42 protein-coding genes and 2 tRNA genes are annotated in these 42964 nt (G+C 44.1%); 29 read left to right on the top strand and 15 right to left on the bottom strand.

Annotated features, from left to right (window positions below):
* The first annotated feature begins 39 nt into the window (after nt 1-39).
* The 6 genes from SLU01_RS08830 (at nt 40) to SLU01_RS08805 (ending at nt 5088) form a co-directional block, all read left to right on the top strand.
* A tRNA-Tyr gene (locus tag SLU01_RS08830) sits at nt 40-124 on the top strand.
* A gap of 45 nt (nt 125-169) precedes the next feature.
* Nucleotides 170-244: transfer RNA gene (locus SLU01_RS08825), tRNA-Gln, on the top strand.
* Between the two features lie 379 nt (nt 245-623).
* Nucleotides 624-2726 carry a bifunctional diguanylate cyclase/phosphodiesterase gene (locus SLU01_RS08820; protein WP_147057400.1) on the top strand — a complete coding sequence of 701 codons (2103 nt, stop codon included), beginning with the start codon at nt 624-626 and terminating at the stop codon, nt 2724-2726.
* Between the two features lie 74 nt (nt 2727-2800).
* Nucleotides 2801-3706 carry an arginase gene (gene rocF, locus SLU01_RS08815; protein WP_147057398.1) on the top strand — a complete coding sequence of 302 codons (906 nt, stop codon included), beginning with the start codon at nt 2801-2803 and terminating at the stop codon, nt 3704-3706.
* A gap of 172 nt (nt 3707-3878) precedes the next feature.
* On the top strand, nt 3879-4442 hold the full coding sequence (sigW, locus tag SLU01_RS08810) for an RNA polymerase sigma factor SigW (RefSeq protein WP_147057397.1): 564 nt from the start codon (nt 3879-3881) through the stop codon (nt 4440-4442).
* Between the two features lie 13 nt (nt 4443-4455).
* Nucleotides 4456-5088 (top strand): anti-sigma factor family protein, encoded by a 633-nt coding sequence (locus SLU01_RS08805; protein WP_147057394.1) that lies wholly within the window; start codon nt 4456-4458, stop codon nt 5086-5088.
* A gap of 66 nt (nt 5089-5154) precedes the next feature.
* On the opposite strand, the gene SLU01_RS08800 is transcribed toward SLU01_RS08805, so the two are convergent.
* Nucleotides 5155-5523 carry a hypothetical protein gene (locus tag SLU01_RS08800; RefSeq protein ID WP_147057392.1) on the bottom strand — a complete coding sequence of 123 codons (369 nt, stop codon included), beginning with the start codon at nt 5521-5523 and terminating at the stop codon, nt 5155-5157.
* Between the two features lie 166 nt (nt 5524-5689).
* On the opposite strand from SLU01_RS08800, the gene SLU01_RS08795 reads away from it, so the two are divergent.
* Nucleotides 5690-6628, top strand: coding sequence for a nuclease-related domain-containing protein (locus SLU01_RS08795; RefSeq protein WP_170232643.1), 939 nt, complete (start codon nt 5690-5692; stop codon nt 6626-6628).
* A gap of 76 nt (nt 6629-6704) precedes the next feature.
* On the opposite strand, the gene SLU01_RS08790 is transcribed toward SLU01_RS08795, so the two are convergent.
* Entirely contained in the window at nt 6705-7040 is a 336-nt protein-coding gene (locus SLU01_RS08790) for a hypothetical protein (RefSeq protein WP_147057388.1), read from the bottom strand.
* 182 nt (nt 7041-7222) lie between these two features.
* On the opposite strand from SLU01_RS08790, the gene cdaA reads away from it, so the two are divergent.
* The 3 genes from cdaA to glmM are packed head-to-tail and all read left to right on the top strand — an operon-like array spanning nt 7223 to nt 10729.
* Nucleotides 7223-8059, top strand: coding sequence for a diadenylate cyclase CdaA (cdaA, locus tag SLU01_RS08785; protein WP_147057386.1), 837 nt, complete (start codon nt 7223-7225; stop codon nt 8057-8059).
* Nucleotides 8052-9332, top strand: coding sequence for a CdaR family protein (locus SLU01_RS08780; RefSeq protein ID WP_147057384.1), 1281 nt, complete (start codon nt 8052-8054; stop codon nt 9330-9332). Before cdaA ends, SLU01_RS08780 begins: the two co-directional genes overlap by 8 nt.
* A gap of 44 nt (nt 9333-9376) precedes the next feature.
* On the top strand, nt 9377-10729 hold the full coding sequence (gene glmM / locus SLU01_RS08775) for a phosphoglucosamine mutase (RefSeq protein WP_147057382.1): 1353 nt from the start codon (nt 9377-9379) through the stop codon (nt 10727-10729).
* An 83-nt stretch (nt 10730-10812) separates the two neighbouring features.
* Here the strand turns inward: glmM and pstA are convergent, their stop codons facing one another.
* The 5 genes from pstA to SLU01_RS08750 form a co-directional block, all read right to left on the bottom strand.
* Complete coding sequence (gene pstA / locus SLU01_RS08770) at nt 10813-11661, bottom strand: phosphate ABC transporter permease PstA (protein ID WP_246110939.1); 849 nt, start codon at nt 11659-11661, stop codon at nt 10813-10815.
* 28 nt (nt 11662-11689) lie between these two features.
* Complete coding sequence (gene pstC / locus SLU01_RS08765; RefSeq protein ID WP_147057378.1) at nt 11690-12637, bottom strand: phosphate ABC transporter permease subunit PstC; 948 nt, start codon at nt 12635-12637, stop codon at nt 11690-11692.
* 76 nt (nt 12638-12713) lie between these two features.
* Entirely contained in the window at nt 12714-13694 is a 981-nt protein-coding gene (locus SLU01_RS08760; RefSeq protein WP_147057376.1) for a PstS family phosphate ABC transporter substrate-binding protein, read from the bottom strand.
* 197 nt (nt 13695-13891) lie between these two features.
* Nucleotides 13892-14710, bottom strand: coding sequence for a phosphate ABC transporter ATP-binding protein PstB (gene pstB / locus SLU01_RS08755; RefSeq protein ID WP_147057374.1), 819 nt, complete (start codon nt 14708-14710; stop codon nt 13892-13894).
* A gap of 153 nt (nt 14711-14863) precedes the next feature.
* Complete coding sequence (locus SLU01_RS08750) at nt 14864-15304, bottom strand: YtoQ family protein (protein WP_147057372.1); 441 nt, start codon at nt 15302-15304, stop codon at nt 14864-14866.
* Nucleotides 15305-15408: 104 nt separating this feature from the next.
* Between SLU01_RS08750 and SLU01_RS08745 the strand changes: the two genes are divergently transcribed.
* The 3 genes from SLU01_RS08745 (at nt 15409) to SLU01_RS08735 (ending at nt 17848) form a co-directional block, all read left to right on the top strand.
* Nucleotides 15409-16977: an amidohydrolase gene (locus SLU01_RS08745; protein WP_147057370.1), complete on the top strand. Its 1569-nt coding sequence runs from the start codon at nt 15409-15411 to the stop codon at nt 16975-16977.
* Nucleotides 16978-17000: 23 nt separating this feature from the next.
* Nucleotides 17001-17189 (top strand): DUF6440 family protein, encoded by a 189-nt coding sequence (locus SLU01_RS08740; protein WP_147057368.1) that lies wholly within the window; start codon nt 17001-17003, stop codon nt 17187-17189.
* Nucleotides 17190-17287: 98 nt separating this feature from the next.
* Complete coding sequence (locus tag SLU01_RS08735; protein ID WP_147057366.1) at nt 17288-17848, top strand: GNAT family N-acetyltransferase; 561 nt, start codon at nt 17288-17290, stop codon at nt 17846-17848.
* A 135-nt stretch (nt 17849-17983) separates the two neighbouring features.
* Here SLU01_RS08735 and SLU01_RS08730 read toward each other — a convergent pair whose 3' ends face one another.
* Nucleotides 17984-20632 carry an MMPL family transporter gene (locus SLU01_RS08730; protein WP_147057363.1) on the bottom strand — a complete coding sequence of 883 codons (2649 nt, stop codon included), beginning with the start codon at nt 20630-20632 and terminating at the stop codon, nt 17984-17986.
* Between the two features lie 2 nt (nt 20633-20634).
* Complete coding sequence (locus tag SLU01_RS08725) at nt 20635-21081, bottom strand: MarR family winged helix-turn-helix transcriptional regulator (protein WP_147057361.1); 447 nt, start codon at nt 21079-21081, stop codon at nt 20635-20637.
* A 260-nt stretch (nt 21082-21341) separates the two neighbouring features.
* Between SLU01_RS08725 and SLU01_RS08720 the strand changes: the two genes are divergently transcribed.
* Complete coding sequence (locus SLU01_RS08720) at nt 21342-22571, top strand: hypothetical protein (RefSeq protein WP_147057359.1); 1230 nt, start codon at nt 21342-21344, stop codon at nt 22569-22571.
* A 107-nt stretch (nt 22572-22678) separates the two neighbouring features.
* Here SLU01_RS08720 and SLU01_RS08715 read toward each other — a convergent pair whose 3' ends face one another.
* Together SLU01_RS08715 and SLU01_RS08710 are read right to left on the bottom strand one after the other, a co-directional pair.
* Nucleotides 22679-24250, bottom strand: a complete 1572-nt coding sequence (locus SLU01_RS08715; RefSeq protein WP_147057406.1) for a DUF4179 domain-containing protein — start codon at nt 24248-24250, stop codon at nt 22679-22681.
* Complete coding sequence (locus SLU01_RS08710; RefSeq protein ID WP_147057357.1) at nt 24228-24794, bottom strand: RNA polymerase sigma factor; 567 nt, start codon at nt 24792-24794, stop codon at nt 24228-24230. The genes SLU01_RS08715 and SLU01_RS08710 overlap by 23 nt, the downstream gene beginning before the upstream one ends.
* A 367-nt stretch (nt 24795-25161) precedes the next feature.
* On the opposite strand from SLU01_RS08710, the gene SLU01_RS08700 reads away from it, so the two are divergent.
* The 6 genes from SLU01_RS08700 (at nt 25162) to SLU01_RS08675 (ending at nt 29770) form a co-directional block, all read left to right on the top strand.
* The gene (locus SLU01_RS08700) at nt 25162-26193 is read left to right on the top strand and encodes an ArsR/SmtB family transcription factor (protein WP_147057353.1); all 1032 of its coding nucleotides are present in this window, start codon (nt 25162-25164) and stop codon (nt 26191-26193) included.
* A gap of 121 nt (nt 26194-26314) precedes the next feature.
* Nucleotides 26315-27295, top strand: a complete 981-nt coding sequence (locus SLU01_RS08695; RefSeq protein WP_147057351.1) for an ABC transporter ATP-binding protein — start codon at nt 26315-26317, stop codon at nt 27293-27295.
* Nucleotides 27292-28068 carry an ABC transporter permease gene (locus SLU01_RS08690; RefSeq protein WP_147057350.1) on the top strand — a complete coding sequence of 259 codons (777 nt, stop codon included), beginning with the start codon at nt 27292-27294 and terminating at the stop codon, nt 28066-28068. The genes SLU01_RS08695 and SLU01_RS08690 overlap by 4 nt, the downstream gene beginning before the upstream one ends.
* A gap of 1 nt (nt 28069) precedes the next feature.
* Nucleotides 28070-28858 carry an ABC transporter permease gene (locus SLU01_RS08685; protein ID WP_147057347.1) on the top strand — a complete coding sequence of 263 codons (789 nt, stop codon included), beginning with the start codon at nt 28070-28072 and terminating at the stop codon, nt 28856-28858.
* Between the two features lie 109 nt (nt 28859-28967).
* On the top strand, nt 28968-29573 hold the full coding sequence (locus SLU01_RS08680) for a class I SAM-dependent methyltransferase (protein ID WP_147057345.1): 606 nt from the start codon (nt 28968-28970) through the stop codon (nt 29571-29573).
* Nucleotides 29574-29575: 2 nt separating this feature from the next.
* The gene (locus SLU01_RS08675) at nt 29576-29770 is read left to right on the top strand and encodes a YwbE family protein (RefSeq protein WP_147057343.1); all 195 of its coding nucleotides are present in this window, start codon (nt 29576-29578) and stop codon (nt 29768-29770) included.
* Nucleotides 29771-29963: 193 nt separating this feature from the next.
* Here SLU01_RS08675 and SLU01_RS08670 read toward each other — a convergent pair whose 3' ends face one another.
* Entirely contained in the window at nt 29964-31277 is a 1314-nt protein-coding gene (locus SLU01_RS08670) for a uracil-xanthine permease family protein (protein ID WP_147057341.1), read from the bottom strand.
* A gap of 188 nt (nt 31278-31465) precedes the next feature.
* On the opposite strand from SLU01_RS08670, the gene SLU01_RS08665 reads away from it, so the two are divergent.
* The 3 genes from SLU01_RS08665 (at nt 31466) to SLU01_RS08655 (ending at nt 34091) form a co-directional block, all read left to right on the top strand.
* Complete coding sequence (locus SLU01_RS08665; RefSeq protein ID WP_147057339.1) at nt 31466-32440, top strand: Rieske 2Fe-2S domain-containing protein; 975 nt, start codon at nt 31466-31468, stop codon at nt 32438-32440.
* A gap of 143 nt (nt 32441-32583) precedes the next feature.
* Nucleotides 32584-33387 carry an ATP-binding cassette domain-containing protein gene (locus tag SLU01_RS08660; protein ID WP_147057337.1) on the top strand — a complete coding sequence of 268 codons (804 nt, stop codon included), beginning with the start codon at nt 32584-32586 and terminating at the stop codon, nt 33385-33387.
* Nucleotides 33387-34091, top strand: a complete 705-nt coding sequence (locus tag SLU01_RS08655; RefSeq protein WP_147057335.1) for a hypothetical protein — start codon at nt 33387-33389, stop codon at nt 34089-34091. Before SLU01_RS08660 ends, SLU01_RS08655 begins: the two co-directional genes overlap by 1 nt.
* 62 nt (nt 34092-34153) lie before the next feature.
* Here the strand turns inward: SLU01_RS08655 and SLU01_RS08650 are convergent, their stop codons facing one another.
* Both SLU01_RS08650 and SLU01_RS08645 read right to left on the bottom strand, forming a co-directional pair.
* The gene (locus SLU01_RS08650) at nt 34154-35377 is read right to left on the bottom strand and encodes an MFS transporter (RefSeq protein ID WP_147057333.1); all 1224 of its coding nucleotides are present in this window, start codon (nt 35375-35377) and stop codon (nt 34154-34156) included.
* A gap of 5 nt (nt 35378-35382) precedes the next feature.
* Nucleotides 35383-36423: an ArsR/SmtB family transcription factor gene (locus SLU01_RS08645; protein WP_147057331.1), complete on the bottom strand. Its 1041-nt coding sequence runs from the start codon at nt 36421-36423 to the stop codon at nt 35383-35385.
* Between the two features lie 194 nt (nt 36424-36617).
* Here SLU01_RS08645 and SLU01_RS08640 point away from each other — a divergent pair, with 194 nt between their 5' ends.
* Both SLU01_RS08640 and SLU01_RS08635 read left to right on the top strand, forming a co-directional pair.
* Nucleotides 36618-37766, top strand: coding sequence for a PstS family phosphate ABC transporter substrate-binding protein (locus SLU01_RS08640; RefSeq protein WP_246110938.1), 1149 nt, complete (start codon nt 36618-36620; stop codon nt 37764-37766).
* A 27-nt stretch (nt 37767-37793) separates the two neighbouring features.
* The gene (locus SLU01_RS08635; protein WP_147057329.1) at nt 37794-38819 is read left to right on the top strand and encodes an NAD(P)H-dependent flavin oxidoreductase; all 1026 of its coding nucleotides are present in this window, start codon (nt 37794-37796) and stop codon (nt 38817-38819) included.
* Between the two features lie 35 nt (nt 38820-38854).
* Here SLU01_RS08635 and SLU01_RS08630 read toward each other — a convergent pair whose 3' ends face one another.
* Nucleotides 38855-39604, bottom strand: a complete 750-nt coding sequence (locus tag SLU01_RS08630) for a DUF3888 domain-containing protein (protein ID WP_147057327.1) — start codon at nt 39602-39604, stop codon at nt 38855-38857.
* Between the two features lie 155 nt (nt 39605-39759).
* Here SLU01_RS08630 and SLU01_RS08625 point away from each other — a divergent pair, with 155 nt between their 5' ends.
* From SLU01_RS08625 to SLU01_RS08610, 4 genes are all read left to right on the top strand, one after another.
* The gene (locus SLU01_RS08625; RefSeq protein WP_147057402.1) at nt 39760-40638 is read left to right on the top strand and encodes a DMT family transporter; all 879 of its coding nucleotides are present in this window, start codon (nt 39760-39762) and stop codon (nt 40636-40638) included.
* 63 nt (nt 40639-40701) lie between these two features.
* Entirely contained in the window at nt 40702-41445 is a 744-nt protein-coding gene (locus SLU01_RS08620) for a GyrI-like domain-containing protein (RefSeq protein ID WP_147057324.1), read from the top strand.
* Nucleotides 41446-41459: 14 nt separating this feature from the next.
* Nucleotides 41460-41879 carry a GyrI-like domain-containing protein gene (locus tag SLU01_RS08615; protein ID WP_170232642.1) on the top strand — a complete coding sequence of 140 codons (420 nt, stop codon included), beginning with the start codon at nt 41460-41462 and terminating at the stop codon, nt 41877-41879.
* Between the two features lie 102 nt (nt 41880-41981).
* Nucleotides 41982-42782, top strand: coding sequence for a hypothetical protein (locus tag SLU01_RS08610; protein ID WP_147057320.1), 801 nt, complete (start codon nt 41982-41984; stop codon nt 42780-42782).
* The last annotated feature ends 182 nt before the right edge of the window (nt 42783-42964 follow it).

The raw sequence follows: 42964 nt of genomic DNA, 5'->3' as shown, positions 1-42964 counted from the left end.
GTTTGTTCCTCTTTTAATAAAAGCAAATAATAATCATCTGGTGGGGTAGCGAAGTGGCTAAACGCGGCGGACTGTAAATCCGCTCCCTCCGGGTTCGGCGGTTCGAATCCGTCCCCCACCACCATTTACATATTTTCTGGGAAACGCAGCTTATCACGATATCAAACGTTGGGGTATAGCCAAGCGGTAAGGCAACGGACTTTGACTCCGTCATTCGTTGGTTCGAATCCAGCTACCCCAGCCAATTTTTTTAAACGCTTCACGTTTAAAAAAATTTGCGAGTAATACCGCAAGGTATTAGGAGCACAAGGTTTTAAAATTGCGAGTAATACCGCAAGGTATTAGGAGCAAAAGGTTTTAATACAAAAGCAATCCAACTAAAAAAGTAAAAATATTTTAATTCAAAAACACCCCAACATAAAACCAACCAAATACCCAACCCACAAAATCCGACAGAAGAAGGGTTTTTTTTATTGCCTAAAAATCCTCCCCCTTTACGGATTTCGAAAAAAGTTCATAAGCAACGACCTTCATATGCAAATTACGCGAGTATCCTAGAAAGGTATTGTATAGTACATATAAATCGTCAAAGTTCTACAAGATGAGAGGAATAGTGATGCCCCATGCATGATTATATTCAAATGATGCAGAAAATAACTGGCAAAGAGAATAGGTGGGATGTGGAGGAGATGCTCGGGGATATCGCATACGCCCTCGACCAATCGGCCATTGTCGCTATCACCGATCGAACAGGTAAAATTACTTACGTCAACGAGTTATTCATTAAGATGTCAAAATATAGACCGGAAGAGTTGATTGGCGCGACGCATGCAATCATTAATTCCGGCTATCACTCGAAAGAGTTTTTTAAAAATATGTGGGCCACAATCGGGCGAGGGAACATATGGCATGGAGAAATACGTAATCGGGCCAAAGACGGAAGTTACTATTGGGTCGATACAAAGATCATCCCGTTTTTAAACGAGAAAGGTATTCCGAGTCGTTACATTTCCATTCGAAACGATATTACAGAACGAAAGCGCCTGGAAGAGAAGATACAGAAAGACGCGGAAGTATATCGAGTGATCACCGAGAACTCCATGGACTTCATTTCAATTATTGACCTGGAAGGAAATTTCCAGTATGTATCCCCAACACATAAGCATTTATTAGGTTATGACCTCGGCCAACTTGAATGTGCCAATATCCATTCCATTATCGCAAAAGAGGATTATGCCGCGTTTGACAAGGCTGTAGCGATGGTAGGTGATGCTCCTGCTGTTCTTGAAGTCCGGGTCTTGGATGAAAACAACCGCGTCAAAACAATGGAGGCAAGCTTGAACTTGATCCATGAAGAGGGAGAGTATTATAACCATCTTGTTGTAGCGATGCATGATATTTCATGGCAAAAAGAATCGGAAGTGATTATCCAAGACCTTGCGGATAATGATCAATTGACGTCCCTTTTTAATCGGAATGCCTTTAGTGAAAATTTGGATGTCGCCCTTAAAGGTAGAAAAAGGGGTTCCAAAGTTGGTTTGGTCTATTTGAATATCGATCGACTGCGTAATGTGAATGACTCATTCGGACATGAGACCGGAGATTATGTGCTCTCTATCATTGCGGAACGGTTGAAGGATGCATTGAGTACCGAAGATATTATTGGTCGTATTTCAGGTGATGAGTTTGCTTTCACAACTTTGAAAGCCGTCAGCGAAGAAGAAGTGGAGCGGCTGACAGGTGAAATAAAATCTTGCCTAGAGATGCCGATTCAAATTGACGAGGAAACTTATAGCATTTCTATTAGCTGTGGCATCGCATTATTTCCGGATCACGCTGAAACGGCAGCCGAGCTTATTATGATGGCGGATAAGGCACTTCATTACGTTAAGGAGCAAGGTGGCGGAATTGCTAAAATGTACGCGCCGGAAGCTGCAACGAAAACATTGGAGCGTATTCTTCTTGAAAATGAATTGCGGAAAAGCGTTCAATTGGGGCATTTTACATTGGAATATCAGCCGAAGATGAATTTAGCGATCGGTGAATTGGCTGGTGTTGAAGCATTGGTACGATGGAATCACCCCGATCTCGGTCGGATACCACCGGACAAATTCATTCCGTTAGCGGAAGAGACGAAAATCATATTGCCCTTGGGCGAGTGGATATTACGGGAAGCTTGCAAGCAGGCTGCACGATGGACACGCCAAGGATTCAAGCCGTTTCGGATTGCTGTGAATATGTCAGCAGTCCAGTTGGAAGAGCCGGATATCGTAGAGACGATTGAGAGAATCCTAATGGAGGAGAACGTTTCCCCGGAATTAATTGAAATTGAACTGACGGAAAGTGCTTTCGCGGATCGGGAGGAGATGCGATACACGATCCAGCGAATTAGGGATTTAGGCATCATTATTGCTATCGATGATTTTGGAACCGGTTATAGTACGTTCAGTTATATTAAGGAACTTCCTGCGGATATTCTGAAAATCGACATGTCGTTCGTCAAGGACATCGATGTGAATCAAAACAGCAGAGCTATCGTCAAAGCCATTGTAACGCTGGCAGACACTGCTGGACTGAATGTCATTGCAGAAGGAGTTGAGACCGTGGAGCAAGCAGAAATTCTTCACGGACTAGGTTGCAGAGAAGGACAAGGCTATTTATACAGCAGGCCTTTGCCGCCTGAAGAATGTGAGTATATGTTTACAAACGTGTCGAAAGATGAATAAATATCCAGAAAATTGTTGAGTTGAGCCATTCCTTTTAACGAATTACAATATGATTGTTAAGGGGGCTGGTTTAAATGAAAAAATTAGATATATCAATTATTGGTGTTCCGCTCGATTTTGGACAAAGTCGCAGGGGCGTGGACATGGGACCAAGTGCCATTCGTTATGCTGGCGCAATAAAAAGATTAGAAGCAATCGGCCACACGCTGAAAGATGAGGGCGATATTCAAGTAAGTGCTGTCGAAAGCCTCGAACGAGAAGATACAAATTTGAAAAACTTGGAAGAAGTCGTACAAGCGACTAGCGAACTCGCGAATCGAGTTGCTCAAGTAGTTGAACAAGGCGATTTCCCGCTGGTGCTCGGAGGCGACCATAGCATTGCAATTGGCACGCTTGCTGGATTATCCTCAAAGTATGAAAATCTAGGTGTCATCTGGTACGATGCTCATGTGGATATGAATACTGCGGAGACATCACCATCGGGGAATATCCATGGAATGCCTTTGGCGGTATCCATGGGGCTTGGGCATGAAAGATTGGTTAATATTTTCAAAGACGGTCAAAAAGTGAAGCCTGAAAACATTGTCATTATTGGTGCACGTTCAGTCGATCCTGGAGAACGCCAATTGATCAAAGAAAAAGGCGTCAAAGTGTTCACGATGCATGAAATCGATCGTGACGGCATGACGGCTGTCATGAATGAGGCCATCGCTTATTTGAAAGCCAAAAAATTGGGTGGGGTTCATTTATCATTAGATTTGGATGGTTTGGATCCGATCTACACACCAGGAGTCGGAACACCGGTGCCGGGTGGTATCAGCTATCGGGAAAGCCATCTTGCAATGGAGATGCTAGAGGACTCCGGCATGATCACTTCAGCTGAATTTGTCGAGGTCAATCCAATCCTTGATGAGAAGAATAAAACCGCTGATGTGACAGTAGGACTGATGGGTTCATTATTTGGTGAAAAGTTATTATGAGACAGGCCGCTCGGATTAATTTCCGGGTGGTATTTTTATGTATTGAATTTGTAAAAAGGACAGAAATTGTTATCAATCTTTGGTAAAATAAAAAATATGAACTAAAAATGAAACCTGTGAACCCTTCAAACGTATAGAAGGAACAGCCGCATAGAGCGGAGGATGAAAGTCATTGGATGAATTGGTCAATAAACGAATAAATGAAGTGATCAAAGGCAATCAAGATGCATTCGGAGAGATTGTTAGTTTATTTCAGCATCGGCTGTATCATGTTTGTTATCGAATGCTCGGCAATCCCCAAGAGGCGGAGGATATTGCACAAGAAGCGTTTGTACGTGCTTATGTCAATATCCATACGTATGATCAGAAGAGGAAGTTCTCCACATGGTTGTATCGGATTGCTACAAACTTATGCATCGATCGAATACGGAAGAAGAAGCCGGACTTTTATCTGGATGCGACAGTACCAGGTACCGATGGTCTGAATATGTACTCTCAAATTTCTGCAACCGGAGACTTGCCGGAAGAAGAAGTTGAGCGGATGGAAACGCAAGAGCGTGTCCAATACGAAATTGGCAGGTTGCCCGACAAATATCGGACTGTCATCATTCTGCGCTATCTAGAAGAATTGCCGTTACAAGAGATCAGTGATATTTTAGAATTACCATTAGGAACCGTAAAGACCCGTGTTCACCGTGGACGGGAAGCGCTTCGGAAACAGATGGGTAATATGTAGGAGGGAATTAAGTATGAATACGTGTCAGGAACCAGTTATCCACTTAATGCACGCGTATTTAGACGGAGATATTAGCCGCCAAGATGAGCAAATGTTGCAAGCACATTTAGCTGAATGTCCACATTGCAGGGAAATGATGGATGAATTGAAAATGTCGGCGTTGTTCCTCAAAAGTGCTGCACCAGTAAATGCACCGGAGGGATTTGTCTCAGGCGTCATGGCACGTCTCCCGAAAGAAAAATCGCAAGCAGGTTTTCAACGCCTACTACGTAGGCACCCACTAGTGGCTGCAGCCGCACTTTTTTTAATGCTAATGAGCGCCACGCTCTTTTCAAGCTATAGCAACAACCAACAATTTTCATTCACGAAGCAGCCGAACTTGGTCATCGAGGGGGAAACGGTCGTCGTACCAGCCGGCGAAGTTGTGAAAGGCGACCTCGTCGTCAGAAACGGGAATCTTCGGATCGAAGGCGAAGTGGACGGCAACGTAACCGTCATCCGCGGTTCCAAATACATGGCCTCCACTGCCGTCGTAACAGGCACAAGCGAAGAAATCGACAAAGCATTCGATTGGCTCTGGTATAAAATCAAGTCGACCGTCAAGGAAGTCTTCCCATCCTCTAAAGACGAGAAGAAGGAAGAATAAAAAAGTGATCAACTCCCGTTTACGAGAGTTGGTCGTTTTTTTTATGGTGGACAAATGCTATCTCGTTTACAGCTTGGCACCACGCGTCCAAAGCGGTATGTCCAAAGATTGTCTTCGCGCGTCCAAAGCGATATGTCCAGCGTCCAAAGATTGTCTTCGCGCGTCCAAAGCGGTAAGTCCGTCGTCCAAAGATTGTCTTCGCGCGTCCAAAGCGATATGTCCGTCGTCCAAAGATTGTCTTTGCGCGTCCAAAGCGGTAAGTCCGTCGTCCAAAGATTGTCTTCGCGCGTCCAAAGCGGTAAGTCCGTCTTCCAAAGATTGTCTTTGCGCGTCCAAAGGGGTATGTCCGTCGTCCAAAGATTGTCTTCGCGCGTCCAAAGCGGTAAGTCCGTCGTCCAAAGATCGTCTTCGCGCGTCCAAAGTAATCCGATCCACCCTAATCTGCTCCGAAAAAAGTTTTTTTCTACCGATAATCTAAATAGAATGAGGAATTTGATATCAAAAATGAATTATTAACCACAAAACGAATTCATATTCAAATTATTGCGCGTTTGGAAACATTTAGATGTCCTGCTACAATGCCATTGAGGTGATGAAAGTGTTGATTAAAAACAGAAGTGAACCCTTGTCGCTGCTTGGTCTGCAGTCATTACTCGACCGGCTTCCTCATAATCACAAACATTACAATAGGGTTCAAGAGGAGCTAAGGAAGAGAAAAGCCGGATTTGGAGGTGAACTGAATTTTGATAAGCATATTAAAGAATTCCGTCCATCTTATCCATTTGGATTATTGCATGACGTTTGCCTGTTATACAACGGCATTTACTTTCAGATGGATTCTGTGCTGATCCTTCCAGATCGGATAATAATTTTTGAAATTAAGAATCTTGGGGGCAAGTTAATCGTAAAGGCGAACCCAACACAATTTATTCAAGAATCTAATGGAGAAAGGAAGGTAATTCAAAGTCCGATTACGGAGCTGGAAAGAAAAAAGATATTCATGGAAAAATGGTTAAAGGGACGAGGCATTGCCATTAAGATAACGGGGATTATAGGTTTAGCTTATACAAACGAATTATTTATCGAAGATGAAACCGACATTCAAATTTTATTTACACATGAAATTCCGATTGAGTTGTACACCACAACAGTCGATGAAGGGGTATTGACCAGAAATAAAATTAGTGAAATTGCACATGAAATTGCTGATTCACACCACGAATACGATCCATTTCCTTTAAGGAAGACAATGAATATAGCAAAGGAGGATATAATCCCGGGAGTTATTTGTCCAAGTTGCAAATACGTGGGAATGAAGTGGCTTGAGAAAAAGTGGCGCTGTCAAAACTGTTCTTATAATGCATTGGATTGTCACCTATCTCTACTGGATGATTGGTTCTATTTAATGGATAACCATATAACTAATCGCCAATTTCGTGCTTTTGCAGGTGTAGAACATCAGCCAATTGCAAAAAGACTATTGAAAAAAACCAATCTAATCATGAAAGGAAGTCGTAGAACTACATTTTATATAAGGTGACGCCTCATAAGCTTGTTTTAACAGCAATTTTAATTGCGGCACGCTTCGTCCTTATTCAAAGCAACCTATCCCGCGTTCAAAACGGGGCATCGTACATCCCAAGCCGATGCCCCCGCGTCCAAAGCGCATCACCCCGCGTCCAAAGCAGCGCTCCCCGCGTCCAAAGCGCATCTCCCCGCGTCCAAAGCAGCGCTCCCCGCGTCCAAAGCGCATCTCTCCGCGTCCAAAGCAGCGCTCCCCGCGTCCAAAGCAGCGCTCCCCGCGTCCAAAGCGCGTCCCCCCGCGTCCAAAGCGCATCTCTCCGCGTCCAAAGCGCATCTCTCCGCGTCCAAAGCGCATCTCCCCGCGTCCAAAGCGCGTCCCCCCGCGTCCAAAGCAATCCCCCACGACCTAATGCTCCTCCATACGACAAGTCCCCTCTCCCGCAACCAAACCAAGCCATCAAACGTCCATTATCGAGCAGTTCATTAAAAATAAAGATGTACTAAAGACACTTCCTTTGAAAATCCAATCACTGTACGTTTTAGGAAGCATTGGAACAGGGCTGTATGATATACTATTGTATAAGAATTTGGGATGAAGGTGGGGAAGCGCATGCCTGGTTGGGAAATAATTACGAATTCTAGTCCGGTTGAAATACTTAAAAATATAGTGGATGTGCTTCTCGTTTGGTTCGTTTTTTATAAACTGATCACAATCATAAAAGGAACAAAGGCGGTACAACTGCTTAAAGGGATATTTGTCATCATTTTTGCGCGTATCTTGACCGAGTACCTTGAGTTGAACACATTAAAGTGGATGATGGAGCAGGTGTTGATTTTCGGATTCCTTGCGGTGATCATCATCTTCCAGCCAGAAGTGAGGCGTGCGCTGGAGCAATTAGGGCGCGGCCGTCTTTTTGCACGATCTGCAATGCAAGAGGAAGAGGAACGGGACCGCTTAATCGAAGCTTTCCAAAAGTCGGTCAGCTATATGGCGAAGCGGCGGATTGGTGCGCTTATCTCGATTGAGAGGGAGACGGGGTTAAGTGAATATATTGAAACCGGAATTCAGATGAATTCAAATGTCACCTCTGAATTGCTGATTAATATTTTCATTCCAAATACACCTTTGCATGACGGGGCTGTCATCTTACAAAAAAATCGTATTGCCGCAGCAGCCTGTTATTTGCCGCTCTCTGAAAACCCCTTTATCTCGAAAGAATTGGGAACTCGTCACCGGGCGGCTTTAGGTATCAGTGAAGTGACTGATGCGATCACAATCGTCGTTTCCGAAGAGACGGGTAGCGTCAGTCTAACTGCAAACGGGGATATTAACAGAAACCTGTCGATGGAGGACTTCGAAAAACAATTACGTCAAGTATGGTTCGGAGCAGAGGATGAAACATCTCCAAAATCATTTTGGAAACGGGGGAAACGGGAAAATGGATAAGTTAATGGACCGCCCATGGTTTCTCCGTTTCACGGCATTGGCACTCGCCATCATCCTTTTCTTTTCCGTCCAAGCTGAAGAGGACAAAACGAACCGGTCAACCGTGGGCGATACAGTGGATACTATCCGGGACGTTCCGGTCGAAGTTTATTATGATGATGAAAATTTAGTTGTGACGGGTGTGCCTGAAACGGTGAATATGTCGATTCAAGGGCCTGCAAACCTCGTCCAATCAGCTAAACTGATTAAAGACTTTACACTGAAAGTCGACCTGCGAAGTTTGCCGATTGGAAAGCATAAAGTCGAAATTCAGTCGGAGAACCTTTCAGAAAAGCTAGATGTAAAGCTGGATCCCGCAATGGTTGACGTCGTTATTGAAGAAAAGATAACGGAACAGCTTACGGTTGATCCGGAGTTGAATGAAAGGCTCCTTGCTGAAGGCTACTATGTCGTCAAAATGGATGTGGAGCCCGCTAAGGTGGAAATAACAGGTGCTAAAAGTGTTATTGAATCAATTGGATTTGTAAAAGTTTCTGCTGTTGGAGAAAAAGGTATAAATAAATCATTTGAACAAAAAGCAAGGGTTCGAGTACTGGATAGGGACTTGAACAAGTTGAATGTCACAATTGAACCGGCGGACGTGACTGTTAAAGTGGAAGTCGAGGAGTTCAATAAAGAAGTTCCAATTGTATTAAGACAAAGAGGAGTTTCGGGGGAGAATGTAACCATCGATTCCATCTTCACAGATACGAAAACGGTCAAACTGTATGGTCCGAAAAAGACATTGGAATCCATAAAGGAACTTGTATTGGACGTCGATATTTCGAACATCAAGGAGTCCGGGACAACGGAAATATCTCTTCAAAAGCCGAAGGGCGTTTCTAAAATGTCCGTCGATAAAGTGAAGGTGAACGTTGCTGTCACCGTCCAAAATGGGGAAGACACCCCACCAGATGTTTCATTCGACCCGAGTGATGAGGATGAAGAGGATGTTACAAAGGAATTCCGGGACGTGCCTATCGCTGTGAAAGGCCTTGATGAAAAATATAGCAGCACTTTTCTTAAGCCTTCGGAGGGAGTTGTTGATATAACGGTAACGGCAAAGCAGGATGTAATCAATTCGCTCAACATTTCGGACTTCCACATTAGTGTCGATGCCTCTAAGACGGATAGTGAAGGTGAACATGTCTATTCGCTATCCATAGAGGCACCTGATCATATAGCTTGGAAGGTTTCAGAGAAGGAAGTTACATTGGAAATTAAGCTTGCTTGACGATGAAGAAGCTGGTCATACAGCATTGAAAGGGAGTATGGATAATGACAAAGTATTTCGGAACGGATGGCGTCCGTGGGATTGCAAACAAGGAACTAACGCCTGAGCTTGCGTTTAAATTAGGAAGGATCGGCGGCCATGTGTTAACGAGGGATTCGCAGGAAACATCCCAAGTACTTGTTGGCCGGGATACCCGAATTTCAGGTCATATGCTGGAAAACGCATTGATAGCAGGACTTCTGTCGATGGGAGTTGAGGTTATGAGGCTTGGTGTGATCAGCACGCCAGGCGTCGCATACTTGACTCGCGCTATGAATGCCCAGGCAGGTGTCATGATCTCAGCATCTCATAATCCCGTAGAGGATAACGGAATAAAGTTCTTTGGTGCAGATGGATTCAAGCTGACGGATGAGCAGGAAGAGGAGATTGAATCCCATTTGCATGAAGAGGAGGACAACTTACCTCGTCCGGTCGGTGGAGACGTCGGTACGGTAACGGATTACTTTGAAGGTGGACATAAATATATCCAATACTTGAAACAGACAGTTGACGAGGAATTCACGGATCTTCATATTGCCCTAGACTGTGCGCATGGTGCGACATCGTCGTTGGCAACGCATGTCTTTGCAGATTTGGATGCGGACTTATCAACAATGGGTGCATCTCCAAATGGCTTAAATATTAATGATGGCGTTGGTTCGACGCATCCTGAAGGGCTTAGACAGCTAGTGGTAGATAAAGGAGCAGACATAGGTCTTGCTTTTGACGGCGATGGAGACCGCCTTATTGCAGTCGATGAAATAGGACGGGTTATCGATGGAGATCAGATCATGTTTATCATTGGCCGCCACCTTAACTCAAAGGGGCGCTTGAAGTCAAATACAATCGTGTCCACGATCATGAGCAACCTTGGTTTTTATAAAGCGTTGGAACAGCATGGTATGATGAGTGTTAAAACGGCTGTTGGCGATCGGTACGTTGTAGAGGAAATGAAAAAGGGGAATTACAATCTCGGTGGAGAACAATCAGGTCATATCATCTTCCTCGATTACAATACGACGGGCGACGGATTGTTGACTGCATTGCAGCTTGTGAATATCATGAAAAAAACAGGCAAGAAGCTATCAGAACTTGCTAGTGAAATGACGATTTACCCACAGGAACTCGTCAATGTACGAGTGACGGATAAAAACAAAGTCACTGAAAACAGCCGAGTTGCGAATGTGATTAAAGAAGTTGAGCAAGAAATGGCTGGCAACGGCAGGGTGCTTGTACGCCCATCCGGAACAGAACCGCTTGTTCGTGTAATGGTCGAAGCGCCAGATCACGATGCTTGCGAACAATATGTAAACCGTATTGCAGAAGTCGTACGTGAAGAAATGGGTATCGAAGAATAAACAAAAGGCTGAAAACCCTCAGATGGGTTTTCAGCCTTTTTTTGCCGCTTTGTTAAGGTGCCCGCTTCTTGCTTTGGTGCCTGTCACCCGAATTTATTGCGGATGAAGATGGCGGTTGAGTTTAGGATGAATAGTGTTAGTAGAAGTACGATGATTGTGGAGGCTGCCAGGTTGGCGTATTCCGCGACTAAGGAGGCGTCCAGCGTCCAGTAATAGATTTGCATTGGCAATACTGTAAAGCGGTCCATGATGCTTCCCGGGAAGGGGATGAGCAGGGCAGGGATGCCGATGACGACTAATGGGGCGGTTTCCCCAATGGCGCGTGATAAAGAAAGAATAGCGCCCGTCAAAATGCCGGGTAGTGCAGAAGGCAGAATGACACGCTGAATCGTCTGCCATTTCGTCGCTCCAAGTCCGTAAGAGGCTTCTCCTAAATGATTTGGAACCGAACGGATCGCTTCCTGGCTCGCGACAATCACGATGGGCAAAATTAGCAAAGACATCGTCAATCCGCCCGCCAACACGACATTCCCCAAATCCAATATCCTCACAAATACTGTCAATCCTAGAATGCCGTAAACAATTGAAGGGACGCCAGCCAAGTTGGAAATATTCGTTTGAATGAAACTGACCAAGCGCCCTTTTTTCGCATACATTTCCAAATAGATTGCCGTTCCGACTCCGACAAACATCGTCACTGGCGCTACAACGAGCATTAGCCAAAATGTACCGAGTATGGCTCCCATGATCCCTGCACGCTCCGGCTGAGTCGATAATTTACCCGTCAGGAAACTGAAATTGATGGAACCGATGCCATCGGATACAACACGAACGAGTAAAACGGTTAAAACGAAAAGCCCGAAAAAAGCGGAAAGCATGAAAATCACTTTGGAAAATTGATTTGTGAATAATCGAACCTTCGTCCGTCGCATATGTTGCTGTTCGCTAAGTTGATTCATCTCAATATTCCTCCCTAAACTTCTTCGACACAAATCTTGCAAGAAGGTTCATTAGCAAAGTGAAAACGAAAAGCGTCATGGCGACGGCATACAAGCTGTAATAAACAGTAGACCCGGTCGCTGCATCTCCGCCCGTCACTTCGACAATATAAGCGGTCATCGTTTGCATCGATTGTGTAATGTCGAACGTAAAGTTTTTCGTACTTCCGCTCGCAATCGTTACAATCATCGTTTCGCCAATTGCGCGGGAGATGCCGAGCACGAAAGAAGCGACAATCCCGGACAATGCTGCAGGAATAACGACCCGGCGCGTCACTTCTAGCTTCGTTGCACCAAGTCCATAAGCGCCTTCACGCATCGACCGTGGGACGGAACTCATTGCATCTTCGGATAAAGAGGCAATCATCGGGATGATCATGATACCCATTACGATGCCGGGGCTGAGAATATTCGTCGCTTGAAGTCCCGGAATGAATTCTCGTAAAAGCGGTGTTACGAAAGTGAAAGCGAAGAAGCCATAGACGATTGTTGGAACGCCCGCAAGCAGCTCAAGTGCAGGTTTGACAACTTTACGCACTTTCGGGGAGGCGTATTCACTTAAGTAAATGGCTGCCATCAATCCGATTGGCGCAGCGACCATCATTGCTATCAATGAAGAAGTGACCGTCCCCATCAATAAAGGGAGCACCCCAAATTCAGGGTTTTGGCTGAGCGGCTTCAAGACCGTTCCGGTAAAGAAGTCAACAAATGGCACTCGTCTGAAAAACTCGAACGTCTCAGAAAATAATGTCCATATGATGCCGATTGTCGTCAGTATGGAAAGGGAGGCAAGGAGCATGAGGAAAATGGGGATTAGCCGCTCAATTTTGCCTCGCAGCAAATTACCCCGTTGGTTTTGATCAATCATCTCACGAATGCTGGCATTTTCTTTTTTTGCAATTCCGTTCATCATAAAAGAACTCCTTCCGATAAGTTGCAAGAAGATGAGAGCTGATTAGCCCTCATCTTCTTAATCTGTGACTAAATTACTTGAGGCCTTCTAGGAAGCTAATGTTCTCTTTCGCTTCATTTTCAGGAATTGGCGCAAAGCCTGTTTCGCCTGCAAATTTATTAATATTGTTCATAACGTAAATAGCAAAGTCTTTAACTTGGGGCTTCTCTTTGGCATGATTCACATTTAAGTACGTGAACACTGGGCGCGTAAAGTCTGCATAGGCACCATCTTCAGCAATAGTGTCCAATGCCGGTTCAACAGCACCGTTTCCAAAGTCCACTGCAACAGCTTGTAACTTATCTCCATTATTAACATAGTAGCCGAAACCGAAGAACGCGATGCCATTTTTATCTTCTGACACTAAGTTTACGAGTGTCGAATACTCTTGTTGCAAATTGATTGTACTCTTCATATCTTGTTTATCCAAAATTGATTCATAGAAAAATTCATACGTACCATGGTTTTCATTTGGTCCCATCGCATTGATTTTTTCATCAGGCCAGTCAGGGTTAATGTCGGACCACTTTTCGACCGTGCTATCTGCAAGGAAGATGCTGACCAATTGTTCAGGTGTCATTTCAGTTGCCCAATCATTGTCTTTATTTACGACGAACGTCAAACCGTCTAGTGCCACTTTCAATTCTTTTACTTCGATGCCGAGCGAGTCTGCTTCGGAAGCTTCTTCGTCTTTGATTTGTCGGGAAGCGTCATTGAAGTCCGTTCCGTTATCGACTAGGAATTTCTTGAATCCGGCGCTTGTACCTGCACGGCTCACCTCTACGGAAACATTCTCTTGTTCATTCACCATATACTCTTCAGCAAGGCGGGCCATTAGCGGGTAAACTGTGCCGGAACCATCGATGACGACGTTGCCTTCTAAGTCCGCACCAGCTTGAGCTGAAGCCTTGTTTTTCCCAGAGCTGTTTTCCTCATCTCCGTCTGAGCCGCATGCCGCAAGAACGACTGCGAATGCCGCAATGATCATGAATAAAAGAAATTTGTTGAACTTCATTTGATAAGTCCTCCCCTTAGATAATCTAATTTGGATGAAGGAATTCCCCTTCACAACTAATATGATAACGGGTGAATGTTAAGGTGATGTTGTCAAAGTGTAAAGGATTTGTAAAATTAGTTATTGTGAATAAATAAAACCCCGCTCCTGGGAACGGGGCTAGGAAGACATCTAGCTTCGGATGCCCGCTGTTCGGTTCATCCAAATCTTCCATTTATATAATCATCCGTCAATTTGTCGGATGGGTTATTGAAAATTGTTGTCGTTCGATCCTCCTCAATCACTTCTCCATTTAGGAAAAAAGCGGTACGGTCTGAAATTCGGGAGGCTTGCTGCATATTATGCGTAACGATAGCGATCGTCACATCGTTTTTAATGGAGCGAATCAATTCTTCGATTTTATGAGTAGAAACCGGATCAAGAGCTGAAGTCGGTTCATCCATGAGAATTACTTCCGGATCGATGGCGAGGCATCTTGCAATGCAAAGCCGCTGCTGTTGGCCGCCGGAAAGACCGTATGCGCTTTTATGAAGACGATCCTTCACTTCATCCCATAAAGCTGCTTTCTTTAGGCTTTCTTCCACGATATTGTCAAGCATCGCTTTGTTTCGGATACCATGCACTTTGGGTCCGAATGCGACGTTTTCGTAAATTGATTTCGGGAAAGGATTCGGCTTTTGGAAGACCATGCCGACTTTGGAACGCAAAATTTCAACAGGCATCGCCTTGCCCAAAATATTATTTCCTTTGAACGTCACATTACCTGAAATGGATACGTCCGTTGCTGTTTCCACCATCCGGTTCAGCGTCTTAAGGAATGTCGATTTCCCGCAGCCGGATGGACCGATGATGGCGGTCACTTCACGTTCATTGATGGCGAGCTCGATATTTTTCAAGGCATGGGATGTGCCGTACCATAAATTCAACCCATTCGTTTCATAAATCGGCTTTGCCCAACTTTCGTTTCTAACAATCGTTAAAGGTTTCTCTTTTATTCGTTCATGCAGTAAAGTCATTTGAAATCCTCCTATTGGATTGAGGCTTTACTTCAGTATAGGAAATGAATGTTGAGGAGATATGAAGGAGATGTAAAGGATTTGTAAAAGTAGAAAAGGGGTGCCTGCCACCGAAACAATTTTGAATTGTTTCGGTGGCAGGCACCCAAGTTTTTATTCGAATATATATTTTAATGCTTTCACCGCTTGGTCGACGTTTTCAACGGTGGCGTGTGCTTTGCGGGAAAGTTCCTTCAATGGATGATGATGTTGTTCGGAACGGATGAGGATGAGCGGCTTGCCGTATGCAACGGCGGCGCTTGCGTCCATCGCCGTATTCCACTGCTTGTACTGTTCACCGAAAAGGGCGATGACGAGATCCGCTTTCTTCATTAAGATTTCTGTCCGCAAATTATTGAAACTAGAAGCGGCAGCATCTTTGAAGATGGCATCGGGCTGTTTGCCCAAAATTTCTTCCCCGATATTATCGGAGCGGTCGTGATCTTCCATCGGTCCGACGAAATCGATCGGCAGCTTCAATGCCGCCGCTTTCTGTTTTACTTCTTCGCGCCACGAAGTGTGGATTTCCCCTGCAAGATATACTGTTAATCTCATAAAAAATCCCTCCTCTATATGATAGCTCCATTATAGCATTCATTCCCAAATAAGATTGCCCGGCACCGCCTGAAAGTTTAGAATAAAGAAAAGGGGGAGTCTGAATGAAAACAATTTGGCATAATGGAAAGCTATTCACGATGGACCAAGAAGGGGAAACGGTAGAAGCGGTAGTTACGGAAAATGGAAAAATTGTTGCGATCGGAAACTATGAGGACTTGAAGAATGAGGCGGAAGAATCGATTGATCTCAAAGGGTCGGTCCTCTACCCCGGGTTCATTGACAATCATATGCATATAATCGGGCACGGCCAAAAGCTGCTCAGTTTGGATTTGTCGAAGGCTGCTTCTTCGGATGAAATGATGAAAATGCTTCTGAACGCTTATCCTGATTTGAAAGAGGATGAGTGGTTCATTGGCGAAGGCTGGAATGAAAACAATTTTGCTGATCGTAAAATTTTCACTCGTCAGGAGCTCGACCAAGTAACCAAATCGCCGATGGTATTGAAAAGGACTTGTCGCCATGCGGCGGTAGCAAATACGAAAGCACTGGAGTTGGCAGGCATTACGAAGGATATGCCTGATCCGAATGATGGGGTCATTGGGCGGGATGAAAACGGAGAGCCGAACGGATTGTTGAAGGAAGGACCGATGGATCGCTTATTGCAGCTCATTCCGGAGCCGACGGAGGAAATGTTGACGAAAGCGCTTGATAAATCGGTCGATGATCTATTGTCACTAGGACTGACAGGTGCGGTGACGGATGACCTCGGGTATTACGGGGATTATCGGAATCCACTGCAAGCGTTTAAAAATGTAATCGGTGAAAAGAAGAAATTCCGCGCACATCTATTGCGCAGATCGACCGTATTTACACAATTAATGGAAGATGAAGCAACGTATGACGAACCGTGGATTGACCTGGGTGAAATGAAGTTCTTCATTGACGGATCTCTAGGTGGAAGCACCGCCTTATTGGGCGGACCGTATGCGGATGATCCGTCCACTTCAGGCACCGCGGTATTGACTGATCAGGAGATTGATGAACATGTGGCGACCGCCCGGAAATATGGGCAAGCTGTTGCAATGCATATGATCGGGGACGGAGCGGTTGAGAAAGGGTTGGACGCAATCGAGCGTCATCCCGTGCCGGAAGGAAAGCGGGACCGGCTTATCCATGTGAATGTACTGCGGGATGATTTGGTGGAACGCATGAAGAAGCTGCCTGTCGTGTTGGACATACAGCCGGCTTTTGTAGCCTCTGATTTTCCGTGGGTGATGGATAGACTGGGTGAGGACCGTTTGGATTGGGCTTATGCTTGGAAGCGTCTCGTTGACGAAGGGTTCATTTGCGGGGCAGGATCGGACGCGCCGATTGAAGAGGTTGATCCATTGCTCGGCATCTATGCCGCGGTGGCGAGAAGAAAACCGGGTGAGACGCATGAGGGGTATTTGCCGAAGGAGAAGCTGAGCCGTTATGAGGCGGTTAGTTTATTCACAACAGGAAGCGCGGCAACGATCGGGAAAGCCGATTCGCGTGGGAAGCTCGGGATTGGCTTCGATGCGGACTTTACAATACTCGATTGTGATCTGTTTGAAGTGGATGCAGATGAAATTCTGAATGCGGAAGTCGTAATGACCGTTGTGGCAGGGGATGTCATGTATCAAAATTAAACTATTTTGAGGAGTGTGGAAGGATGGCGGAGAAGCGATTTGAAGTGATTGAGAAGCAGGGCAAGCTGGAGCAATTTCAAGTGATTCGTGACAATGTGACCGGCGTTCTGTACATGTCACATGCTGCGGGCTATGGTATGGGTTTGACTGTTCTGGTGGATCAGGAAGGGAAACCTTTAGTGGATATAGATTATAAGAAAACGGAGATTTAAAAAGGAACTAGAGAGATGAACTTTGAAAAACTATTTTTCGGAGTTCATCTCTTCACTTCGATCGAACAGACGACAAAGCATTAATGGAGTGAGAGCAATTGATAAACCTAAGTTACAAACCAATACTAGAAGGGGAGAAAGTTATTCTCAGGCCTTTTAAGGATGAAGACTTTCCTTATATGAAAGAATGCTTACTAGATCCAGAGGTAATCAAACTGACAGGAAGCAGTTCGGATTTAAATTGGGAGTCAACTCTAGAATGGTACAATACAAGAAATGAACAAACGGACCGCTTGGACCTTGCGATTGTTGACCGATCTCAAGCGATTTTAGTGGGAGAGGCAGTGGTTAATTTATACGATGAAGACAATCACAGCATGAATTTTAGGATCATGATCGGACCGCGGGGAAGGAATCGGGGATTAGGGACAGAGGCCACCCAACTCATCGTTGATTTCATATTTACAAATACGACACTTCACGAGCTGACCTTAAGTGTGTTCGATTTTAACCCACGAGCAAAGCATGTTTATGAAAAGGTTGGCTTTGTCTTTGTAAGTATCGATGAAAACGATTTGGAGTATGAAGGGGAATGGTTTGATTCGATTAATATGAGGATGACAAAGGATAATTGGCTGGAGCACAAAGATATTCACTGAACGTCGTGCAGCTGGGAATAGACGAGAAATAAAAGAGGGAGCAGAAAGGTATTCAATTCCTTTCTGCTCCCTCATTTTAATATCCAGCTCCGAGCGCTAACTGCTCGGGACATAAGCCAGCGCTCTTCGCTTTTGTTATCTAAACGGCCACCAAACCCCACGTCCGAACGACACAGTAATCGCAGGAATGAGCAACGGCAAGATAATCAAACCGTATAACAGCAATCCCGTAATAACAATCGTTGCGATCTGCACGAGGCTCAATACGCCGGACGGCATCATGGCGCCGAATGTGCCCGCCAAAATAATTGCCGCAGTAATAATAACTGTTCCCATTTTCGCCATGGATGTAATCAAGGCGTCCCGGACATTTTTGCCGTTAATGCTTTCTTCCCGGAATCTGTCTAGCAGGAAGATCGAATAGTCAACACCTAACGCGATCAGCATAATGAAACCGAAGAAAGGAACTGCCCAACTGATCCCGTCATATCCTAAGCCATCGACAAAGATGAGCTCTGTAATGGATACAGAAGTATAGTAGGTGAGCAATAACGAACCGATCATATACGCCGGCATGATGGCCGAACGGAACAGGATGAACAGTACGATGAACAAACCTACAAGCATAATTGTCACCGTGCGTGTGAAGTCCTTCGTCGAAATGTCATTCAAATCGGTATTCATGACAGAAATTCCGCTGAATGCGACATCCGCTTTTTCGAAAGGCGTGCCGATGACAGATCTGTGAAGTGTATTTTCGATATCCTCCACTGTCCCGATTGCTTCACGGGAATACGGATCCTGTTCGAGAATGACTTCCAGGATGATGCCCGTTTCCTCATCGATCGTATAGCGGTCAATGACGGGTGCAAATTCTTCCTCTGCAAGCGTCCCTTTGGGAATGAACAGCCCTGTATCCCGAACGCTCTTCGTATCTCCCATATCTTTCATCATATCAGCAAGTTCTGAAAGCCCGTCATGAATTTCTCCAAGCCCTCCGTTAGCTGCTTCTACGCCATTTGCAAGCTCTGTCAATCCACCGGAAAGGGCACCCATTTGACCGCCTGCTCCGTCTAACTGATCGGCAGCACCGTACAAGCTACCGCTAACTTTTCCTAGCTCGGTTCCTAGCGTTTTCAAACCACCGGCAGCTTGAGCAACGGGCATCCCTTGCTCAAGACCACCTGCAATTTGGGCTAACTGGTCGTTGATTTGTTTAACTCCGCCAGCAGCCTGACGCAATCCTGCGCCTCCCGAGGAAGCTGAATCAGAAGGCAACTGACCTGTAATTTCAGTTAATCCGCCTTGTACTTGGCGAAGCCCATCTTGAACTTCTGCAAGTCCATCTATTGCTTCATTCAACCCATCCCCCATGAGCGCAATCTGATGGTCGACATACAAGTCTTCAATCAATTCACCAGTCGGGCGAGTAATGGTACGAACGCTTTTGACGCCATCAATTTTCTCGAGGTCTTTACTGATAGATTCTAAATAGGTGACATCTTGTTCATTTACAATCTTCGTATCCTTTTTCAAAATGACTTGGACTGGCAATGAATCCCCTTCACCGAACGCATCGGAAATCCGGTTCAATCCCATGACAGACTCCTTGCTGTTATCAATTTCATCGACTGTATTGAATGACAAGTCGTTGTCATACGTCAGCAGAAGTGGGATCGTAATAACCGCAACGATGAGCATCGAAATAAGCGGGCGTGCAACCGACACTTTACTGAATGCAATCCAAATTTTGCTGTCCTTATGAGAAGCGGCCCCTTTCGAAGGCCAGAACAATTTATCCTTCAATAAAACCATAAATAACGGCACGACCGTGTAAAGAATGAGCAGTAGTACAGCTATTCCGACTGCAACTGCAACCGCGGATTTGAAAATCGGGAAGTCCGCAAATCCGATTGCCGCAAACCCGATGAATACCGCCGCTGCGCTGATAAATAGTGTGCGTCCAGCCGTTTTGTATGTGTTAATAACCGCGTCTTCCACGGCGTGGCCTTCTAACAATTCCTCTTTATAGCGGCTTAACAAGAGAATACAATAGTCGGTCCCTAAGCCGAAAAGAATCGCCACAAGGAATATCTGCGTATAGTTTGAAACCGGAAAGCCGAACCAATCGATGAAAAACGCAACGAACGATTGGCTGAGTAAATAGGAAATACCAACTGCCAATAACGGGACGAAAGGCGTCACGATTGAGCGGAATACAATCAGTAATAAAGCGAAGATCAGAACGACTGTAATCAATTCCGTCTTTTTCAATCCCTCTTGCGCGCTAATATTAACGTCATTGTTAATAATCGCTTCCCCTGTCAAATAGACAGTTTTATCTTTAGGAAGTATGTCTGCATGGATTTTATCTGACAACGCAATAATTTCCTCATGCGTACCATCCACTGTCACAGGCACAAGAATCGTTTTCTGGTCCTCCGAAACGAGCTGCTTCTCCATGTCTTCATTTTCGAACGGATCGAGCACATCCTTCACCGGTTTCCCGAGTGCATGGATTTTTTGTGCAACTGCAGACACATCTTTCCTTAATGCATCATCGACAGGTTTGTCGAGTGCATAAACGAGGGAGATCGTATCTTCCGAAGCACCTGCTTTCTCCAATATATCTGCAGCTTTTTGTGATTCCGCCGTATCCGGCAACTGGAACGAACCCGCGTCTTCAGCCTGTTTAGCCAGGTCAGGAGACAAGATGAATAAAATTGCTGTCAGCACGATGATTCCGATAAAAATCGGCCATTTAAATTTCAGCACTTGTTTCATACTTACATTCCTTTCATATGTAAAATATCTTTCAACTTACGAAATGTGTTAACGAACGTATCAATCTCGTGTTCCTGTACTTTTCCGACGAATAGCCTCTCAATGCTTTCGTAAACGGCTTCGTCGGACTTTCTAAGAACTACTTCTCCTAAAGTGGTCAACTGTACAACTTTCGCGCGTTGGTCATGTGGATCTTTTTCGGAGGAGACAAGTCCTTTTTCCTCCAGCTTTTTCAATCGGGTCGAAATAGCGCTCTTATGCACGCCTTGTATTCCAGCCAATTTCCCATTCGATAACGGACCTTGCGTCGAAAGGATCTTCAACACTTGGATCTGCTCAGGTGAATATTCATTCCACACATCGACTTTGACCGACTTTACAACATGCTCCGATCCGTAAATCAACACTTCCTGAAATAGTTCGATCGCTTCCTCCAATTTCTCTCTCAATATAGTAGACCCCCTCAACTAATATACATAGTTTAGGGGGACTACTAATGTCAGTCAATAGATAAGATTTATAGGAAGCTTTGTCGGTAAGGCTCCAGGCATGATATAAAAGGGATTGATTAATTATCACAACTTTGTGACGAAATTGGACTGCGCTTATTCAATAAACTTGCTATACGTAGTTTCATCTGTTCAAAAATAGCCCGAATCCTCAGCCGATGGTACGATTGAAAGAAATGATACTATGGGGTGGAAATGGTATGAAGAAAAATCAAGTTTTAGTATTGCTTGTTTCATTGTTTTTGTTATCTGCTTGTCAAAGTGAAGGTGATGGAAATCTTGCTGAAAGTCCACCACTGAGTGAAAAAGAGGAGCAATCTGGAGGTGACGGATCACCACAGGTAGATCGCAAAATGAATTCTACTAAAGAAATGAAAACTCTTGAAGAGATAAATGAAAAAGCTTTATACAAATGGGGCGTCGATGAAGGGACGGCGATATTTTTACTGAACGAAATGGGTAGCATTGAAGAATTTGACGGTGATTATGCGATAGGTTCACAAGGGGAGCGGCAGTATAATGGCGATGTTGCGTTATACGTAGTACCCAAAGGTGAAAAGAATGGATATCTTCAAACAAGGATGAAGGATGTTTATCTGAATCTAGACCGAGCATTTTCAGACCCATATGATTTCAAAGACGGGAAATTGATTGCCTGGGTTCAGCCTGAAGCATCCAACATCAATACATTGACAATGTGGCACTATCGAAATGGAAAACTGGAAAAAGTGCTTTTTGATGACAATGACGCCATTACTGTTTCACATTATCAGATGAAATTATTGAAAGATGATTTTCTTCAAACATATGCATATAACAACTTTGAATCGGACGAAGGTGGTATCGGTTGGTATTATACGACATGGAAATGGGATGAGACAGCTGGCAAGTTCGAAACCTACCATGAAAAACAATATACAGATGATGTTTATTACGGCTGGGAAACTGGAGAAAGGATTACTAAAGATTGGCACGAAAACAATGATGATTATGTGTTATTTCCTGAGTTGACAATTACGGAAACAATCCTTGACCATATCAAAGAAGGGAAATTGGTTGAAGTGGGAGTCCGCCTTGACCAATCGATCGATTCTGTGCTCGCTGTGTCGCCAACATATAAGGACCATGATTATTACGAGGGAGGACGATATTATTCAATCCCCGGTCCATTCACTTATTTTTATAATGAAGGCGGGACAAGGGGAGTGTCTTTCATCACGCTAAGCGGCGCGTCCTTGACGAATGATTTGGAATCGATAAAAGATTTGTTTGGTGAACCGGAGAGCAGTTATGGCCCCGAGGATGACGACGGAACTATGATGGTTGATTATTATTGGTTCAATTACTTGATCGGCGATAAACAACTTCGCGTCGAATATGATGAGAATGAAAGAATTAGCGGTCTTTGGCTGAGTGGAAATTGGCAGTAAGCGAGATAAGGGCAAGTTTCTAGTGATTTTGTAGAAACGTTCCGTTAAAGGGTAATATGATTCACTACGAAAAATGGCTGCCTGATGTGCATAGGCAGCCATACTTTTTATTTTCCAAGAGTCAACGGAATCCTCCATTGATCTTCAACGGGGTAATAGTTACTCATTGTGACGAGGTGCAATGTCAATTCTTCAGGCACTTCTTTCAAACCTTCCAACTCCAAGTCTAGAGATGTGATATGGCGGCCGTTTTCATCTTTTTTATCCAAGATGGAACCGCTGAAATTTGCGGAATAAGCATTTCCTTCTCCATCAACAGCAATCCAGTTGCCGAAGTCTGCGTCTAGGGATTCCATACCACCTTCTAATTTGATGACTACAGAAGGAGTGGTACTGAACAGTGGCTTTTTCACGCTTTTAACAGTTAAATGCATTCCTTTGTAGTCGAATGACACTGGATGTTTTCGAATGTCTTTTGGTTTCATTGCAATCGAAAAGTCTGTAGGTTCTATTTTATGAACGCCATCCAATACAAATGTCAGTTGATCCCCTTTTTTAGGAATGAATGAGTGGATCCACGAAGTACCACCGATGCTGTCAATATCTTCACCTGTTCCCTGTAACATGCCGGAATCTGTTGAACGTTCTGTTGAATAAATTGTTTCACCGGCTGCATTTTCGATATGGTATTCAATTCCCGTGTTTCCGATGACAAGCGAGTCGATATTTTCCTTGCCGAACTGTTCTTCAAACCGGCGCATTACCTCTTCAGATCTCCTCAGTTCTTCATTTGTAAGTGCAGTTTCAAAATATAGTTCCGTAGATGAAGGTGACGATTGCAGTTTCTTTAAATTGACTTGTACGCCATGACTGGTGACAGTTGCATCTTTCAAATCGATTATATCCGACAATTTTCGGGTTTCTAGCAAATCAACAGGAACTTCCAACTGCCAACTTCCTCTTACGCCATTAAGCTCTACTAAGTTGAAGTGAATTGTCATTTTTTCTACGTTGTCCTGATCGCGTAAAGAGAATTCAACGTTTCCATAATCGCTTCCATATTGCCATCCTGTTCCTAGGCTGTCCAATACGTTTCCGCTTTGGTCGGTAGCCGTTATATCATTTTCAGAATCGGCCATGCTCAAATAAGTATCTTGTGGTAATCCGTTTTTATTCAACACTTTATAAGAAAGCGAAACTCTTGAAGAGTCCGCAATGACATCTTCCACGATGAATGTCAGACCGTTATCCTCGACTTGCAAATTAACTCGTTCGGTAAGCCCCGCCTCCGCAGCCATCTTCAATCCATCATCGACTTGGTCTGTCGAGAAAAGTCCGCCGATAAATTGTGCGAACGCAGGGTTGACGGCCGCTCCGATGCCAAGTGCCAATACGACACCTGCCGCGGTAAGCATAACGCGCTGCCAGACAGCTGTCCATCTACGCTTTTTTGTTTTTCCGTAAGGCTCCAACTGATCGAGGACCAGATCATTGAAGTTGTCAGGCAACGTAGGGATTTGCAGTGTTTCTTTAATAAACTGCTGTTCCTTTCGAAATGCATGAACAACTTCCTCACATGACGGGCATGATTTTATATGATCTTCTATAATTTGCTGCTCCTGTTCGGAAAGAAGTTGGTCGACGTATTGTGATAACTTATCCGCCATTGGACAATTCATAAAAATATCCTCCTTCACGTTTAACGGTTTCCCTCATCTTCTTCTTCGCGCGGTGGAGCTTATTGCGCACCGTTGATAACGGGATATCCATGAGTTCACCGATTTCCTCGTAACTAATTTCATTCACATACCGAAGCAGAATGATCAGACGCTCGTCTTCCGGCAAGGTGGAAACGAGCCGTTCCAACTGTCGGCTTTTCTCTTTTTTCAAAAAGACGATTTCAGGATGATTCGGGTTGACGACCTTCTCTTCATCAACTTCGATCTGCGTCAAGGAATACCGCTTTTTTCTGAACTCATCCATGCAATGATTGATGGCGACCCGGTAAAGCCAACCGGAAAATGAGCCGCTTGCATCATATTTATCGAGGTTGCGGTATATTTTAATAAACGCTTCTTGGACGAGGTCTTGTGCATCTTGTGGATTTTTCGTCATCCGAAAAATGGTCGCGTACAGTTGGTTTTTATATTTATTAATAATATATGCATAGGCTTGTTTGTCGCCTGCGAGTACTTGTTGTATCCAAAACTGTTCCTCTTCCATAGTGACCTCCTTGAAACGGACATGCGCATGTCTTTTTGTGTTTCATTCAGTATAACGGGTTTGAATCCGAGAAAATTTCATGTTGAGGACTTTTATTGAAATGTATGTTGAAGAAATATGAAGAATCGGTGGTAAAGTGTCGAGCAACGGTGGTAAAGTGTCAAGCAACGGTGGTAAACGGTTGAGCATCGGTGGTAAAGTGGCCAAACTCGGTGGTAAACTCCTGAGAGTCAGTGATAAACTGTTTGTCGGGTGGGGTAGCCGTGACGAACATGGCCAATTCGCTCGCTATTCCTTGTCCTGTTATAATAGATTGATAAGCAGCAGTGAGGAATACGGCTTTTCTTAAGAAGGGAGAGGACCTACCGTGGCATTTGAGAAGGAAGAAGTGCAAAGGAATCATGTGGAGGTAGTTGAACATTTGCATTCTCCGGTTGTCGAGGCGCTGTCTCTGATGGCAGCTTTAATGGATGCGAAGAAGAATGAATTTGCAGAAGTCGACGGAGAAAAAGTGATGACGGAGTTATCAGGTGAGGCGAAGGAATTCATTGCAACGTGGCCAAAAACGCTCGGTTTAGGGTTTTCTCCTTTGCTCAATTTTCTGTTGCCATGCCCTTATTTCTATGATGTACGGGAATTTGTGGATGCGGTAGATCGACTAAGCGACTCTGCGTATGTATACGATTTCTTTTCCGAGTATATTCCGTTGTCGCAGGTCGAAGTATTGCTAGATTCTCCTTCTTCTTTGACAACTTTTGAGGAGACAATCCTCTGGGATACGGATGAAAAGCGGGAGGCGATCATTGAATTCTTTATGAATATCAAAGAATATCGACACCGATTTTCATCCCTTCTTCTTGAAATCAATTCATCGAAAATCTTCCAGCGAGCGTTGGATGAAAAAAAGGAGATTGCAGAAAAGGCGAAGAAGGAAGTACAGTCCATTTCCATGGAGCCTCTTGCGCTTGCTCAATACGTAATGGGTAAGTCGTTCAGGCGGACGAGCCAGTACAAAATGTTTTATTTCATCCCAACATTTTATAGCTCGCCTGGAAGGATCCGGCTCTTCAATCAAGAGGTTTGCATCATCATCTACGGGTGTGCTGTACCACTATCGGATGTCATGGACACGAGCAAACAGCTTGAATCGAAGTTGAAAGTATTGGCTGATGGGAATCGTTTGCGCATATTGCGTTTACTATCAGGTCAGCGGGAATACGGAGCAAAAATTGCTGAGTACTTAGGGATTACAACCGCCACAGTTTCCCATCATCTTGAACTATTGAAAAAAGCAGATTTGGTGCAGGAAGAGAAGGTCGGCAACATTAAATATTTCACATGCGACAAAGAGAAGGTTGACCAGTTAATGACAGATGTTAGGACGTTTTTAGGAAGATAGTATTTGGCGTTATAAGAAGAGCGTGGCCTAGAGGCTGCGTTTTTTTATTTTCATTGACAAATAGTTTCTATATAATACAATCATCTAATAAGATAGTTATCTAACATAGGGAGGTATTTGCATGAGTGAAACTGTCATCACGGTCTCTAACGTAAAGAGGGTGTATAAAACAGAGGTGGGCATGTTCAAAAAGACGAAGAAGGAAGTTGAGGCGTTAAAAGGTATTTCATTCTCAATTCACAAAGGGGAGATCTTCGGGTTGCTTGGTCCGAACGGGGCGGGGAAGACGACGATGATCAAGTTGTTGACGACAATGCTCATCCCTGATTCAGGGACGATTTCAATACTCGGGATGGACCCTGTCACGCAGCATATGAAAGTGCGTCCCCATATCAATTTCATTCTTGGCGGGGAGCGGAATTTATATTGGCGTTTGTCTGCCTATGATAATCTTGCTTACTTTGCAGATTTGTATAAAGTCCCTCGGCAGGAACAAAAGAATCGCATTTTGGAATTACTTGAGCTTGTTGGACTTGCGGATGTAGCCCATCAACGTGTTGAGACTTTCTCCAAAGGGATGAAGCAGCGGCTGCAAATTGCGAGAGGGCTTATCAATCGACCTTATATCCTATTCCTTGATGAACCTTCGATCGGACTTGATCCTGTCAGCGCGAGGAAGCTGCGTGATATTTTATTGAAATTAAATGAACAAGGGACGACCATTTTACTGACGACCCACTATATGTATGAGGCGGATGAGCTGTGCGATCGGATTGCGTTTATTGACAAAGGGGAACTGATTACGGTGGATACGCCGGAAAATATGAAACGGCAAACAGCTGGTGTGTCAATCATCGAATGCAAGCTGACTGACGTGAGTGCAAGCATGATCGAAGAATTGTCCCGGCTGCCGCATGTTCGTCATGTGAAGCACGAACAGGATGAGATCATGACGACTGTCCGTCTGCAAACCGAAATGCCGCAAGCCGTCATCCCCGAGATCTATAAGCTCGTGGACGAGATGAGCATCTCAGATTTAGCCATCATGCAACCGACACTTGAGGACGTCTATGTACAACTAGTCGGGGGGGATGCGCAATGATGCGGGCTTTGCTTCATACGGTGAAAGTGCAGATGGGCCTTTCAATTGCTCGCCCGATGTTCAAGTTCATCATCATCGTGAACCCGTTATTTTTAGCTACGCTGGCATTTTTCATATACGGCAGTTCTTCTCCTGAGCGATTATTCCATTATGTCGTGCTAGGGTCAGGCTTCATGGCGCTTTGGTCTTCGATCGTCTATTCATCGGCAAGCGATGTGCAGCGGGAACGCTTTTATGGCACATTGGAGCTTTTATTCGTGGCACCTGTTTCGTTTGCTGCCATCCTGATCGGAAAGATTATCGGCAATATGGTTTGGGGTTTGATTTCCATGGGCATCGCGTTTCTGTATCTTGCGCTGCTGTTTAGGATTGAAGTGCCAGCTATGCAACCTTTGTTATTTTTCGGCTCGCTTGTTTTTGTTTTGATTGCCATTTCGGTCTTTTCCTTTTTCCTGTCGCTCGCGTTCACGCTCTCCCGGCAGACGAACGCATTAATGAACTTCATTGAATACCCGATCTATCTCGTTTGCGGATTTCTATTCCCGATTTCGATTTTGCCCGACTGGGTGAAGCCGATTTCCTATCTGCTGCCGCCGACTTGGGCGATTGAGCTGTTGCGTAAAGCGACTGAAGCGAACGCCACGTTTTCCGGGGTGGCAATGCCCTTGACTGCATTGCTTGCCCTTGTGCTGATTTACATTGTATTCGGTTATTTCTGCTACCGGGCGGTTGAGAATAAAGCCCGCATTAACGGGAAGTTGGGAGTGTATTGAGATGGCGGCATTACAACGATTTTTTCGGCATAGCGTCTTATCTTATAAGGCATTGTTTGGTTGGCTCGAACCGAAAGTTTATTTATTCGTCATGGTATTGAATCCGTTAAGCCAGCTGCTCTTTTTCGCGGTTCTCGTCAATTATGTATATGGAGGGGAGGGTCTGGCCGGGTATATCGCTGCGAATGCATTGTTGCTCTGTGTGATGAACTCCGTCTTCGGCATGATGTCCGTCATTACATCGGATCGGGGAATGGGAACGCTCCAGCTCGTCATGAGCACACCTTCGAACAAAGCATCGCTTTTCATTTCCAGATCACTTGCCCATGTGGTAAACGGCGCGTTCACAGCTGTACTTGGATTGGCGTTCGGCATCTTGCTATTTGGACTATCTATTCCTTTTGACGCCTTCCTGTCCCTGTTCGTAATTTGGCTCGTCTCCATCTTCTCTGCCTGCGGATTAGGGTTGATCATTGCAACGTTTTGCTTATGGTCGCCATCTATGCATTTATGGTCCAACTTGCTTGCGAGTCTATTGCTTTTGTTAAGCGGTGCGAATTATCCGCTCTCCGTCATGCCGGCATGGTTGGAGCAACTAGCGGTTTTTATTCCATTAACGCGCGGGGTTCGATTAACGAAAGACATCGTCAACAATGGAGATTACTCACAAATGACAACGCTTTTGAGTCAGGAACTCCTGTTAGGATGCGTATTTTTCATTATCAGCTTGCTGTTGATTGTTTATGCCGAATACTTGGCGCGTGTGAAAGGAACGATGGATTTGGAATAAAGTATTGTTTGAGTCCTTGATGGAGTTGTCTCATCAGGGCTTTTTTGCATGGGAAGCATTAGTAGTATGATAAACTGTAGGAATTAACTCAAAAAAGGACGGAGAGCTGATGACAAACTCATGGCATGATCGTTTTTCTTCGGAAGAATATGTATATGGAAAAGAGCCAAATCAATTTGTTGTGGAAGCTGCACGCATGCTCCCAAAAGGAAAAGTGCTTTGCATCGCGGAAGGAGAAGGGCGAAATGCCGTCTATCTAGCTTCTCTCGGACATGATGTAACAGCATGGGATTATGCGCAAGCTGGGCTCGATAAGACAAAACAACTAGCGGATGAACATGGCGTTTTCGTGAAGACTGAGCTGCATGATTTGGCGGACGTAGAATGGGAATCGGAACAGTGGGATGCGATTATCCACGTTTTCGGCCATTTACCTCCGGAGGTCATGAACAGAACGGTGTCGGGTGTACACCAGTCGTTGAAAGTCGGCGGTTATTATGTGAGCGAGTTATATACGAAAGAGCAGCTTCGTTATGGTACAGGCGGACCGCGTGATTTGGCAATGCTTGCGAATCCTGCTGATATTTTGCAAAAGTTCGATGGATACTTTATAAAGCATTTCCACGTCGGTGAAGTGACCCGTGAAGAAGGGCAGCTTCATACAGGACAAGCCCATGTCGTGCAAAGTATTTTTCAAAAAAGAGAGGAAGCGTAAAGATGGATGGACGTAATCGAAGTGATGTGAAACCGGGAATAAAAGTCGCAGTTATCTTGAAAAAGGATCAGCGAACAGGAGTAAAGACAGAAGGGGTCGTCAAGGATCTATTGACCAACTCAAGCTTCCATCCACATGGCATTAAAGTGAGGCTGGAAGATGGACAAGTTGGAAGAGTAAGCGATATTTTGGAATAAGTTTTTTGAATCGCGTCCAAAGCGGGCTTCCGCGCGACCAAAGTCGAGGAGTCCGCGTCCAAAGGGGGCTTCCGCACGTCCAAAGCGGCCCTCTGCGCGTCCAAAGCGACCGGCCCAAATAAAATCCAACACCTATCAAAAACCGGCGAAAGGACACCCATTGTCCTTCGCCGGTTTTCATATTAATAAACATCTACTCTTTCGCTTTATTCATCGGAATGATCAAATTTAAGAGCACAGTCGCCAACGCACCCACTGTAATCCCAGAGGATAAAATATAGTTCGCCCAGTCAGGAACAGTTGCAAGCGCTTCTTTCGGCAAAACTGTAACTGCAATCGTCAATAAAATTGGAATCCCGATAACCATCATGTTGCGGTCGTCGATGACAATTGGCTGGATGACTTTCATGCCGTTTGTGACGATTGCGACGCAGACAATGCCGAAGATCCCGTTAATGACAGGTTCTGGAATACAAGTGATTGCTGTTGATAGTTTCGGAACGAGCCCGAGACAGATGAGAATTCCCCCGCTTACCATAATGACGGTCCGGCTTGCGACACCTGTAATGGCAAGAAGCCCTGCATTGGAGGAATAGCCCGTCATTGGCGTGCTGCCGACAAGCGCACCTGCGAAACAGCCAAGCCCTTCACCGACAGAAGCTCGATTCAGCCGTTTTTCATCCAACTCTTCTCCGGTAACGGAAGAAACAACAAACCAAGTACCGGTCGTTTCAATTAAGATAATTAAATAGACAAAAATCATGGAAATGATCGCGCCCATGTCAAATATAGGCTTTCCGAACGGCAGCAATGTCGGCAATGAAAACCATGCAGCCTCTTTAACCGGACTGAAATCGACTGTCCCAAAGAAGCTTGCCGTTACAATTCCACCTACAATCGCAAGAATCACTGATACAAGACGGAAAAACGTACCAAGTCCTCCGAGTCTTCGCCCCAACAGCATGCAGATGATGACAATCGCAGCTGAAACCGAAGCGATGATGATATTATCCCCGATATTCCCTTCCGCGAGAAAGATATTATTCAATCCGATCGGCATTAAAGCGATGCCGACAATAATAATGACGGTCCCGCCGACCAAAGGAGGTATCACCTTTCTGACCGCTTTTGCGAACCATTTCAGCGGATAACCGAGCAAGGCAACCAAAATCGCCCCAGGAATTAGGCTTCCTGCAATCGCGCCAAGTCCGAGTTTTCCTCCAATGGCTGCAATCGCACCGATCGGTACATAAGATGGACCTTGAACGACAGGCATTTTAATGCCCGCACCTGTTTGAATCAATGTCGCAATCCCTGTCGCCAAAAAACACATTTGAATAAAGAACGCGGTATTTTCAATTGTTAATGATAGCAATCCGGCAATGATAATCGGCGCAATATACAAATCCATTGCGAGCACGTGCTGCAATCCTAAGATGAATGCTTTAGGGGCCCCCACTTTATCATTCACTCCAATAATAATTCCATTTCCGTCACTCTTAGCCACAACTGATTTCCCCGCTTTCAAGTAGATTGACTTATTTTCAATTGAATTATAGTTTAAAAACACCAATTTGTATACAAAAACCGAACTATATATTAAACGTCATTGATAAATGTTCGCTTTTTGTATTGACGAATCCATTGCTAATTAAGTAAGATGAAGTTACGAAAACATGTCGGGAGGAAGTCAAAATGGTAGAAGATCAAGTATTGCTAGAGGATTGGATTGTCGCTTGCCGATCGGAGGATGTTCAAGAAAAGCCGATTCAAGTTGTCTTGATGGGGGAGCGCCTCGCTATCTTCCGTAATAGTAAAGGCGTTCATGCATTCAAGGATTTGTGCATCCACCGAGGGGCGGCTTTATCGCTTGGCGAAGTGAAGAACGATTGTCTTGTCTGTCCGTACCATGCTTGGGAGTATGATGATTCAGGCGCTTGTGTGCATATTCCACAATTGCCTGAAGGAAGAGCAATCCCGAAAAAAGCGAAAGCATCGTCATATAGCTGCATCGAGAAATATGGTCTGATCTGGGTGAATTTCGCTGGGAACGAACCGGAGATTTTCGACTACAAACCGATGGCGGATAATAGTTACCATAATGTCATCTGGGGACCGCAGGAAGTTGTTGCGAAACCTCCGCGGATTATTGAAAACTTTCTAGACGTCGGCCATCTTGCTGTTGTGCATGTCGGTGCGTTGGGAACAGAAACTCATCGTGAAGTGATGGATTACAAAGTGACTAAAGACGGGGACCGTATCTTTTCGGACGAAATCGCGATTTTCCAACCAGATCCAGACGGTTCAGGCATTCCGAAATACGTTTATTACACATATGAAATCCATCGTCCATTTACGGTCAGTTTCACGAAAAGGGACAAGGAAAACGATACATTGATGACGATTTTATTGACGGTTCGTCCAATCGATGGGGAACGTTCAGTTGCATACGGCATTTTGTCCTTCAATTATGAAACTGGACTGTCGGATGAAGCGATCATAAAATTCCAAGATGAGATCTTCGCGCAGGACAAGCCGATCGTAGAAAATCAAAAGCCTGAGGAACTGCCTCTTGACCTGCAAGTTGAACTTTCATTAGTATGTGATCGGATGAGCATCGCGTACAGACAGTATTTGAAGGAATTAGGAGTAGAATTAGGGACAGCATAATATTAAGGTGCCGGACAGATCCTGTTCAGCACCTTTTTTCATTTGAAGGGCTCTGAGAACAAAGTGCACGTAGACCAGCCATTTCCAGATGCTGTATACTTTTGCTAAATGACTAAGCGCTAAAGTAAAGGGGATGGGTGCATATGTCTTTCATTTTGGAGGCTGTTCAAGTTAACAAGGAAATAGATGGTCGTCAAATCTTGCAAAATATCTCGCTTGAATGTTCGAATGATACAAGGTTATTAATTCGTGGGAAAAACGGTTCAGGTAAAAGCACATTGCTTAAGATTTTGGCTGGGATAACTGAACCAACGAGCGGAAAAGTAGAAGGAAGCGCAAGAAAAATCGGGTATGTACCTGAGCATTTTCCGGAGAATTTGCGATTTAAAGTGAAAGAGTATTTATTGTTGACTTCATCTTTTCAGGGTGGTTCGAAAGCTTCTATTGAAAAAGAATTAATAAAGCTGACACAAATGTTCAGCTTAGAGCCGTTTCTTCATACGTCGCTAAAAGTATGTTCAAAGGGAACAAGACAAAAGGTAGGCATCATTCAGGCTCTCATCACGAAACCAGATCTCCTGTTATTGGATGAACCGCTAACAGGGCTAGACGCAGAATCTCAGCAAATCCTCATACGGCTACTAAGAGAGGAACAAATCCCGATCATTTTCACTTCCCATGAAGAAGCTCTTGTTACTAATTTGGCGAAGGAAGTTCTACAGATTGAAAACGGGCAAATTATGATTCAAATTGGGAAGGCAGCTTCACAAAAGAGAATCCGGGTTGAATACCGTATGAGAGAAGATTTGAAAGGACTTCCTGTCAGTCAAATGCACTTGGACGGAAATATTGCAGTCTTCACAGTCGAAGGAGATGTAAGTGATCACGTGCTACGAGAACTATTGCGGAAAAACTGTTCCATATTAGAAGTGAAGGAGTTGAAGTAATGGTTGGGGGATTCATTCGCTATCAACTGAGTAGTTATGTTCGATCGCTGACATTCATCCCACCGCTCACACTATTCATCGGCTGGATTATCCTTTTCTACACTTATAGCGGTGTTCCGATTATGAGTAGCTATGCGGTTACTTGCATTTCTCTTTATTTAGTCATGACATGGGTGGCAATGAATGTCTTTGCATTAGAAGGGGAGAGCGAGATGAATTTACTCTTCGTGCAACTGCCGAGCAAAAGAGATTATTTATGGGGGAAATGGGTTGTTTGTTTTCTTATTGCGTTGATTTTAGGATTCATTGCGATGGTTTATCCATTGTTATTGAATAGCTTTAAAGAGACACCTCAATTTGTTCATCTAAGTCTAGCGATTTATGGTCATCTTTTTTTCGCAGTCTTCGGCATTCTCGTCGGTTCGTTCTTTTCCAATAGTAAGGTGGAATCCAAGAAATTTGCCTGGTTATCAGTGATGCTGGTCATCGCTATTTCGATTGCCCAAGAAGGAATCATTGGGAAAGCGTATATTTTCAAATGGATACTGCTTCCTTTACCGCCAGTTTCGCAAATTCTTCTTCATTTCACAGATGAAACGTTGGAGATCGGTAAAGGCTTTTGGATGGATACCGCTTGGGTCGTTTTCTATTCATTCATTTGTCTCCTAGTAATAATCCGGATGTTTTACCGGAAAGGGAGATAATGCAAAAGACGGATTAATAAACGGTGCTTAACGGATTATTTCTGTCAGGCACCGTTTTTCTATTACTCTGCTGACATCGTAGTAGGTTGATCGATGAATTTAAAGTATGGCATCATCATCCCAATTAGTGAAACAGTTACGATGATTGTACCTATCAATATATATAATGGACGAATTCCCCAAAGTTCACTGATGACCCCTCCTGCTAGTATTCCAAGCGGCATAGCTGTTCGAATAATCGCTAACCGAACGGACATTACACTCCCCATCAGTTGATTTGGAATAAGTTGTTGGCAAATTGTCAAGTTATGGATGCTGAATAAGACCATGACAATTCCTGCAAGGATTTCGATAAGAATTGCTAAAAGGATAGTTTGTGTCACTCCTAAGGCAATATATGTACATCCTCCAATCACGAGAGAGCCTAACATCAACCTCCTTCGACTTATGGTAGGCAGTTTACCAACAATGAATGATCCGATTACATAGCCGAGTGGAAAGCCGGCCATAAACAGACCGTACTCTTGATAATCACCTTTTAACACATCTGTAATAAAAGGAAGATTAATGACCATGGTGACGCCGACTCCAAATTGTACAAATGCCAGAAAAAATCCTAACCATACAATTGTTCGTTGACGAAAGAAATAGTGAATCCCTTCCTGAAACTGTGCAAGCCACGTTTTACGGATTGTTTGGGGTGCTCTTTTTTCATGCACGGATAATAAAGTGAAGCCGCTCACTATCAGTAAAATACAGACGATGGATAATGTAGGGCGCACGCCGATTGACTCGATAAAAATCCCGCCTAAAATGGGACCTGAGAAAAGCATGAGTCTCGTTGTACCATCAAGAAATGCATTTGCGGCAGGAAGCTGTTGTTGAACGACGATTGTCGGTGTGATGGCCTGACTTGCTGGAACATAAAGGGGTGTAATTAGTCCGATGACGACTTGAACTACGTAAATATGCCAAACTTCAATCATCCCAAATGAGAGAATTGCAAGCGGCAGAAGAAAGATGACAGCCCTTGTCCATTGAGAAAAAATCATGATCCATTTCCTGCTCCACTTGTCGATAAAAGGCCCACTAATAAGTTGCAATAGAATAGATGGTATATAGTAGAGCAGCCACATGCTGCCCAAGGCCATTTTGGATCCAGTTAGCTCGTACACCAATACCGAGTTGCAAAACGTCCCAAACGCACCGCCTAATTCGGAAACTGCACTGCCTGCCCATAATGCCACGAAGTCTCGACTTTTCAATAAAGAACTACTTTTCCTCATTGCTTTCATTGTTTGAAATAAAGTTCCAGCTCTTTAGATAAAGAAGAAATGGAAGTTTCCTTCAGTGTATATTTCGAAGATTGAATCCCGACAAGTGAAGCTGCTCGCAACAGTTTTAAATGATGATGTGCAGTCGATTTACCGATATTAAGCTTTTCTGTGATTTCCTTAAGCGTATAATCACTTTCGGACAATAGTTTCAACATGCGAAGCCTCACTTCATCCCCCAATGCTTTATATTTCTGAAGCAACAGGAAATCAGGGAGATATCGATCCGTGGGATGGATGCTAGAATTAGCGATCGGATAGTAAAACACTTTCGTACCTTCAATATCAGAAACGATTGACCACGGCCGATAGGTCACCTGGGGGATTAGTAAAACCCTATACACACTTGGTTCAGGAACATACTCTGTTCCGTTAGTTGCCCAAGCTACAAATTCCTCTGCAGTCAGTTTTTCCTTCATTGCTTTTTTTTCTGCTAGATCCCGTTTGAGCATGTCCGATAAGTTTTCAGTTTGCGGTAGAATGACATGATCAAACCAAAGAGTCATTACACCTTGAAGATGGTTTTTCAGCTCATCCATATTCGCTTTGTGGATAAATTCGATGTAACCAGGGAAGAAACTGTTATCTTTCGTAATTTCTTTTAATTGTCGGACTGCATCCTCTTTGCCTTGGGAAGCTAGCCTTCTTATTTCTTGAAAGTGATCACCGACAAAAGGAAAACAGTAATAGGCTAAATCTTCAACTGATAACTGGTGAATGAACTTTGTAAATTCTGCTATATCATCTCCTTCGAATACATGTAAAAGCTGCAATAGGCTTTTCCAAGTATTATTCTTCTCTACGTATGTAAGCTCAGTTTTTAGTATGGCAGGAAGTTCATTCGAAAATCTTTCAAATTCCTTCTCCTTCTCCAACGTATCCAGTAGCGGCGTATTTGTAATGGCGGCGATACCTAATGCACATTCCCATAGTAAAGAACACTCAAATTCTACTTGATAGGACTCTCTTGTTTTTCCGCTAATTGATAGTGTATTCAAAATTGCCTCATCTCCTTGTTGTTAAGTATAGAGAAGTCAGAGAATTAATTCAGCAATTATTGAACTTTGAGTTCTATATATTTAGAACAACTTGAAGAGCAGTTAACATTTTTTAGTTCTCAGTTCCCACCCAATTATTTCCGCAATATTGTATACTGTTTGAAAGAGAGCATCGTCAAAAAGGGGGAGGCGTCTTGCGAAAGTTTTGGGGGATATTATCAGTTTTATTCATCTGGGCATTAGTGTTCCCGTTAGCTGGCATGGCTGCGTTTTTATTATATATTTCAAACAAGGGTTATTTTGTTCCGCTCGTCATTGCAGCATACATATCATTCGGTGCAATGCTTGTCATGGCGCGTTTTGAACTGTTCAACTATAAAAAGCAATTCTGGGTCGGCGCGGCGGCCCTCATTGCTGTATCGCTTCTTTTCGCGGCACCGGGCATCTATGAAAAAACACGGCCTGTTATTACGGATGGTCAAGTGAATCTAACTGAATACCAGCCGTTTGAAAAAAGAACGAAGGTTATAACTTCAAAGGATCCCGTGTCTTTGCACATCGAGGACAATTTGCCGGTCATCGACGGGGCGACGGCACTTTATCCGATCTACGCTGCATTCGCGCAAGCCGTATATCCTGAAAAAGAGTACCAGCCCTATGATAGCGAAGTGATGTCCAATCGGACTGGAGCTGCCTATACGAATTTAATCAACGGAAAAGCGGATATTATTTTCGTTTTAGGGCCATCTACAACACAGCTGAACCAAGCGGAAAATGCGGGCAAGGAGTTGAAGTTGACACCAATCGGGAAAGAAGCATTCGTCTTCTTCGTCAATTCCAAAAATCCCGTAAAAAGCCTGACGGAGGATGAAATCAAAGGGATTTATTCCGGAGAAATTACGAACTGGAAAGATGTCGGCGGGAAAGATGATCTGATTCGCGCTTTCCAACGTCCTGAAAACAGCGGCAGTCAAACGGCATTGCAAAATTTCATGGGTCTTACGCCAATCATGAAGCCGCCGACAGAGGATGTCATGTCGCTCATGGGCACGGTCATCGGGGAAGTGTCCGACTATAAAAACCATAAAAATGCAATCGGCTACACATTCAGATATTATTCGACGCAAATGGTGAAAAACAATAAAATTCGTCTGCTAGCGGTGGATGGTGTCGAACCGACCGTAGACTCGATCCGGTTAGGAGACTATCCAATTACAAATGAATTTTACGCTGTGACAGCAGGAAGTGACAATCCACATGTCGAAGCATTCATTGAATGGATATTGTCGAATGAAGGACAAGAAATTATAAAGAAGACAGGATATGTACCGGTTGGGAAATAACTCTATAGGTAAGAGAGGAAGGGCGCTATGACGATAACAGACAGTTTGGCAATTAAACATCCAATTATCCAAGCTCCAATGGCTGGTGTGACAACGCCGGAATTTGTGGCGGCTGCGTCGGAAGCAGGAATTTTAGGTTCCATTGGCGCAGGCTATTTATCCGAAGAAGCAACACGGGAATTCATCCGTGAAGTGAAAAAACTTACGGATAAGCCGTTTGCCGTTAATTTATTTGTACCGGAAAACGTGGAAATGGACCAAGAACTGATGCGCCAGGCATATTTAGGGTTACAGCCGATTGGCAAAAAACTCGGCATGCCTTTTTGGAAAGCACCTCTGTCAGAATCCTCATTTAACGCGCAAATCGATGTACTTGTCGAAGAAGGCGTTAAAATCTGTTCGTTCACATTCGGATTGCCGGATGAAGCGGTAATTCAGAAACTGAAAAAGCATAATATCTATTTGATCGGAACCGCAACAACTGTTGAAGAAGCGGTAATGGCGGAAAATATCAGGATGGACGCAGTCGTCGCGCAAGGCAAAGAAGCGGGAGGTCACCGCGGTTCATTCCTCAGTGAAAAGCTTCTGCCGCTTGATGAATTACTGTCTTCTATCATCGAAGCTATCGGGATTCCGGTTATTGCTGCTGGTGGAATCGCTAATAAGGAGCATCTCCAACAGCAAATTGCCCGCGGAGCGGCAGCCGTCCAAATCGGAACCGCATTACTTGCAACCGAAGAAAGTGGGGCACATCCGCTTTATAAAGAAGCGGTATTGGCATCGACGGAAAATTGCACTGTGCTGACGAAGGCCTTCTCCGGTAAACCGGCAAGAGGCATTCGCAATCAGTTCATCGATCTCATGCAAGGTATACCGATTGCTCCGTATCCGTATCAAAACGATTTGACGAAAAAGATTCGAAGTGAAGCGGCAGCGAAAGGCCGTCCTGAGTTCATGTCATTATGGGCGGGGGAGCGCGTCCATGAAACGGTTGGCGGAACGGTGAAGGAGATTGTTGAGAAATTCATCGGAAAGAAGCATGCACTGGATTGAATCATCTAGTGCATGCTTTTTCTCATGGAATTTGCTTACATATACCACAATAAGTCATATTTCATCTTTTTCCCTTTCCCGCTTTCTTGCTCGATGACCTTCCAAATCCCGTTCTCTTTCAGGACTTTATAGTAAAAGTTAGTACCGTCGGATTTCTTGAAAAGAATAAAACCTTCATCGCCTTTTATGAACGTTACGGGGTCGATGACGTTTTTGTATGGCGGCTGAATTTCAGGACTGAGGATATTCATGATGATTTCTTCCGCGATATGGGACAGTGAGTCATATTCATTTTGTTTTTCTGCTTTATACCGTAGCTGATTATAATCATATCGCTCGTATGGAAGCAAATTGAGGTGGAAAGATTGTTTGATGTCGATGAGCACTTCTTTATAAAATTCCTGTAGCCTCTTTTCCTCTTCATCACCTGCATGTGTAAAGTCGAGCATTTTAACGCCTTTTGGATTTATGCTGAATTGTATTGTTTCTTTACCGTACGGTGGATTTTCCGCAGTTTCAAACGTATTCACGCGAATCTCTACCGTGAAAGCAAAGCCGTCTTCTTTCTCGCGCTTGATGTCCAAAACTTCGGCATCGTGCAGTTTGTACGATTTGTCATAGCCATAATAATCGATGATCCCTTCGGAAATATGCGGTTGAAGTGTGGCCAACAGTGCATCTTGGAGGGATTTATGGTTAATGTCAGGCTGATTTGCATCCGGTGACACAGGTAGAATAAGCAATGAGAATACAAAAAGTGATATGAAGAAATACAACCGTTTCAATTTGGAACCTCCTAACTGGGTTTATGTTTAGGTTTTCCTATGTGAATGAAACAATACGCAATTTGCTTTTTAGAAACTGTACTAAAATGATGCTAGTGAATCTTCTAAATTGCGATATAATGAGTGATAATGAAAATGCGGTATCGGGGGAGCTTATGCGTAAATATTTTGGTGAAATTGGCTTGATTTTTACTGCGATTATTTGGGGAAGTGGATTTGTCGGAAGTGCGGTTGCACTTGATTCTTACACTCCTTACCAAATTTTAGCGGGTAGGTTTTTAATGGGCGCTGTTTTATTATGCGCGGTTTTTTACAAGAAATTAAAATTCGTTACTAGAAGTGTACTGATCAAAGGAGCTATTTTGGGGATCTTTCTATATATCGCTTTTGCATTGCAAACAGTGGGTCTTCAATTTACGACGCCTTCGAAAAATGCATTTTTGACAGCGGTGAACGTAGTCATCGTGCCGTTTATCGGACTGGCGATTTATAAAAAGAAGCTTGATCTCTTCGAAGTGATTGGCGCCTTTCTTGCGATGTTCGGAGTGGCAGTTTTGTCGCTGCAATGGTCGGCGGGGGTTAATATTGGCGACTTCTTATCGCTTTGTTGTGCGATCGGGTTTGCATTTCATATTTTTTACACAGCACAATTCGTAAAACAGGAAGACCCGATTGTTCTGACGATTGTCCAGATGTCAACTGCAGCTGTGATTGGACTCATCGTTGTCCTGTTGAAAGGCGAAACATCTTTCAGCATGCAGCCTGAAGGTTTGACTTCCTTGTTGTATTTAGGCATTTTCTCGACAACAATTGCGTTTTTATTGCAAACCGTGTCGCAGAAATTCATTACGGAAACGAAGGCGGCAATTATCCTTTCGACGGAATCGTTATGGGGAATGGTCTTTTCCGTCATCCTATTAAGTGAAATCCTTACGATTAAGATGGGGATCGGTGCGGTTTTGATACTTGCTGCGATTATATTATCAGAAACAAAGTTGAGTTTTTTGTCGAAACGAAAACAGGTTCAATTATAAGAAGAATTTTTGTTGACCTGTCCCTAAGAGGCGAGTTTAAGATGGAGTTGAAGGAGGGGAAAAATGCTATCGATCGGGAAGACCGCCTATCTTGTCGGACTAACAACCAAGGCGATTAAACATTACGAGGAAATTGGACTTGTCCAGCCTGCCTTTGTAAGCCCGGAATCGGGATACCGGTTCTATTCACAAAAGGAACAGCAGCAGCTCGTTCGAATCAAAACATTAAGGAATTTCGGCGTATCCCTTTCCGATATTTTGCGGGAAGGAGATGAACAGATGGACCGGTTGTTGATGAACCGAAAAAAAGAAATTGAGCAGGAAATTGACGAACTGCAAGGGAAAATGGAAGGAATCGATCAATTATTAAGCAAAGGGGAGAAGGAAATGGAAACACGTATTGTGGAAAGCGAAGGGTTTACAGTGAGAGGGTATCAAGTGAAGGGGCCTGTTTCGGAAATCCCAGCAGAATGGGATCGGTTGAACAAGGTAATTAATGAGGAAGATGTCATCGTGGAAGAATCGTTTGGCGTCTGTTTAAGCATGGAGAATGATGTCATCCATTATATTGCAGGGTTGAAAGAAGAATTGACAAATGGATTCCCGGACACGAAAGAAGTCGTCATTCCAGCCGGCAAGTTCATCGTTGCAAAAGTGGAAGGTGGAATTCCGGGGATTCCGGCTGCGTATGATTACATCATTCAAATGGATAACATTCAACTACGAGATTGCTATGATTTCGAGCGATACGTCCATCCGGCTGGCGTGACGGAAGACATTATTGAAATTTGGATGCCGATTGAGTGAAGGTGATGAGGGAAATGGAGACACGGATTGAACTTGTAAAGCAATTTACAGTGAAAGGCTATGAAATGAATGGCCCGGTTTCGGAGATTCCGAAGCTATGGGATGAATTGAATGGGATTATAGAAGAAAAAGGTGCTACACCTGAAGATTCTTTTGGGATTACGCTAGGCATGGGGAACGGCAACTTTCATTACCTGGCGGGTATTGATGCGCAATTAGCAGAGGGCTTCACAGACACCAAGGAGTTGACGATTCCGGAAGGTAAATTTATCGTCGCGAAAGTTGAAGGTGGGGTCGGAGCGATCCCAGCAGCATTTGATGCGTTGCTGCGAAACCCGGATGTGAAGCTTAGACATAGTTATGGATTTGAAAAATACATTCATCCGATTGGTTTCGACGGGTATGAGACGGAAGTTTGGGTGGCGATAGAGTAATGCGGGATCTGGCTTTTGCCGGGTCTTTTTTTAATTAAACCCTAATTGTGAATCCAAATGGTTTTCGTAACGTAGATGAGAGTAAAGCAAGGAGATGGCATCATGAAAGAAATTTATCGAAAGACGTCGATTTTTGGTTTCATTGGCGGTATCGGATTAATTTTATTCTTCTTTCTCTATTATTTCATTTGGTATGAGGGTTTTTCCGTAAATGGCGATGTTTTATTTGAAATAGGGATTGGCGGATTGGCTGCGCTGGGTGCTGGGTTTTATTTCAAACATGCCTATGAAAAGATGGTTGATCATGAAGTGATTGAAAGTAAATGGGATTTGGAGAGTGTAGGAGAATTAATTCTGAAGCGAGTGCCGTCGGTTTTGCCGAAATTATATCATGTTGATCAGAACGGGCAGCCGTTGTTTCAAATCCAACCAACAAAAGGGCGGTTCGGCAATGGCCTTCTCTTTTTCTCATTGTTTGAAAAAGGGATGGTGGTCCCTGTTGAATATGACATATCCTCAATGGATGGACGTCCTCTAGCAACTTTCCATATAAAAAACAATGTGAAACAATTCACGTTGACATTGAAGAAGCCCGATGGCACGGTCATCGGACGATACATACAGCAATTATCAAAATCGGCAATAAAAAACCGAGGAACACTATATCATGCGGATGGCACGGTTTGGCGACAGCTTGACGCGGAAAATATGGCCGGTGATATCGATGTGACGGACGAGGAAGGGATACGGACAGCATCTTATCGGTACGGAAGATTTCCTTATGCAGCCCATCCGGTTTTCCAAAGCACCGCCCATCATGAATATGTGGGGTTTGGCACTCATATTTCGACTGAGGAAAAGCTTGCTTATATCATGATTTTTTACTTTTGGTTGGATGTATGAATAGAAATTTGTGTGAAATAGGACATCGAAGGTATTTTGGAGTCTAAACCAACAGGAGATTACCACGCTATTATCCATGAAAATGCAAAAGTAGCACAAATCTAACGATGTTTTTCAAAAGGGATGTCACGAACGATAAAGGTTGGATGGATTGCATGAAGAGTTGGGACTCACGTTTAATC

The sequence above is a fragment of the Sporosarcina luteola genome (genome assembly GCF_007991495.1).
GTDB lineage: Bacteria > Bacillota > Bacilli > Bacillales_A > Planococcaceae > Sporosarcina > Sporosarcina luteola.
The sequence above is the reverse complement of the archived record's forward strand: the minus strand, read 5'-3'. Positions and strand labels throughout refer to the sequence as shown.

Coding starts and splice junctions, on each gene's coding strand:
- SLU01_RS08710 (WP_147057357.1), bottom strand. CDS start 24,794: ATGGAAGAGGAACAGTTTTGGATACAACAAGTACTCGCAGGCGACAAA.
- SLU01_RS08655 (WP_147057335.1), top strand. CDS start 33,387: ATGGTTGGGGGATTCATTCGCTATCAACTGAGTAGTTATGTTCGATCG.
- SLU01_RS08675 (WP_147057343.1), top strand. CDS start 29,576: ATGGATGGACGTAATCGAAGTGATGTGAAACCGGGAATAAAAGTCGCA.
- SLU01_RS08610 (WP_147057320.1), top strand. CDS start 41,982: ATGAAAGAAATTTATCGAAAGACGTCGATTTTTGGTTTCATTGGCGGT.
- SLU01_RS08750 (WP_147057372.1), bottom strand. CDS start 15,304: ATGAGATTAACAGTATATCTTGCAGGGGAAATCCACACTTCGTGGCGC.
- SLU01_RS08720 (WP_147057359.1), top strand. CDS start 21,342: ATGAAGAAAAATCAAGTTTTAGTATTGCTTGTTTCATTGTTTTTGTTA.
- SLU01_RS08820 (WP_147057400.1), top strand. CDS start 624: ATGCATGATTATATTCAAATGATGCAGAAAATAACTGGCAAAGAGAAT.
- SLU01_RS08730 (WP_147057363.1), bottom strand. CDS start 20,632: ATGAAACAAGTGCTGAAATTTAAATGGCCGATTTTTATCGGAATCATC.
- SLU01_RS08685 (WP_147057347.1), top strand. CDS start 28,070: ATGGCGGCATTACAACGATTTTTTCGGCATAGCGTCTTATCTTATAAG.
- SLU01_RS08660 (WP_147057337.1), top strand. CDS start 32,584: ATGTCTTTCATTTTGGAGGCTGTTCAAGTTAACAAGGAAATAGATGGT.
- cdaA (WP_147057386.1), top strand. CDS start 7,223: ATGCCTGGTTGGGAAATAATTACGAATTCTAGTCCGGTTGAAATACTT.
- SLU01_RS08745 (WP_147057370.1), top strand. CDS start 15,409: ATGAAAACAATTTGGCATAATGGAAAGCTATTCACGATGGACCAAGAA.
- SLU01_RS08680 (WP_147057345.1), top strand. CDS start 28,968: ATGACAAACTCATGGCATGATCGTTTTTCTTCGGAAGAATATGTATAT.
- SLU01_RS08740 (WP_147057368.1), top strand. CDS start 17,001: ATGGCGGAGAAGCGATTTGAAGTGATTGAGAAGCAGGGCAAGCTGGAG.
- SLU01_RS08665 (WP_147057339.1), top strand. CDS start 31,466: ATGGTAGAAGATCAAGTATTGCTAGAGGATTGGATTGTCGCTTGCCGA.
- pstA (WP_246110939.1), bottom strand. CDS start 11,661: ATGCGACGGACGAAGGTTCGATTATTCACAAATCAATTTTCCAAAGTG.
- pstC (WP_147057378.1), bottom strand. CDS start 12,637: ATGAACGGAATTGCAAAAAAAGAAAATGCCAGCATTCGTGAGATGATT.
- SLU01_RS08760 (WP_147057376.1), bottom strand. CDS start 13,694: ATGAAGTTCAACAAATTTCTTTTATTCATGATCATTGCGGCATTCGCA.
- SLU01_RS08690 (WP_147057350.1), top strand. CDS start 27,292: ATGATGCGGGCTTTGCTTCATACGGTGAAAGTGCAGATGGGCCTTTCA.
- SLU01_RS08620 (WP_147057324.1), top strand. CDS start 40,702: ATGCTATCGATCGGGAAGACCGCCTATCTTGTCGGACTAACAACCAAG.
- pstB (WP_147057374.1), bottom strand. CDS start 14,710: ATGACTTTACTGCATGAACGAATAAAAGAGAAACCTTTAACGATTGTT.
- SLU01_RS08625 (WP_147057402.1), top strand. CDS start 39,760: ATGCGTAAATATTTTGGTGAAATTGGCTTGATTTTTACTGCGATTATT.
- SLU01_RS08715 (WP_147057406.1), bottom strand. CDS start 24,250: ATGAATTGTCCAATGGCGGATAAGTTATCACAATACGTCGACCAACTT.
- SLU01_RS08780 (WP_147057384.1), top strand. CDS start 8,052: ATGGATAAGTTAATGGACCGCCCATGGTTTCTCCGTTTCACGGCATTG.
- SLU01_RS08615 (WP_170232642.1), top strand. CDS start 41,460: ATGGAGACACGGATTGAACTTGTAAAGCAATTTACAGTGAAAGGCTAT.
- SLU01_RS08805 (WP_147057394.1), top strand. CDS start 4,456: ATGAATACGTGTCAGGAACCAGTTATCCACTTAATGCACGCGTATTTA.
- SLU01_RS08695 (WP_147057351.1), top strand. CDS start 26,315: ATGAGTGAAACTGTCATCACGGTCTCTAACGTAAAGAGGGTGTATAAA.
- glmM (WP_147057382.1), top strand. CDS start 9,377: ATGACAAAGTATTTCGGAACGGATGGCGTCCGTGGGATTGCAAACAAG.
- SLU01_RS08650 (WP_147057333.1), bottom strand. CDS start 35,377: ATGAGGAAAAGTAGTTCTTTATTGAAAAGTCGAGACTTCGTGGCATTA.
- rocF (WP_147057398.1), top strand. CDS start 2,801: ATGAAAAAATTAGATATATCAATTATTGGTGTTCCGCTCGATTTTGGA.
- SLU01_RS08635 (WP_147057329.1), top strand. CDS start 37,794: ATGACGATAACAGACAGTTTGGCAATTAAACATCCAATTATCCAAGCT.